The sequence below is a fragment of the Pseudomonas sp. GW821-FHT01C01 genome, from assembly GCF_059422645.1.
This window is the reverse complement of the sequence record NZ_JBWKXF010000005.1, coordinates 57,672-113,570: the sequence shown is the minus strand read 5'-3', so window position 1 is coordinate 113,570 and position 55,899 is coordinate 57,672. Positions and strand designations below refer to the sequence as shown.

General features: G+C 58.4%; 57 protein-coding genes, 1 tRNA gene and 2 pseudogenes (2 of these 60 running past the window's edge). 38 read left to right on the top strand and 22 right to left on the bottom strand.

Annotated elements, in window-relative coordinates; genetic code table 11:
• From AC07XF_RS05355 to AC07XF_RS05340, 4 genes are all read left to right on the top strand, one after another.
• Positions 1 to 250: the 3' portion of a hypothetical protein gene (locus AC07XF_RS05355; RefSeq protein WP_495025685.1), read on the top strand. Its footprint begins 32 nt before the window's first position; the window shows 250 of its 282 coding nt (coding positions 33-282); the start codon falls outside the window, past its left edge; its stop codon occupies positions 248 to 250.
• Positions 247 to 1,125, top strand: coding sequence for a toprim domain-containing protein (locus tag AC07XF_RS05350; protein ID WP_495025684.1), 879 nt, complete (start codon positions 247 to 249; stop codon positions 1,123 to 1,125). Before AC07XF_RS05355 ends, AC07XF_RS05350 begins: the two co-directional genes overlap by 4 nt.
• Complete coding sequence (locus AC07XF_RS05345; RefSeq protein ID WP_495025683.1) at positions 1,112 to 2,989, top strand: DUF927 domain-containing protein; 1,878 nt, start codon at positions 1,112 to 1,114, stop codon at positions 2,987 to 2,989. Before AC07XF_RS05350 ends, AC07XF_RS05345 begins: the two co-directional genes overlap by 14 nt.
• 1,372 nt (positions 2,990 to 4,361) lie before the next feature.
• A complete protein-coding gene (locus tag AC07XF_RS05340; RefSeq protein WP_495025682.1) occupies positions 4,362 to 4,643 on the top strand; it encodes a hypothetical protein in 282 nt (93 codons plus the stop codon).
• A 139-nt stretch (positions 4,644 to 4,782) separates the two neighbouring features.
• Here AC07XF_RS05340 and AC07XF_RS05335 read toward each other — a convergent pair whose 3' ends face one another.
• Complete coding sequence (locus AC07XF_RS05335; protein ID WP_495025681.1) at positions 4,783 to 5,787, bottom strand: hypothetical protein; 1,005 nt, start codon at positions 5,785 to 5,787, stop codon at positions 4,783 to 4,785.
• A 316-nt stretch (positions 5,788 to 6,103) separates the two neighbouring features.
• Between AC07XF_RS05335 and AC07XF_RS05330 the strand changes: the two genes are divergently transcribed.
• From AC07XF_RS05330 to AC07XF_RS05305, 6 genes and pseudogenes are all read left to right on the top strand, one after another.
• Positions 6,104 to 6,964, top strand: coding sequence for a hypothetical protein (locus AC07XF_RS05330; RefSeq protein ID WP_495025680.1), 861 nt, complete (start codon positions 6,104 to 6,106; stop codon positions 6,962 to 6,964).
• 824 nt (positions 6,965 to 7,788) lie between these two features.
• Entirely contained in the window at positions 7,789 to 8,598 is an 810-nt protein-coding gene (locus AC07XF_RS05325; protein ID WP_495025679.1) for a TIGR04255 family protein, read from the top strand.
• 1 nt (position 8,599) lies between these two features.
• On the top strand, positions 8,600 to 9,151 hold the full coding sequence (locus tag AC07XF_RS05320) for a hypothetical protein (RefSeq protein WP_495025678.1): 552 nt from the start codon (positions 8,600 to 8,602) through the stop codon (positions 9,149 to 9,151).
• A complete protein-coding gene (locus tag AC07XF_RS05315; protein ID WP_495025677.1) occupies positions 9,144 to 9,584 on the top strand; it encodes a hypothetical protein in 441 nt (146 codons plus the stop codon). Before AC07XF_RS05320 ends, AC07XF_RS05315 begins: the two co-directional genes overlap by 8 nt.
• A gap of 171 nt (positions 9,585 to 9,755) precedes the next feature.
• Positions 9,756 to 9,944, top strand: a complete 189-nt coding sequence (locus AC07XF_RS05310; RefSeq protein ID WP_495025676.1) for a hypothetical protein — start codon at positions 9,756 to 9,758, stop codon at positions 9,942 to 9,944.
• A gap of 511 nt (positions 9,945 to 10,455) precedes the next feature.
• Positions 10,456 to 10,683, top strand: a pseudogene (locus AC07XF_RS05305) (hypothetical protein); the annotation flags it as partial.
• Between the two features lie 420 nt (positions 10,684 to 11,103).
• On the opposite strand, the gene AC07XF_RS05300 reads toward AC07XF_RS05305, so the two are convergent.
• A complete protein-coding gene (locus AC07XF_RS05300) occupies positions 11,104 to 11,553 on the bottom strand; it encodes a carboxypeptidase regulatory-like domain-containing protein (RefSeq protein ID WP_495025675.1) in 450 nt (149 codons plus the stop codon).
• 254 nt (positions 11,554 to 11,807) lie between these two features.
• On the opposite strand from AC07XF_RS05300, the gene AC07XF_RS05295 reads away from it, so the two are divergent.
• The 6 genes from AC07XF_RS05295 to vapC all read left to right on the top strand — a co-directional run bounded on the left by AC07XF_RS05295 (position 11,808) and on the right by vapC (position 15,633).
• A complete protein-coding gene (locus AC07XF_RS05295) occupies positions 11,808 to 12,866 on the top strand; it encodes a PDDEXK nuclease domain-containing protein (RefSeq protein WP_495025674.1) in 1,059 nt (352 codons plus the stop codon).
• Positions 12,867 to 12,934: 68 nt separating this feature from the next.
• Positions 12,935 to 13,909 carry an alpha/beta hydrolase family protein gene (locus AC07XF_RS05290; protein WP_495025673.1) on the top strand — a complete coding sequence of 325 codons (975 nt, stop codon included), beginning with the start codon at positions 12,935 to 12,937 and terminating at the stop codon, positions 13,907 to 13,909.
• Positions 13,910 to 13,945: 36 nt separating this feature from the next.
• The gene (locus tag AC07XF_RS05285) at positions 13,946 to 14,362 is read left to right on the top strand and encodes a hypothetical protein (protein ID WP_007995339.1); all 417 of its coding nucleotides are present in this window, start codon (positions 13,946 to 13,948) and stop codon (positions 14,360 to 14,362) included.
• A gap of 6 nt (positions 14,363 to 14,368) precedes the next feature.
• Positions 14,369 to 14,824, top strand: a complete 456-nt coding sequence (locus AC07XF_RS05280) for a hypothetical protein (RefSeq protein ID WP_495025672.1) — start codon at positions 14,369 to 14,371, stop codon at positions 14,822 to 14,824.
• A 171-nt stretch (positions 14,825 to 14,995) separates the two neighbouring features.
• A complete protein-coding gene (gene vapB, locus AC07XF_RS05275; RefSeq protein ID WP_495025671.1) occupies positions 14,996 to 15,226 on the top strand; it encodes a type II toxin-antitoxin system VapB family antitoxin in 231 nt (76 codons plus the stop codon).
• Positions 15,226 to 15,633, top strand: a complete 408-nt coding sequence (gene vapC / locus AC07XF_RS05270) for a type II toxin-antitoxin system tRNA(fMet)-specific endonuclease VapC (protein WP_495025670.1) — start codon at positions 15,226 to 15,228, stop codon at positions 15,631 to 15,633. The genes vapB and vapC overlap by 1 nt, the downstream gene beginning before the upstream one ends.
• A gap of 77 nt (positions 15,634 to 15,710) precedes the next feature.
• On the opposite strand, the gene gabP is transcribed toward vapC, so the two are convergent.
• Positions 15,711 to 17,102 (bottom strand): GABA permease, encoded by a 1,392-nt coding sequence (gabP, locus tag AC07XF_RS05265; protein ID WP_495025669.1) that lies wholly within the window; start codon positions 17,100 to 17,102, stop codon positions 15,711 to 15,713.
• Between the two features lie 564 nt (positions 17,103 to 17,666).
• Here gabP and AC07XF_RS05260 point away from each other — a divergent pair.
• The 7 genes from AC07XF_RS05260 (at position 17,667) to AC07XF_RS05230 (ending at position 23,195) form a co-directional block, all read left to right on the top strand.
• Complete coding sequence (locus AC07XF_RS05260) at positions 17,667 to 18,440, top strand: ABC transporter ATP-binding protein (protein ID WP_007972784.1); 774 nt, start codon at positions 17,667 to 17,669, stop codon at positions 18,438 to 18,440.
• Positions 18,441 to 18,453: 13 nt separating this feature from the next.
• Entirely contained in the window at positions 18,454 to 19,203 is a 750-nt protein-coding gene (locus AC07XF_RS05255; RefSeq protein ID WP_495025668.1) for an ABC transporter substrate-binding protein, read from the top strand.
• Positions 19,204 to 19,281: 78 nt separating this feature from the next.
• Positions 19,282 to 19,977 carry an ABC transporter permease gene (locus AC07XF_RS05250; protein ID WP_007972786.1) on the top strand — a complete coding sequence of 232 codons (696 nt, stop codon included), beginning with the start codon at positions 19,282 to 19,284 and terminating at the stop codon, positions 19,975 to 19,977.
• Entirely contained in the window at positions 19,974 to 20,663 is a 690-nt protein-coding gene (locus AC07XF_RS05245) for an ABC transporter permease (protein WP_495025667.1), read from the top strand. Before AC07XF_RS05250 ends, AC07XF_RS05245 begins: the two co-directional genes overlap by 4 nt.
• Entirely contained in the window at positions 20,644 to 21,873 is a 1,230-nt protein-coding gene (locus tag AC07XF_RS05240) for a methyltransferase (RefSeq protein WP_495025666.1), read from the top strand. The genes AC07XF_RS05245 and AC07XF_RS05240 overlap by 20 nt, the downstream gene beginning before the upstream one ends.
• 343 nt (positions 21,874 to 22,216) lie before the next feature.
• Positions 22,217 to 23,041, top strand: coding sequence for an FkbM family methyltransferase (locus tag AC07XF_RS05235; protein ID WP_495025665.1), 825 nt, complete (start codon positions 22,217 to 22,219; stop codon positions 23,039 to 23,041).
• A 78-nt stretch (positions 23,042 to 23,119) separates the two neighbouring features.
• A tRNA-Thr gene (locus AC07XF_RS05230) sits at positions 23,120 to 23,195 on the top strand.
• Between the two features lie 64 nt (positions 23,196 to 23,259).
• On the opposite strand, the gene AC07XF_RS05225 is transcribed toward AC07XF_RS05230, so the two are convergent.
• The 10 genes from AC07XF_RS05225 to AC07XF_RS05180 all read right to left on the bottom strand — a co-directional run bounded on the left by AC07XF_RS05225 (position 23,260) and on the right by AC07XF_RS05180 (position 33,435).
• Entirely contained in the window at positions 23,260 to 23,970 is a 711-nt protein-coding gene (locus AC07XF_RS05225) for an SDR family NAD(P)-dependent oxidoreductase (protein ID WP_223511786.1), read from the bottom strand.
• Between the two features lie 44 nt (positions 23,971 to 24,014).
• Positions 24,015 to 24,671, bottom strand: a complete 657-nt coding sequence (locus AC07XF_RS05220) for a DsbA family oxidoreductase (protein WP_495025664.1) — start codon at positions 24,669 to 24,671, stop codon at positions 24,015 to 24,017.
• Positions 24,668 to 24,889 carry a tautomerase family protein gene (locus tag AC07XF_RS05215; protein ID WP_447787940.1) on the bottom strand — a complete coding sequence of 74 codons (222 nt, stop codon included), beginning with the start codon at positions 24,887 to 24,889 and terminating at the stop codon, positions 24,668 to 24,670. The genes AC07XF_RS05220 and AC07XF_RS05215 overlap by 4 nt, the downstream gene beginning before the upstream one ends.
• 218 nt (positions 24,890 to 25,107) lie before the next feature.
• Positions 25,108 to 25,392 (bottom strand): helix-turn-helix domain-containing protein, encoded by a 285-nt coding sequence (locus AC07XF_RS05210; protein WP_178087166.1) that lies wholly within the window; start codon positions 25,390 to 25,392, stop codon positions 25,108 to 25,110.
• Entirely contained in the window at positions 25,382 to 25,621 is a 240-nt protein-coding gene (locus tag AC07XF_RS05205) for a hypothetical protein (RefSeq protein ID WP_495025747.1), read from the bottom strand. The genes AC07XF_RS05210 and AC07XF_RS05205 overlap by 11 nt, the downstream gene beginning before the upstream one ends.
• A gap of 502 nt (positions 25,622 to 26,123) precedes the next feature.
• Entirely contained in the window at positions 26,124 to 27,410 is a 1,287-nt protein-coding gene (locus tag AC07XF_RS05200) for an OprD family porin (protein ID WP_495025663.1), read from the bottom strand.
• A gap of 259 nt (positions 27,411 to 27,669) precedes the next feature.
• Entirely contained in the window at positions 27,670 to 28,341 is a 672-nt protein-coding gene (locus AC07XF_RS05195) for a DsbA family protein (protein ID WP_495025662.1), read from the bottom strand.
• A gap of 335 nt (positions 28,342 to 28,676) precedes the next feature.
• A complete protein-coding gene (locus AC07XF_RS05190) occupies positions 28,677 to 28,889 on the bottom strand; it encodes a hypothetical protein (protein ID WP_008003171.1) in 213 nt (70 codons plus the stop codon).
• A gap of 242 nt (positions 28,890 to 29,131) precedes the next feature.
• A complete protein-coding gene (gene aguA, locus AC07XF_RS05185) occupies positions 29,132 to 30,238 on the bottom strand; it encodes an agmatine deiminase (RefSeq protein WP_495025661.1) in 1,107 nt (368 codons plus the stop codon).
• Positions 30,239 to 30,522: 284 nt separating this feature from the next.
• Positions 30,523 to 33,435, bottom strand: a complete 2,913-nt coding sequence (locus AC07XF_RS05180; protein ID WP_495025660.1) for an aminotransferase — start codon at positions 33,433 to 33,435, stop codon at positions 30,523 to 30,525.
• Between the two features lie 255 nt (positions 33,436 to 33,690).
• Here AC07XF_RS05180 and rfbC point away from each other — a divergent pair, with 255 nt between their 5' ends.
• From rfbC to AC07XF_RS05160, 4 genes are all read left to right on the top strand, one after another.
• Positions 33,691 to 34,236, top strand: a complete 546-nt coding sequence (gene rfbC / locus AC07XF_RS05175; RefSeq protein WP_495025659.1) for a dTDP-4-dehydrorhamnose 3,5-epimerase — start codon at positions 33,691 to 33,693, stop codon at positions 34,234 to 34,236.
• 91 nt (positions 34,237 to 34,327) lie between these two features.
• Positions 34,328 to 36,136 (top strand): sensor histidine kinase, encoded by a 1,809-nt coding sequence (locus tag AC07XF_RS05170; RefSeq protein WP_495025658.1) that lies wholly within the window; start codon positions 34,328 to 34,330, stop codon positions 36,134 to 36,136.
• On the top strand, positions 36,133 to 37,527 hold the full coding sequence (locus AC07XF_RS05165; RefSeq protein WP_495025657.1) for a sigma-54-dependent transcriptional regulator: 1,395 nt from the start codon (positions 36,133 to 36,135) through the stop codon (positions 37,525 to 37,527). The genes AC07XF_RS05170 and AC07XF_RS05165 overlap by 4 nt, the downstream gene beginning before the upstream one ends.
• Before the next feature lie 40 nt (positions 37,528 to 37,567).
• A complete protein-coding gene (locus AC07XF_RS05160) occupies positions 37,568 to 38,023 on the top strand; it encodes a YiiD C-terminal domain-containing protein (RefSeq protein WP_495025656.1) in 456 nt (151 codons plus the stop codon).
• A gap of 134 nt (positions 38,024 to 38,157) precedes the next feature.
• On the opposite strand, the gene cysQ is transcribed toward AC07XF_RS05160, so the two are convergent.
• Both cysQ and nudE read right to left on the bottom strand, forming a co-directional pair.
• Entirely contained in the window at positions 38,158 to 38,985 is an 828-nt protein-coding gene (cysQ, locus tag AC07XF_RS05155; protein ID WP_495025655.1) for a 3'(2'),5'-bisphosphate nucleotidase CysQ, read from the bottom strand.
• Positions 38,982 to 39,548 carry an ADP compounds hydrolase NudE gene (nudE, locus tag AC07XF_RS05150; RefSeq protein ID WP_103396869.1) on the bottom strand — a complete coding sequence of 189 codons (567 nt, stop codon included), beginning with the start codon at positions 39,546 to 39,548 and terminating at the stop codon, positions 38,982 to 38,984. The genes cysQ and nudE overlap by 4 nt, the downstream gene beginning before the upstream one ends.
• An 88-nt stretch (positions 39,549 to 39,636) precedes the next feature.
• On the opposite strand from nudE, the gene yrfG reads away from it, so the two are divergent.
• Complete coding sequence (gene yrfG / locus AC07XF_RS05145; RefSeq protein WP_008003188.1) at positions 39,637 to 40,299, top strand: GMP/IMP nucleotidase; 663 nt, start codon at positions 39,637 to 39,639, stop codon at positions 40,297 to 40,299.
• 129 nt (positions 40,300 to 40,428) lie between these two features.
• Here the strand turns inward: yrfG and lysM are convergent, their stop codons facing one another.
• On the bottom strand, positions 40,429 to 40,869 hold the full coding sequence (lysM, locus tag AC07XF_RS05140; RefSeq protein ID WP_495025654.1) for a peptidoglycan-binding protein LysM: 441 nt from the start codon (positions 40,867 to 40,869) through the stop codon (positions 40,429 to 40,431).
• Between the two features lie 128 nt (positions 40,870 to 40,997).
• Between lysM and AC07XF_RS05135 the strand changes: the two genes are divergently transcribed.
• The 4 genes from AC07XF_RS05135 to AC07XF_RS05120 all read left to right on the top strand — a co-directional run bounded on the left by AC07XF_RS05135 (position 40,998) and on the right by AC07XF_RS05120 (position 46,003).
• Entirely contained in the window at positions 40,998 to 41,885 is an 888-nt protein-coding gene (locus AC07XF_RS05135) for a LysR family transcriptional regulator (protein ID WP_495025653.1), read from the top strand.
• Positions 41,886 to 41,977: 92 nt separating this feature from the next.
• On the top strand, positions 41,978 to 42,817 hold the full coding sequence (gene fdhD, locus AC07XF_RS05130) for a formate dehydrogenase accessory sulfurtransferase FdhD (protein WP_495025652.1): 840 nt from the start codon (positions 41,978 to 41,980) through the stop codon (positions 42,815 to 42,817).
• Complete coding sequence (locus AC07XF_RS05125; RefSeq protein ID WP_495025651.1) at positions 42,814 to 45,162, top strand: FdhF/YdeP family oxidoreductase; 2,349 nt, start codon at positions 42,814 to 42,816, stop codon at positions 45,160 to 45,162. Before fdhD ends, AC07XF_RS05125 begins: the two co-directional genes overlap by 4 nt.
• A gap of 355 nt (positions 45,163 to 45,517) precedes the next feature.
• On the top strand, positions 45,518 to 46,003 hold the full coding sequence (locus tag AC07XF_RS05120; RefSeq protein WP_495025650.1) for a glycine zipper domain-containing protein: 486 nt from the start codon (positions 45,518 to 45,520) through the stop codon (positions 46,001 to 46,003).
• Between the two features lie 67 nt (positions 46,004 to 46,070).
• Here AC07XF_RS05120 and AC07XF_RS05115 read toward each other — a convergent pair whose 3' ends face one another.
• The 3 genes from AC07XF_RS05115 to AC07XF_RS05105 all read right to left on the bottom strand — a co-directional run bounded on the left by AC07XF_RS05115 (position 46,071) and on the right by AC07XF_RS05105 (position 50,047).
• Positions 46,071 to 46,493, bottom strand: a complete 423-nt coding sequence (locus AC07XF_RS05115) for an acyl-CoA thioesterase (protein WP_495025649.1) — start codon at positions 46,491 to 46,493, stop codon at positions 46,071 to 46,073.
• Between the two features lie 174 nt (positions 46,494 to 46,667).
• Positions 46,668 to 47,894, bottom strand: a complete 1,227-nt coding sequence (locus tag AC07XF_RS05110; protein ID WP_495025648.1) for a 3-hydroxyacyl-CoA dehydrogenase — start codon at positions 47,892 to 47,894, stop codon at positions 46,668 to 46,670.
• Positions 47,895 to 48,112: 218 nt separating this feature from the next.
• Positions 48,113 to 50,047 (bottom strand): RecQ family ATP-dependent DNA helicase, encoded by a 1,935-nt coding sequence (locus tag AC07XF_RS05105; RefSeq protein WP_495025647.1) that lies wholly within the window; start codon positions 50,045 to 50,047, stop codon positions 48,113 to 48,115.
• A 514-nt stretch (positions 50,048 to 50,561) separates the two neighbouring features.
• On the opposite strand from AC07XF_RS05105, the gene AC07XF_RS05100 reads away from it, so the two are divergent.
• From AC07XF_RS05100 to AC07XF_RS05075, 6 genes and pseudogenes are all read left to right on the top strand, one after another.
• The gene (locus tag AC07XF_RS05100; RefSeq protein WP_495025646.1) at positions 50,562 to 50,852 is read left to right on the top strand and encodes a hypothetical protein; all 291 of its coding nucleotides are present in this window, start codon (positions 50,562 to 50,564) and stop codon (positions 50,850 to 50,852) included.
• A 251-nt stretch (positions 50,853 to 51,103) separates the two neighbouring features.
• Positions 51,104 to 51,400 (top strand): hypothetical protein, encoded by a 297-nt coding sequence (locus AC07XF_RS05095; RefSeq protein WP_495025645.1) that lies wholly within the window; start codon positions 51,104 to 51,106, stop codon positions 51,398 to 51,400.
• 149 nt (positions 51,401 to 51,549) lie between these two features.
• The gene (locus AC07XF_RS05090) at positions 51,550 to 51,993 is read left to right on the top strand and encodes a hypothetical protein (RefSeq protein WP_495025644.1); all 444 of its coding nucleotides are present in this window, start codon (positions 51,550 to 51,552) and stop codon (positions 51,991 to 51,993) included.
• Entirely contained in the window at positions 51,993 to 52,265 is a 273-nt protein-coding gene (locus AC07XF_RS05085; RefSeq protein ID WP_495025643.1) for a type II toxin-antitoxin system RelE/ParE family toxin, read from the top strand. Before AC07XF_RS05090 ends, AC07XF_RS05085 begins: the two co-directional genes overlap by 1 nt.
• Positions 52,243 to 52,428: pseudogene (locus AC07XF_RS05080) on the top strand (YhfG family protein); the annotation flags it as partial. The gene AC07XF_RS05085 and the pseudogene AC07XF_RS05080, both read left to right, overlap by 23 nt.
• A gap of 66 nt (positions 52,429 to 52,494) precedes the next feature.
• The gene (locus AC07XF_RS05075) at positions 52,495 to 52,848 is read left to right on the top strand and encodes a DUF1493 family protein (RefSeq protein ID WP_495025746.1); all 354 of its coding nucleotides are present in this window, start codon (positions 52,495 to 52,497) and stop codon (positions 52,846 to 52,848) included.
• 96 nt (positions 52,849 to 52,944) lie between these two features.
• Here the strand turns inward: AC07XF_RS05075 and AC07XF_RS05070 are convergent, their stop codons facing one another.
• The 3 genes from AC07XF_RS05070 to AC07XF_RS05060 all read right to left on the bottom strand — a co-directional run.
• Entirely contained in the window at positions 52,945 to 54,486 is a 1,542-nt protein-coding gene (locus tag AC07XF_RS05070; protein ID WP_495025642.1) for a phosphoenolpyruvate carboxykinase, read from the bottom strand.
• A gap of 180 nt (positions 54,487 to 54,666) precedes the next feature.
• Positions 54,667 to 55,569, bottom strand: a complete 903-nt coding sequence (gene hslO, locus AC07XF_RS05065) for an Hsp33 family molecular chaperone HslO (protein WP_495025641.1) — start codon at positions 55,567 to 55,569, stop codon at positions 54,667 to 54,669.
• Positions 55,570 to 55,797: 228 nt separating this feature from the next.
• Positions 55,798 to 55,899 carry the final stretch of a S4 domain-containing protein gene (locus AC07XF_RS05060; RefSeq protein ID WP_108231466.1) on the bottom strand. The gene runs 303 nt beyond the window's last position, so the window shows 102 of its 405 coding nt (coding positions 304-405); its start codon lies beyond the right edge, outside the window — the gene reads right to left on this strand; its stop codon occupies positions 55,798 to 55,800.

Sequence of the window (55,899 nt, the reverse complement as noted above, 5' to 3'; positions counted from 1 at the left end):
GCCGAAGGCTTGCCCAAAGAAAATCACCAAACTCTGGTACGTCACCCACCCCAAGGTGCCCAAGGCACTTCTCGGCCCCTTTATGACCGAGGTCGACGCCGAGTGCGGGCGCGTAGTTACGCGCAGCGCTGTGGCGCAGGTGACGGCTTGCCTTGTCGAGTTTGTAGGCGAGTTCGTCCATCGCCACGCGGTGAACAACGGCCACGTAATGCGCGCCTTCGCTGGCTCTGATCGTAAGGGGGCCATGTGACAGACGCGACGATCCTTTTCCGTGACGCGCTCCAGTCAGTATTTGGGTCACTCGACTTCCTGCCAGTGCCAGACGGAGCCATTCATAGGTTTCGCGTCCCTGACGACAAACCCGGAACGCTCAATGGCTGGTATGTGCTTTATCTGGACGGCATCGCTTCCGGGGCGTTCGGCAGTTGGAAAACGAATGGTTCCAGCGCCTGGAGCAGTCGCACCCCCGTCGATTATCGTGAAGCCGAACAGGTGCGCCTGCGGATCGAGCATACCCGCCAGCAACGTGAAGCCGAGCAGCGCAAGCGCCAGCTAGATACCGCAACTCTTGCCCAGCGTTGGTGGAGTAACGCCCGCCATTCCGACCCCGATCACCCGTACCTGGTTGCCAAAGGTGTACGGCCCCACGGTTTGCGCCAGCGTGGTGACGAATTACTGGTGCCGCTGTATGCCGGTGGCGTGCTGGTCAACCTGCAACGGATCGCCCGGGACGGGAGTAAGCGGTTCTTGGCCGGTGGTCGGGTGAAGGGCACCTATTCACCACTGGGTCGCATCACGCCAGGCAAGCTACTGTGCATTTGTGAGGGTTGGGCCACGGGCGCAACGCTTCACGAAAGCGGCTACACCGTCGCGTGCAGCATGAACTCAGTGAACCTCAAGCCGGTGGCGCTGGCGCTTAAAGCCGAATACCACAGCGTCGAAATTATCATCGCGGGCGACGACGACCGGCGCACCGAAGGCAATCCAGGACGCACCGCCGCCAATGCCGCCGCCATTGCAGTAGGTGGACTGGTGGCGTTTCCCAACTGGCCGAACAGTGCGCCCGACACCCTGACGGACTTCAACGATCTGTACCGCTGGGAAGCCGACCATGCCAACGAATAACGTACCCGGCCAGACGATTGATCTAGGCGGCACGGCTGGGGCGACTGACGGGGCTAACACAGCGAAAACTACCGCAAGCCAAGCGGCAAAGATCTCTGGCAAGTTTCTGACGTGTGAACCCCCGAAAATCGCACCTGAGCGCCCTTGCTGGGGCGTGTATGAACACTGGGTAACTAATGAGAAAGGCCGCAAGCTGCGACCCGGCGTGTACTGGCATGGTTTTAAGCGCACGGCCCACGATGATGAGACCGACGACAAAATAGACCGCCCCATCACTGACGAGTGGATCGCCAGCCCCGTGACTGTAGTGGCCCGGACGACCAATAGCGACGATGGAAACGAAGGCCGTTTACTGCGCCTTGTGACTGAGAGCGGCATCAAGGAATGGATAATCCCAATGGAGGTGTTTGGTGGCAGCGGCGAGGACGCCAGGCGCCAACTGTTCGGTATGGGCGTGATTATTGCGCTCAAGAAGCGCGGCGCCTTCATGGAGTACCTACTTGACCAGCGACCTGACCAAGTATTCGCCACCACCTGCCGCCCCGGCTGGCATGAGTCGGGCGCATTCGTGTTGCCAGGCCGCACCATTGGCAGTGACAAGGTGCGTTATCAGGCCAGCGGCAAGGGGCAGAACCTATTCAACGTGCGCGGCGATCTGGAACGGTGGAAAACTGAGGTTGCCGCCAAGTGCGAAGGCAACCCGGTACTGACCCTGGCTATCGGCTGTGCACTGGCTGGCCCGTTGCTGAGCCTGGTTGGCGTATTAGGTGGCGGTGTTCACCTGGTGGGCGACAGTTCCAGCGGCAAGTCGCTGGCGCAACTGATCGGTTCGTCAGTGTGGGGCGACCCCAGAATATTCGCCGCGTCGTGGGACATGACCAAAGGCGGTTTGGAGATTGAAGCCTCAGGACGCAATGACACACTTTTGCCCCTGGACGAAATCAAGCGCGCCGACCCCAAGCGTGTACAGGAAATGGCCTACTCACTTGCGAACGGCCAGGGTAAAGGCACCATGACCCGTGAGCGTGAAGGTCGGGCCAAACTGTCGTGGCGCCTGCTGACGCTATCCAGCGGCGAGCGGTCATTGTCCGAACACGCGGCCATCGGCGGCAATGCGGCCCATGCTGGCGCTGAGTTGCGCATGGTGGACGTGAACGCCGGTACTCGCACCCACCGCGCCTTCGATGAATTACACGGGCTTGAAGGCGCGGATTTTCACCGCATGCTGACCGTGGCTGTCGGCGCGCACCATGGGCACATTGGATCAGCATTCGTAGAAAAGTTGCTCGCCAATGATGACCGACCCGGCCTGCTGGACGATTTCGCCCGTGTCCGCGCCAAGTTCATCGAGGACAACCCCCAAGCCGGACGGGTAGCGGATCGCTTCGCCGTCATTGCGCTGGCGGGTGAAATGGCTATCACCTACAGCCTGCTGCCTTGGACGCAGGGTAGCGCCATAGCTGACTGCCAGTTGCTCTATGGCGAGTGGTTGAGCCGTGTGGGCGGTGGCAATGCCGAAGACCGGCAAATCCTGTCTAGCGTTAGCGACTTCATCGCCAGGCACGGCGATAGCCGATTCTCCAACGTGAACGACCAAACGCCCGACACCAAGGTACATAACCGAGCCGGGTTCTGGGAGTTATCAATGGGGAGGCGGCTGTACCTATTCAACAAACCGGCACTGATCGAGGCCGCGCACGGGTACGGATTTAATCGTGTTATCAAAGCGCTAGAGGGGGCTGGTGCTCTGGCGCGTCGTGACAACGGGCGGAATACGAAGAACTACCGACTGCCTGGTGGCGGGCAACATCGTCTGTATGTCGTCGATCAAGAAGCAATGGACATGGAAGGTGGCGGCGCATGAACGTCACCCAAACACTACTTACTCGGACTGTCCGAGTTCATAGAAACCTACAATAACTGGCAACAGTGGCAACACTGGCAACGGCCTTGCGGGACGAGGCTTGTAGCCGTTGCCACCCCATTAAAAAAGTGGCAACAACTGGCAACACACACCTACGTTTCAATATAAGGGCGCGCCCTCACTGCGACTTTGGTTATCACTGTTGCCGGTAAAAAATCGGCGGCAACAAAATTGCCGCGTCGGCAACGTCTGAAGCCCGCATATTCCGGGGCTGTTGCCATTGTTGCCGCTGTTGCCGCTGTTTTTGAAACCAGTGGAACATTTGATTAAAGGTAATCCGGACGAGTTGGTGCCATGAGCCTACTTTCTACCCTGTTCGATCATATGCCCCGACCATAGCTGGCGCCGACAAACGACCTTGGCGAGTCGTGTCCCGGATCGTCCGCACCCGGTACTGGTCAATCGCGTAGAGCGCACCACGCCATTACAGGCAAGCACATACACCAATGCCGCCACCGCCACGCCTGAGTGGCGCTACGCCCGGAGAGGACACGTTTTGGCGTGTCGGGCCTGCTATGCACCCACGGGGCGTTACTGTGCGACAGGTGCCGGATTGCGTGGCGAATATGACGCAGAGCCAATTGCAGGGGCTGGTGGTGTCCCAACTTAGACGGCCGGGGCTTTCCCTCATTTGCAGGTTGTGAAGGAAAAATGAACAGTTTGTTAGGGTCAGCGGTTTTTGTTGATTAAAAAGGGCGGTCACAACTGTATAGATTTTTCGGCAAAAAACCCGGATTTGCTGGTCAAAAGTGGCTTAACCCTATGCCCTCAAGTTGTTAACTTTGGTTAAGGACCAGTTAAAGAAAGTGGAAGGTGAACAGATTGCTGATGTTAGCAACCTACAGACGCACCTATATTTCGACAAAAGGCCCGTATTTGCTGCTCAAGAGTGGCCTAGCTCTACGCCCGCAACTTTCTAATTTTTGCTAAGCGTCGTTTTTCCCCCATCAGAGAAAGAGAGGCCTGGGCGCGTTAATGGCTTCCGTTCAGCTTCCCCAGGATTTGGGGGCCGCACGACTTGGGCTGAAATGGTCAACGGCCAAGATGCGGCGTAGGGTCACTTCACTTGGACCGCTGCGCTGACTCCAGCTTAGAAGCGCACCAAGTTCATCTCGGGCTGGAGCATGCATGGTTAAACGCGGCGCCTTGCAATCTTTCGCGCGGTGTTGCGCACACATTCCGTCGCGCACCTAGCCAATGCGCGAAACCATCCTAGCCAAGGTTTCGCGCAGCGATTCACGCAGTTCAGCGTGTGCGTACCATCATCTATTCTTGTCTCGACTACAGAGCTGGCCAGCCCAGGGAGACGCCTATGCAATGCTTTGAAGATCGACCATACCCGATGGAGTACATCCATCCGAACGGGATGACGGCCAAAATTCAATACCGCTGGGGCGAAGGCGATCCCACATTCCCCATCGGCTTGCGCATCGAGCTGGATCTGAAAAGCTATAGGCAAGTGCTGGAAGAAACCGCCACTTACGACAACCTCGACGAACTGAAAAGCCATAGCCTGAGGCTGGCCAAGGAGTTAATCGAGCGCGCCATACAAAAAATGACCGGCGGACACCTGATAGCTGCGCCAGCAGAGTGACGTTGCTCTGCTCGCGCTTCGGTACGCAGACAGGTACGCACAATTGGTACGCATTCTGGGTGCGTACCGGCAGCAGGTTCGCACCAATGGTTCGCAACCATCAACGCGCGAACCTGGCACCGTCGTATTGGCTGGCTGTTCAAGGACGTGCCCGCATCCGGCTTGTAACCTTCTTCAGATCGAAACTCCTCAATCGACACTCTTCGAGAAACTCCGCGAACTGATCCATGTACAACATCGCTGTTGCTTCTGACTGTTTGGGGCCACCTATCAAAGCGATCGAGGTCATCTGGCTCATGACTTTACAGCCGTACTGTATGAACTCAGCCTCCGTCAGTCCCTCAAGGTACCGATTTTGCCGGTATCGATGCTCAATATGCTCTTGCCTAGTTTGCGGTGGAGGTGCCGGGGGCTGGTCAGGCTCGAACTTTAGGGTCTGGACATTTTGTGCGGTGGTGTAGCGGTGCTCCTGCGACTGCGCCCACGACTCAATAAACTCGTGTATTTCGTTTTCTACTAGATGGTGGCGATGGGGGTTGCACTCATTGTAAATAATGAACGCAGGAACCATTCGGTCTTGCCGGTCCTTGACGCGATAAGTCGTCTGGATGAGCACGACGAAATCAATTTGTGAAAATCGGTCTGATCGTTTCTCGCTGCCCCCTTCGAGCCAGAAGTTAAAGCGATCGACTAGCTGAGCGACCGGGATGCTTTCAATGACCTCGTTCAGCACGAGTAAGATGCCTGGCGTCTCTGGATCGAGGCCAAGGTGCTTCTTAGTCGATTCGATCTGATCTCGTGCTTGGCGGCAAACACCTTCAACCACCGTTGTGGCCTTTGCGAAAATCCTATTTATGGTCGCCTGGCCGTCTGGCATCGCCTTGATAGCCGCGTCCAGATCGTAGTCGCCAAAGATAAGCGGAAAGTCATCTGAATCCATTGCCGGCTTAGCCTGGCTGAAAATCTTTTCTTTTGGATCAATCTTGAGTGTCTTCAGCTCAGTTACAGCTCGACCGTGAAAGAACAGGTAATCAGCCATTTTCACGTTCGTTGGCTGGTCGACATGGCCATCCAAGGGTCGTACATGATCCTGTGTTTCCAGGAAACTGATCATGCGAGCTTCGATGTCTATCGTCTTATCCATGCTTCTTCCTTGTTCAATGTAGCCAGACTCTAGTTCATACGAGAGAGGTTGGTACGCATCCATGGTGTGCCCAGGACGCATTTCCGGTTCGCAATACCGCTTTGCTGGCGCCATCTTAGGCGACCCACATGTTGAGAAATGTTGAGGTTTCCGGGCGCTGGTTTCCACTGTGGTTTCCACAATATTGCAGTGGTTTCCACTGGTAACCTAGTCAGTTGCGGAACAAACCCGCGGAGCCCGCGCAGAGAGGTTGCAACCCCTTCACAAACAACGACGGGCGCGTAGGATCAACACGCGCAAATCGGAGGACGCCCCAATGAAATTGATCATGGACTTCAAGGCTGACTGGCACGACACACTCAGGGGAATAATGGTCAAGGACTGGGGAATGGACACATCAGGACTAATAGAAGATCTGCCCGTCCACTATTTCAATGCAAAGCAGAGAAGACTATCGCTGAGGCCCAGGCTGCTATTTGCGTCCGATACCTTTCAGTGCCCGCTAGAACACCAAGATGGTTGGAACCTTATTCAGCAAAAGGTGAAAGCGGGCCTGGACCTTACCCCGCATCTGAGCAAGCTGATTAATAAACCGGAAGAAACAGATCCGATGCTTAACGATTGGGGGGTCTTCCACTTACACCTAGGCACCGAGATACAGAATGGCTTTGCGCGTCGGACAGGACCTCTACTTTTTGCCAGAGTTACGGATGAGCATTTCTATGCAGTGAATGTATTCAACCATAGCGCCTGGACAGAGAGCGAAGTCGTCGAGACAGTCCACCGCAACTGGCCGGAGTCAGTCGCTCGCTGGGTTATGCACGGAGTGAGGGGAGAAAGGCTCAATGATGCGGAGCGAGCTGCTCTACGAAAAAAACGCGCCAATACCTTTTTCCTTACCAAGGATGGGACCACATACGGCCCGTTGGGCGGCGGAACAGTAACGTCAGGCCACAATGTATTCTCAGTTATCCAAATGGATATCGAGCATGATCGCCTCGAGCGTTTGGAGCGGCGACTGGTTGCAGTTACCGACGAGCTTGTTTGTGAACTCAAAAAAGTTGGCTACAAAGACGCGGCGGAAGTGACTGCCAAGCTAGTCCTGGCGGAAGGTTTTTACGCTGTTTTATTCCCTGAGTACGGGCTCCTAGTGAACGTCTATCCCCGCACCGTTTGAACGAATCGGCTACCGGTCGGAGTCTGAGGCGTTACCCATGCGGGGGCCGTCGAAGAACCGAGCTTTGCCGTCTCATACCCCCGACAGACCCCAGACGGATTCTGGACAGGTTCTGGACGGTTGACGCAGCGGCAGGTTATCCGACTCCGCCGAAGTGCCACGGCCAGCATGGGTGGCAGTTGATCGGGCAGCAGCACCTATCGCTACCACGTCCATAAAACGGAGGCCCGCAACGGTGACGTTCGGAGGCTGCGGCCCACTGAGGTACATAGAAAAGCGCTCCCGATATCCTTGACCAGCTTTGACGAAGCTTTTGACAGGTTAGGATGAATTCCAGACAGCCTTCCAGATGAATTCGCGAGCCTCGGTGCGCTGTGGGTGAGATGCCCGTAATACATGGACTTTGGCCAGCCAAGACGGTCAGAGCGTCGCCGGTACCGCCTAAAGTACTCGGCGGGATCGTCCAAATGCATATCAAGTGAAGAGATCAGCCAATTTGGAGCCTTGTACAAGGCTTATAGTACGTGGCTATTTGCCTTTTCGAGAGACTCGGCTGTAATCTGCATATACCATCCCGCATGCAAAAAATCGTACGGGGACGAGCTTGACGGAAGGTGAAATCATTGCCTATATCCGTCGATCTATCAGCTAGGAGGCTACGATGGCATTGTTTACCCGTGGTATTGAGGCAGGCCAGTCGGCTTACGCCGAATCAACGCCCGAGGTCTGCCGTCAGAAATGGTTGAGGCCAGGCGTCATCTGATACCTACTTTGCTAGCGCTTCGACAATTTCTCTTTGCACCTAATCAAGATCGTGTGAGCTCATGGCGATAACTTTTGACAATGCCCCATTAATTGAAGTGATTGCGGAAATCAGATGGGGAGCGGCTACGCCGTTTCCGCCTCAGGTTATGCTGAACCAGCAGCCACAGCATTTCGCATTCAATCTCGAAGCATCGCAAAACGAAGAGTTTTTCATGAACTTTGGCGCAGAGTGCGGCTCCAGAGGTTTGCAGCGGGCAGAGCGTATTATTCCGCCCGGTTTTCCTGTGATTCCTGGTCAGGTCGTGTACCGCTTCCGGTCGAACGATCGATCGCAGCAAAACCTTCTGCAGGTTGGGCAAGGTGTTTTCACCGCAAATGCTTTGGCGCCATACCAGTCGTGGGAAAGTTTTAATGAGTTCATGGAAAAAGGCTTGGATGCGCTGATTTCTGCTCGACCTGGCCATGAAGCAGCAACCGATTTTTTGTCTGTGAGCCTTCGTTTTGTGAACGGCTTTGGGGAAGACTATCTTGAAAACTCTACTAAAGTAGATTTTTTGAAAAGTCTCGGCTTTCAAGTTCAAGTTCCAGCCGCACTGAGTGAAACAACTAAAGAAAGCAACGACACCTTCTTTAATGTTAACTACAGCTCAAGCCTTGGGGACGAATCAAAAATCCAAGTAAACATAGTTGAGGGACTGAAAGACGGGTCTCCTATACAAATTATTGAACTTGGGTGTACACACTCCAACATTGCGCCCGTCAAAGATCAGCTGATGTATGTATTAAATTCATCGCATGACGTTATCGAGAAAATATTTTTGGATATGACTAAAAACGTCGCCGACAAGATGAAGCCGAGGAGAGTTTGATATGCTAGATACTCTATCGTTTTCCACTGAAATTGTAAGCACTGCCTTGTCGGCGTCGGTACTCGCGTGCGCTGGCGTTTATTACATGGGAGCGAGTTGGCCTGTATACAATAAGACCTCCGCACAAGCATATAGCGAAATCAACGAAGCCATCTCCACAATCGATGATATTGCTTCTTTACGTGATGGCTGGGCTGATGAAGGCTCCCTAGCACCATCGCCGTTTATCATAAGCATTGCAAAAGCGGCTGCGCAGACCATTTACGCTGCGGCTCCTTATGCCGAGATCTCTGCGATGCCGAACGGAACCATCGCATTTGATTGGGAAACAGAAAATGGCTCTGCCAACCTTGAGATTGGAGACGACAACTTTTCATTTTATCTAGATCTGGAAGGTGCGTTTTATCCACTAGCGGGCGCAAGCAACCGACTACCTTTGGAGCAGTTGGGAGAAATTATAAATTCATATCTATCCCCGATCGCGCTATCACCGGTGACGAGCCCAACAAGCTATTCAGTAAACAGCTTCGGGGCGATTGCTCAGTATGCCTAGAATCATCACGGACGATGAACTAATAGTCAGAACCTTAAAGAAGGGTACGATCAATAAAAAAGGAGAGCTCCTTTACGGGGCTTTTCGCCCCTCAGGTGGCAAAGCAGTTGTTTCAGCGATGCATGCCGGATTTGGAGACGACTTCTGCAAGGCGAAGTCAAAGGAAATTGCCGAAGATCAATATGTCGGCATGGCGGCGATCTTTGCCCAAGAAATTCGCGAGTTGCAGGCGAATGTAGTCGACGAGCCAAAGGATTTTGATGGGCATGTTCATATTGATCACATTGAACCAGCCGCACTTAGCAGCAACCCTCTAGGGCCTGAACTAAATAAAGTCCTTAATGATCGATGTAAGGCGCTAGCTAAGCGAGCCCGGCTTTATGTAGACCCCTCCCCAGACCTTGTGCCGTGGACCGGTCCGAAGCTTGCCTGACTATTCCAATGATGGGTTAATTTATTTGTGTGTCATTGGACAGTCGCGTTAAACAGCCCTGCTCTATCGATCTACCTCTCATCAAATCTAACCTCAAAATATCAATCCGAGGAGCGGTGCCAAGGCACCTCGAATCGAGGCCGAACGCCGGTTTGCGAAAACACCCCATGAATGACCACTACCCTGATCCGGGGTAGCGCTGGAGCAAGGTACCGGCAAGAACGCCTCAGTGTGGTGGAAATGCCATATGGCGCCAGCACCATCGCCATCGCCATCGCCATCGCCATCGCCATCGCCGCAAAAGTGTGGCGATGGCTCCTCAAAGTGAGGAGCCAGACAATCGGGCCATTTATGGACTGATCCATCAAAGGGGTGGTGGTGATAGCAACGCCTTGGCACGTCTAGCGGTTTCGTCAAAAGTGTTTACCGCTCGTCGGGGATCGGCAGAGTAAATCAGCCCCGGTTCGGCCATCCATCGCCTGCATGGTCAAAACAGAGCCGCTTTTCAAAAAGAGAGTAGATTTGTGAGTAGATTCAAGCAACACAACCGCTAAAACCCTTTAAATTCGTGCTATACAGCCAATTGTTCGATTCCGTCTCTGGCACCAAATACCGAAAACCCTGAATCGCAAGATTCAGGGTTTTTTTATGCCTGCGATTTGATTAGGTACTGGTCCAGTCACCGTCGAAGCGACAATTCCCAACCTCCTGGTCGCCACATCCGCAACGGTTGCCGGGGTCGAATCCCGAAAAGCTTCAGGCATTGGAGATCAGCCCTGCCTGGCAGTCTTTGGCCTGTAAGAACGCTCCGAATGCTTTAACGGAAACGGATGACATATGCCGATCTTCAGTCTGTGCAGAATCGAAGGAGGAGCTGCCCGCCCTGACATACCTGGAGAATCGATACGAGGTCCTTTGCCTGGCCGCCCGTAATCAGATCTTGTTGATACTGGTGGCCAACTTCAAGGGTGGTGGACTGACCAAAATCCCTGCCGAGCCAGACATCAAAGAACTGAGTTCCCACTCCAGCCTCGCGCTTGGCCCGCATACAGAGGCGCCTTACTGGTGCGCCGTAAACGCTAAAGACGGGCACTCTCCCTAATGCCAGTCAGTTAAGCGGTAATGCGATCCGTAGCAGCTGCCGAGCCCGCGAGGCTGCGTTCGGCTGCATAGCAGTCGTGAGTCCAGCTGACGCGGCCTGCCTGCCGTAGCGCAATGACTGATTTTACGACTGCTTCGCAGCCGAACGCCGCCTCGCGGGCTCGGCAGCTGCTACAAAGGGTATCGCGGCTGAAATTGCTTAACTGACTGGCATTAGGCCTTGGTTCGTATTTTCGGACTTTCAAAATCTTCTTCCCCTATCGTTGTTTCAGACGACCCGTTAGTGCTGCTCTGCGCCCTGGCCATCAAGCTGCTGAGCGTAGAAACCAACCCTTTACGCGTTGCACTCATCCAAACGTACGCGGGTGTTAATAACGAACAACCCTGAGTCGCAGGACTCAGGGTTTAGAGCGTCTCGTTAACTCGCATCATTCCAGTGGAAAACCAGGTTACGCGCTGCACCGTTGCCAACATCGGCAACGTCATGCCGTGTTTCGCCGTTGCGCGTCGCAATGACGGTGTATTTACCGGCAGGCAGTTTCACGTAAACCAGAGGACCGGCGTTATTGAGCGTCAGCACGGTTTGCCCTGGGGCTTTCTGAATAACGACGGTCACGTCAGGAATGTATTCATTCCCCGATCCGACAGAAAACGTCATGTGCAGGTTGTAACCAGTGGTCTGCTGGATTGCCTTGGACTCATCCTCACCGATACCGCCGGACAGGTAGGCGATGCCGTTTTGCTCCTGGCTTTGCACCTGCACGCCCGTGCTGTCGATAGGCTCAAGGCTGGTGGCGGGTGACATCGCTGGAGACATCAGCACGCCTACGGCGGTGAGGGGCAACAGGAGTGAATGGAGGTATTTCATGATGACGACTCCCGGGCTCTACAGAACCCAATCGTTACATCCTTTGGATTTCCTGTCGGTGGGAGGGGTTTTAGATTGATTTGGCCTGAGTACGAAACGTACTACGCTATTTGTTCCTCCGCCCTCGCCCAGATTTAGACCCGTCCTGCCGGCGAACCTGGTATTTCCTGCCTGTTTCTCAGTAACTCCCGACATCTTCGAAGGGTGCTCATTTGTCATTCTCTTTCGCTGTCCAATCTGCTGCGGAAGACCTCATGACAGCCCTCACACCCAACGACACTCACGACCCCTATCTGGCTTCACTGCTGGGCAACCTTGGCAAATTGATCCATCAGGCACGTCAGAAGGTGCTTCGGGCGGTCGATACCGTTCAAGTGCAAACCTGTTGGCAGATCGGCCGACATATTGTCGAGTTCGAGCAGGAAGGGGCTCGGCGGGCGAGGTATGGCAAACGCTTACTGGCCACTTTGGCGAAAGTGCTCAGTGCCGACTTCGGCAAAGGTTTTGACGAGCGCAACCTGCGTTATATGCGGGATTTTTATCAAACTTTTCCAATTTGGAACGCAGTGCGTTCCGAATTGAGCTGGACCCACTACCGCCGCCTGCTTCGGGTCGACAACGACAGCGCTCGCCTCTGGTACATGAACGAATCAGCCACCCAAAACTGGTCAAGCCGCGCCCTGGAACGCCAGATCAATACCTTGTACTACGAACGCCTGCTGGCGAGCCGCGATCGCGGCAGTGTCAAGCAGGAGGCCGCCACCCACATTCAAAACATGAAGGCCAGCCCTCGGGATTTCATCCGTGATCCGGTGGTACTGGAGTTTTTGGGTTTACCCAATGCCGGCAAGCTTCAGGAAAGCGAGATCGAACAAGCGTTGATCGAACAACTGCAAGGCTTCTTGCTGGAGCTGGGCAAGGGCTTCGCGTTCATTGCCCGCCAGCAACGCATCAGTACCGACAGCAAAGACTTCTACATCGATCTGGTGTTCTACAACTACTTGCTCAAGTGCTTCGTCATCTTCGATATCAAGCGCGGTGAACTGACCCATCAGGATGTAGGGCAGATGGACATGTACGTGCGCATGTACGACGACCTGAAACGCGGCGTGGAAGACGGCCCCACTGTCGGCATCATTCTCTGTGCGCAAAAGGATGAATCCGTGGTGCGTTACTCGGTGCTTGAAGGAAACGAACAACTGTTCGCCAGCAAGTACAAGCTCGTCCTGCCGAGTGAGGAGGAGCTCCGTAACGAACTGGATCGGGAACGGGCGGCACTTGAAGAACGACTGCTCAATCAGCAACTGCGTTGAGGCGAATGGATTGTTCATCAACGGCATCAAGTCTATCGTTGGCAGCTACCCGCAAAGGACTGACGCCGATGAATTTGCAGGACACGCCTTCACTCGTTCCAACTCAAATCGAGTTGCCATTGCAATGCGTCGCGTCCGGCGAACCATTCAAGGAAACCGCTGCAGACGGCTTCGTCCTCGGTGGCTTCACCTGGCGACACCCTTCTCAGGATGCCGCTCGCCCGGTCGTTATCATCAACGCCGCCACCTCGGTCCGTTGCCGCCACTACTCACGCTTCGCCGACTACCTGTTCGCCCACGGCTTCGATGTCATCACCTATGACTACCGCGGCATCGGCGAGTCGCGGCCGGCATCGCTCAAGGGACTTCAAGCCTCGTGGACCGATTGGGGAGCGCTGGATTTCGAGGCGATGCTCAAGCGCGTACAGCGTGAGTTCCCCGGGCAGCCTATCGATGTGGTCGGCCACAGCTTTGGCGGCTGTGCAGCGGGCCTGGGGGCGTCCGGGCGCCTGATCCGGCGTCTGGTGACGGTCGGTGCGCAATTCGCCTACTGGCGCGACTATGCGCCTGCCCATCGCTGGCGGATGTTCGGCAAGTGGCATGTGCTGATGCCGCTGGTGACGATGATCTATGGCTACTTCCCGGGCAAACGCCTCGGATGGCTGGAAGACACACCTGCCGGCGTGGTCCGTGACTGGAGCGTCTCCACTGCCCGTTACGAAAAACGCCCCAGCGGCCGCGCAATCAGTACAACCTCCAGGCAACTGCCCTTTGCCAGTGTCACCGCGCAAACCCTGGCCATCAGCATTAGCGACGATCCCTACGGCACGGTCCCGGCCATCGAACGCTTGCTCAACTACTTCACCGGCAGCACAAACAGCCATTTGCGCATCACACCCGAAGACATCGGCGAAGAAGAAGTCGGACATTTCGCCTTTTTTCGCAGCGCATACCAAGCCACACTATGGCCCATTGCACTGTCCTGGCTGCAAAACGGCGAACTGGCCCCCGATACCCCTGGGCGGCGAGTTCCGCGCAGCTAAGTCAATTGCCCTTTCAACGAATACGGAACGACGCCCATGGCCTCCGCCAACAAGCAGCAAAAACGCGCCTCCCGCGCCAAGGCCAAGGCCAAGCAGAACCGCACCCAGCGGGCCGCTGCGCCGGTCGAACTGGACCCGAACGACGATCGCATCGACTTCGAGTCGGTTGACCTGACCGAACTGTTCAAGAAAATGATCGACGCCGAAAAGATCAGCCAACAAGCCATGTGCACCGCCTTCCTCGAAGACCCGCTGCTGGAACTGGTGTACGAGCAGGAAGGCGAAGAAGGCGCGATGGACTTCATCCTCGCCGCGCTGATCGAATATCGCCAATGGTCGGCCGAAACAGACGAAGCCGGCGCCCTGGCGTGGATTGAATCTCCGGCCTTCCAGGCCGACTATGTGGCGGCGTCCGACGCCATTGCCGCGCAAACCCAACAGAAACCGAACTGAGTTCCCATGGCCTCCCTGAACAAACAACAGAAACGCGCCAAGCGTGCAAAAGCCAAAGCCAAGCAGATCAATATCCACGGCAGGAAACCCGCTGCACTGGACGATGACGAACTCGGCCATCTCGCCGAGCCGATCCCGGAATACACCCTGGCGATGTTCAGCAAAATGCGCGATGCCGAAGCCGTCAGCCGCAGCGAAATGCTCTCGGTGTTGCTGACGAACCTCGCCTTTATCATCGTCGACCACCCAGAACTGCTGGACATGGAAAACGCCGACGACGAAGGCATGGCCGCCACCCATCTGGCCGCCGACATGCTGATCGACTACCGCATGTGGGCCGACGGCATGGACCGCGACGCCGCCCAGGCATGGCTGAGCGAGCCACAGTTCATCACCGACTTCGGTGATGCGCTGGACGTTTATCGCGAGTCGCTGGAAGCATCAGAAGAAAAAGCCGAGTAAGCGTCCTGGCTCAAACAAAAACGGCCGCTCGTCATCTCTGACAGCGGCCGTTTTTATGGCACCGAATCGAAAGCCATCCTTCCGTCAGTCGCCATGTATATCCCATTGACATATCCCTCATGAAACCTATCCTTTGACCCCATAGCATCCACATCAGCGCAGGAGGTCAAAATGGAGCAGACAACCCTTTTCATGAGCAATCGAAGCCAGGCCGTTCGCCTGCCCAAGGCAGTTGCCATGCCCAGCGATGTCAAGCGCGTTGACGTCGTGGCCGTCGGCAGAACCCGCATCATCACGCCTGCCGGTGAAACCTGGGACAGCTGGTTCGATGGCGAAAACGTCACGGCAGACTTCATGACCGATCGCGAACAACCCGCCGATCAGGAGCGCGAGTCGTTCTGATGATCAAGTACATGCTCGATACCAACATCTGCATTTTCACCATCAAGAACAAACCGCAGGTGGTAAGGGAGGCGTTCAACCGTCATCACGGCCAACTGTGCATCAGTGCGATAACGCTGATGGAACTGATCTACGGAGCGGAAAAATCAGCAGCCCCCGAAAAAAACCTGGCGGTCATCGAGGGCTTCGCCGCCCGGCTTGAAGTTCTGCCCTTCGACAACGAAGCAGCAGCGCACACAGGAATGATTCGATCCGAACTGGCAAAAGCTGGCACACCCATAGGCCCGTACGACCAGATGATTGCCGGACACGCACGCTCACGCGGGTTTATCGTGGTCACTAACAACCTGCGGGAGTTCGAGCGCGTTCCGGGGTTACGTGTAGAAGACTGGGTTCATGTCGAATGAACACAGAGCAATCGACAGAAACAAAAACGGCCGCTTGTCATCACTGACAGCGGCCGTTTTGCATTACGCGGTATGGATCAGTTCAGCACCACCGCGCCACGCTTTTCCAGTTTGCGACGGCGCGCAACCAGCAAGCCGGCCGCTACTACCAGGGCGCTGAGCAAGCCGGTCGCGAGAATTTCCACACGATGGGCTTCCTGGAACAGCATGATGGTCAGGGCCGCAACGATGAAGATGATCACCGCGTAGGTCAGGCCAGGGAACAGCCACATGCTGAAGGCGATTTTCTCCCCGCGCGCGATACGCTGCTTACGCATGCGCAGTTGCGAAATCGCAATCACCAGGTACACCAGCAGCGCGATAGCGCCGGAGCTCGCCAGCAGGAATTCGAACACCGCAGCCGGGGCCACGTAGTTGGCGAATGTTGCCAGGAACGCAGCGCCGGTGGACAACATCACCGCCCAGTAAGGCGTGCCACTTTTGTTGGTGCGCGTGGACATGGCCGGTGCATCACCGCGCTTGCCCAGGGAGAACAACATCCGCGACGAGGTGTAGAGCGCCGAGTTCAGGCAGCTGGTCACAGCAACCAGTACCACGATGTCGACGATGATCTTGGCATTCGGGATGCCCATGCGCTCAAGCACAGTCTGGTAGGAGCCCAGGCTTGCCAGTACCGGGTCGTTCCAAGGCACCAGGGCCACAACGATGAAGATCGACACGAGGTAGAACAAGCCGATCCGCCAGATCACCGAGTTGGTGGCCTTGGAGATTTGCTTGCCAGGGTTTTTCGATTCCGCGGCCGCGATGGTCACGATCTCGGTGCCCATGAAGGAGAACATGGTGGTCAGGATCGCGCCCAGTACCGCGCCCATGCCGTTTGGCAGGAAGCCCTGAGTGTCGAACAAGTGCGAAACGCCGCTGACCTGGCTGTTCGGCAGGAAGCCGAAGATCGCCGCTACGCCGAGAATGATGAAACCGATGATGGCCAACACTTTGATCAGGGCAAACCAGAACTCGAATTCACCGTAGTTCTTCACGCTGAACAGGTTGGTCACGGTCAACAGCATCGTGATGACCAGGGCGAAGGCCCAGATGTCCACGCCTGGGAACCAGGCATGCAGGATGGTCGCGGCAGCGTTGGCTTCCAACGGGATCACCAGAACCCAGAACCACCAGTACAACCAGCCGATGGTGAAGCCGGCCCAGTGACCGATCGCGCGGTCGGCGTAAGTCGAGAACGAACCGGTGTCCGGCGAGGCAACGGCCATTTCGCCGAGCATGCGCATCACCAACACCACCAACATGCCGGCGGCGGCGTAAGCCAACAGAACAGCTGGACCAGCAGCGGCGATGGCGTGACCCGAGCCGACGAACAAGCCGGCGCCGATAACCCCGGCAATCGACAGCATGGTCACGTGGCGCGGTTTGAGCCCCTGTTCGAGGCCATTAGAGCTTTGGGTACTGCTCATTAAAACTACCTTTGTAAGGAGAAGCGAATGCATGCATCCCGTTCGGCGATCCTTCTCGTAAAAAGAAGCCAACAGGGCGTTCTGGATTCTGCACGCAATAATTGCGCCAAAATGTTACAAATCCCTCTAGCCCGGCGATCTCGCTTTGACCGGACGGTCATCGCAACCCATTGAATTTAATGGCACTTCGCCAGAACGTTACCCTGCGACCCACTTTGCGTGACAAATCAGCGCACCGGAAACACACCTGAAAATGGCCCTGCGCACATTAAAAGTGCACAACCGGTGCATTTGGCCGGATAGCGCTTCCAACACCCCGTCAAAGCTGGCAACATCGCGCCTTTTTTTGCGACAGCCACCGCGCTTTTTATCGACGAGCAAGGTTCAAACGGCTGTTCGGTTGTTGATGGGGCGACAGTCTGCTGCGCCGATGCGACAACCTGCCACACGCCAGCCGTTTACCGTCCGTAGCGCTGTTGGCTGCCATTGAAACGCTATGCTAGGTTGGCCGCCTCGTCAGGAAGGCCGCCAACAGCAGGAGCGCAACATATATGAGGAACGCACATGGCTGAGGCCACGCCCGCGCTTGAAATCCGCAACTTGCACAAACGCTACGGTTCGCTGGAGGTGCTCAAAGGCATCTCGCTGACCGCCCGCGACGGCGACGTGATCTCGATCCTGGGTTCTTCCGGCTCCGGCAAGTCCACGTTCCTGCGTTGCATCAACCTGCTGGAAAACCCGCACCAGGGCCAGATCCTGGTTGCAGGCGAAGAACTCAAGCTCAAGGCCGCAAAGAATGGCGAACTGGTTGCCGCCGACGGCAAGCAGATCAATCGCCTGCGCAGCGAAATCGGTTTTGTGTTTCAAAACTTTAACCTGTGGCCGCACATGAGCGTGCTCGACAACATCATCGAAGCCCCGCGCCGTGTGCTCGGCCAGAGCAAGGCCGAGGCCATCGAAGTCGCCGAAGCCCTGCTGGCCAAGGTCGGCATTGCCGACAAGCGCCATGCCTACCCTGCGCAACTGTCCGGTGGCCAGCAACAACGGGCGGCCATCGCCCGCACCCTGGCCATGCAGCCCAAAGTCATCCTGTTCGATGAGCCCACCTCCGCGCTTGACCCGGAAATGGTCCAGGAAGTACTTAATGTCATCCGCGCACTGGCCGAAGAAGGCCGCACCATGCTGCTCGTGACCCACGAAATGGGCTTCGCCCGTCAGGTCTCCAGCGAAGTGGTGTTCCTCCACCAGGGCCTGGTAGAAGAGCAAGGATCGCCACAGCAGGTGTTTGAAAACCCGCTTTCGGCACGCTGCAAACAATTCATGTCCAGCAACCGCTAACGGAGCTATCCACATGCAGAACTACAAAAAGATCTTCCTGGCTGCCGCCGTCACCCTGGCGTTCAGCGCCGGTGCCATGGCCGAGACCCTGAAGATGGGCATCGAAGCGGCTTACCCGCCGTTCAACAATAAAGATGCCAGTGGCAATGTCGTCGGCTTCGACAAAGAGATCGGCGACGCCCTGTGCGCCAAGATGAAAGTCGAGTGCTCCGTCGTGACCTCCGACTGGGACGGCATCATCCCGGCCCTGAACGCCAAGAAGTTCGACTTCCTGATCTCCTCGATGTCGATCACCGACGAGCGCAAGCAAGCGGTGGACTTCACCGACCCGTACTACTCCAACAAGCTGCAGTTCATCGCGCCGAAAAACGTCGATTTCAAAACCGACAAGGCTGCGCTGAAAGGCAAGATCATCGGCGCCCAGCGCGCGACCCTGGCCGGCACCTTCCTGGAAGACCACTTCGGTGACGACATCACCGTCAAGCTCTACGACACCCAGGAAAACGCCTACCTCGACCTGACTTCCGGTCGTCTGGACGGCATCCTGGCCGACAAGTACGTCAACTATGAGTGGCTGAAAAGCGACGCCGGCAAGCCTTACGAATTCAAGGGCGACCCGGTGGAAGAAAGCGACAAGATCGGTATCGCTGTACGTAAAAACGACCCGATCCGCGTCAAGCTGAACGCAGCCCTGAAAGAAATCGTTGCTGACGGCACCTACAAGAAGATCAACGACAAGTACTTCCCGTTCAGCATCTACTGATCCTGACTGCCTGACCGGCGCCGTCCTTTGACGGACGCCGGTCCCCGGCATTGCCTGCCGCGATTTGAAAAGAAATCCATGATTATCGACCTCTACGGATTCGGCCCGGCGCTCGCCGCTGGCGCGCTGATGACTGTGAAACTGGCACTCTCGGCCCTGTGCCTGGGGCTGGTGCTCGGTCTGCTCGGCGCCTTGGCCAAGACTTCCCCGTACAAGCCGCTGCAATGGCTTGGCGGCACTTATTCGACCCTGGTTCGCGGCATCCCGGAATTGCTCTGGGTGCTGTTGATCTACTTCGGCACGGTCAACCTGATGCGTGCCCTGGGCGAGTTCTTCGGCAACCCCGACCTTGAACTCAATGCCTTCGCCGCCGGCGTGATTGCGCTGGGCCTGTGCTTCGGCGCCTACGCCACGGAAGTATTTCGCGGCGCGATCCTCGCCATTCCCAAAGGCCATCGTGAAGCCGGCGTGGCCCTGGGCCTGTCGAAATGGCGGATCTTCACCAAGTTGATCATGCCGCAGATGTGGCGCATCGCCCTGCCCGGCCTGGGCAACCTGTTCATGATCCTGATGAAAGACACCGCGCTGGTGTCGGTGATCGGCCTGGAAGAAATCATGCGTCACGCGCAAATCGGCGTGACCGTCTCCAAACAGCCGTTCACTTTCTATATGGTCGCCGCGTTCATGTACCTGGGCCTGACTGTTCTGGCGATGACCGGTATGCACTTCCTGGAAAAACGCGCCGCTCGCGGCTTCGCGAGGAGCACCCAATGAACTGGGAAGTCATCATCAAGTGGCTGCCGAAACTGGCCCAGGGCGCAACCCTGACCCTGGAACTGGTGGCCATCGCCGTGATCGCCGGTTTGCTGCTGGCGATTCCGCTGGGCATCGCCCGCTCGTCGCGCCTGTGGTGGGTGCGGGCATTTCCCTACGGCTACATCTTCTTTTTCCGTGGTACGCCGCTGCTGGTTCAGCTGTTCCTGGTCTACTACGGACTGGCACAGTTCGACGTCATTCGTAACAGTTCGATGTGGCCATACTTGCGCGATCCATTCTGGTGCGCCACGGCGACCATGACCCTGCACACTGCCGCCTACATTGCGGAAATCCTGCGCGGCGCCATTCAGGCGATTCCACCGGGCGAGATCGAGGCGGCGCGAGCACTGGGCATGTCCAGGCCCAAGGCGCTGTTCTTCATCATGCTGCCGCGCGCCGCGCGCATCGGCCTGCCGGCCTACAGCAACGAAGTGATCCTGATGCTCAAGGCCAGTGCCCTGGCCAGCACCGTGACGTTGCTGGAACTGACCGGCATGGCCCGCACCATCATTGCCCGGACCTACCTGCCGGTGGAGATCTTCTTCGCCGCGGGCATGTTCTACCTGCTGATGGCCTATGTGCTGGTGCGCGGCTTCAAGCTGCTGGAGCGCTGGTTGCGCGTCGATGCCTGTCAAGGGCGTTGATACGGGCGTGTTGACGGGCGAGGCCTTGCTCGCTCGTTTCACCGCGCTGGATGCTTTTCTGAGAGAGCATCAGGCACTGTGGAAACCTCGTCCGTTTACTCATCTACAGCTTCCCTGGGAAGCGTCCTACCCTGCTCTGGCCGAATGGCTACGCGAGCGGTCGCTGGAAGACGCGGAGAACGCTCACAACCAACCTGATCGTCTGCACGCACCGGAACCTTTTGCTTCGTTGGCGGCAACATCCGTTGCCTTGAGTGCTGTGGATGAATTGCCCGCACGCGTGCTCGAAGCGGCCGGCCATCGATTGAACGTCGATGTACCGGGGCGCAAATGGCAGCAGATCGAAGCCTTCTCCAGTCGATTGCAATTTTCCGAAACACCGAAGCATTGGCTGGACTGGTGTTCGGGCAAGGGACATCTGGGGCGCCGCCTGCTGCAACCGGGGCAACAACTGACTTGCCTGGAATACGACCCGGCACTGGTAACCAGCGGCCAGGCACTCAGCCAACGCCATCACCTGCATGCGCTGCATATCGAACAGGATGTGCTCGCGGCAGACGCAGCTAATTTACTGAGTGCGTACCACACACCCGTTGCGCTGCACGCCTGCGGTGATTTACATGTACGGCTGATTCAACTCGCCAGCGCGACAGGCTGCAAACAACTTGCCTTTGCGCCGTGCTGCTACAACCGGATCAGTCTTACCGAATACTCACCGATTTCCTCGGCCGCCAAAGGCTCCGGCTTACAGCTTTCCCTCGACGACCTTGCGTTGCCAATGAGCGAAACCGTTACCGCCGGTGCCCGCGTGCGACGTCAACGCGACACCTCCATGGCCAGGCGTCTGGGCTTTGACCTGCTGCAACGGCAACAGCGCGGCATTGACGAGTACCTGCCAACCCCTTCCCTCCCCAGCGCCTGGCTGGACAAATCCTTCGCCGATTACTGCCATCACTTGGCCGCACTTAAAGAGTTATCCACAATCGGCCTCCAAGATTGGCCAGCCCTCGAAGCCGCCGGTTGGCAGCGACTGGCCGAAGTACGCAATCTTGAGCTACTACGCGGACTTTTCCGACGTCCTCTGGAGCTTTGGCTGGTCCTTGACCGGGCACTTTTCCTCGCCGAACAGGGATACAGCGTCCGCATCGGCACCTTCTGCGACACCCAACTTACGCCGCGTAATTTCCTGCTCCTGGCCGAACGCGCTTAAACACACCCAGCCTGTGGATAAGTCTGTTGATGGAATTATCGTGGATCCAATATCCACGCCTGTTTCAGGGGCAAAACCACACTGTTCAATTTTTGTACGCCCACATAAAAAATTGTAAAAACAGGCATTTGCGAACAAATGAGAACGGGTCCACAAATTCGGGTTTCACTTAGTGCGTTTTAAATCGCATTGTGCATAAGCACTCAGCGAAAAGGACATAAATGCCTAATCCCGGACCGCAAGCAGGGGAAATTGCACCGTTTCATTACTCTTGCTATACACACACGCTAGGGCGCCAGCAGCGCGGCCACGAACAAGAACATTCTTCCGACAGGATGCGCCAGTGACGTTCATTTCTTACGCACAGAATTTCGAAGACATACGCCTGTGGCGCGCCCTCAAAACCGTCGAGAACGGCTTCTACATCGACGTCGGTGCAAACGATCCGACCCATGACTCGGTCACCAAGGCGTTCTACGACAACGGCTGGACCGGCATCAACGTCGAACCGATGCCCAACTACTACGAAGCCTTGTGCCAGCAACGCCCCAAAGACACCAACCTGCAATGCGTGGCCGGCGAAAGCGCCGACAGCCTGACCTTCTACGGCATCGCCGGCACCGGCCTCTCGACCGCCGACCCGGCCATGGCACAGATGCACAAAGACGCCGGCATGGACGTGCGCAGCCAAACCGTCCAATCCCGCACCCTGACGTCCATCTGCGAAGAACACGCCCAGGGGCGCGCCATCCACTTCCTGAAGATCGACGTCGAAGGCCACGAAGAGACCGTCCTGCGCGGCATGGACTTCACCCGGTGGCGACCGTGGGTCATCCTCATCGAAACCCCGTGGGAGCGCGACCAAACCTGGGAAACTCTCGTCACCGACGCCGGCTACCACTCCATCCTGTTCGACGGCATCAACACCTACTACCTCGCCGAAGAACACCTGAACCTCAAACCCGCCTTCGACATCCCGCCGTGCAACCTGGACGAATTCCGGTTCTGCAAAGGCCACAACTTCAGCCACCCCATCAGCGACACCGAAAACCAGCTCGCCGCCGCCCTGCAACGCGCCGAACAGGCCGAAGCACAGCTGCGCGCAATGCAAAACAGTCGAACCTGGCAAGCCATTCAGAAACTCAAGAAAACCCTGCTGCGCGCCTGACCTGAAGCCCGTGCAAAAATAGTCAAAATTCAGGGGTTTACAGAACCTATCCAATCGCTATAATCGTCGCCCTGACACGCCGGTATAGCTCAGATGGTAGAGCAACTGACTTGTAATCAGTAGGTCCCGGGTTCGATTCCTGGTGCCGGCACCATACAAAACAAAGCCCTCGTAGCAATACGAGGGCTTTGTTGTTTCCGGGGTTTGGAAAAGCGCTTTTAGTGACCCGCGCTCTGACCACCGTCCACATGCAGGATTTCGCCAGTGACGAACTTGGCGCCGTCCAGATACACGACCGCTTGCGCAATATCATCGATCTCGCCCATGTGTCCGACCGGGTGAAGATTGCCCAGCGCGGCATGGGTTTCCTCGCCGTGCATCGGGGTCTTGATAATGCCAGGGCTGACCGCGTTCACCCGAATCCCGCGCTTGGCGTATTCGATGGCCAGGGATTTGGTTGCGGCGTTAAGGCCGCCCTTGGTCAGCGAAGCCAATACCGATGGCACACCGTCGATGGCGTGGTCCACCAGGCTGGTGGTGATGTTGACGACGTGGCCGCTGCCCTGTTTTTCCATTTCGGCGATGGCGAGTTGGGTGATGTAGAAGAAGCCATTGACGTTCACCGATAACACATTGGCGTAGTCTTCTGCGGTGTACGCGGTGAACGGCTTGGCGATGAAGATCCCGGCGTTGTTGACCAGGGTATCGATGCGGCCGAAACGGGAAATCGCTTCACGGATGACGCGCTGGGCGGTTTCCGGCTCGCCGATGTCACCGGCCACGGTGTGAATGTCCGGATCGGTAGACGGCTTGATCGAGCGCGAAGTGGCGACGATCCGGTAACCGAGTTCACGAAAGGCTTTGACCATACCGTCGCCGAGACCCTGGGATGCGCCGGTAATAACGATGACTTTTTTCGAAATGCTCATGATGAAGACCTCTGACAATTAAAAGTGGGGTAGAAAATCTGTAATCAGGCGTCGACCGGGGCGTTCGCCATTTGTCGCAACATCTGCTCGTAGTACTCGACCGATTGCGAACCGGACACCAGGTGGCGACCGTTCAGCACTATGGCCGGGACCGAATTGATGCCGCGCTGGCGGTAATGCATTTCCAGCTCACGCACTTCGTTGGCGAATGCGCCGGACGCCAGCACCTCTCTCGCACCTGTCGCATCCAGCCCCGCTTCTGCCGCCAGACGCACCAGCGTCGACTGATCGCTCGGGTTCTGGCCTTCGCTGAAATAGCCCCGAAGCAAAACCTTCTTCAGCTCGACTTGCCGGCCTTCCTGCAACGCCCACAGCAACAACCGGTGTGCATCGAAGGTGTTGTAGAAATGCGTGCGCTTCTCCAGATCGAACTTGAAGCCGATGGCCTCGCCGCGAGCGATTTGCATCGCCTTGCCGGCGGCGACGTCGTCGGCGGTTCTCCCGTACTTGCGCATCAGGTGCTCGACCGCCTGCTCACCTTCGGCCGGCATATCCGGGTTCAACTCGAACGGCTTATAAGTCAGCTGGACCGAGACTTCCCCGGCCACGTTCTCGATCGCTTGCTCCAGCGCCGTCGCCCCCAATGCGCACCAGGGGCACACCACGTCGGAGATGAAATCGATGGTGACGGAGGACGTCATGACTGTCCCTCCGCCTCAGCCAGCTGCTTGCGGTACTGGGTGGTGGTGATTCCCGCGTAACCCCAGTTATCGGTGTCGACTTCCTCGATCACGATGTGGGTCAGGTCAGGGCGCTTGTTGAGGACGCGCTCCAGGGTTTCAGTGATTTCGGCGATCACCTGGGCTTTCTGCTCAGGGGTAACGCCATCGCGGGTGATGCGTACGCTTACGAAAGGCATGAGGGAAACTCCAGTGACCTTCCCGTCGGGATGATGGGAGAGGCGTTGGAGATGAATGTAGGAGGTTGGCGGGAGGGGATAAAGGTGGGGACGGGAACTTCATTCGTTACGTGGCGTAATGAATGATAGAGAAGGCAGCAAAGTACTCGCTCCCTTCGAGAGACCTGCCGACTTTTTCAATTTCGGCGATGTGTTGAGAAGGGAGTTTGCCTTTTTAGTTAAATCGCTTGAAGGTCACGCAATGCCTCAGGATGCTGACTCGCCACACGCAACAGCGTCTGCGCCGCTCCCGTCGGTTGCCGCCGCCCCTGCTCCCAATCCTGCAGCGTTCGCAAACTGACTCCAATCAGCTTGGCGAATGCACTTTGAGACACACCGACTTTGGCCCGTGCTTCAGCTGCGGCAGACAACGGCACCTCTGTCACACGAGCGGATTTGCCTGCTTTCATTTGACGCACAGAGTCCAGCAAGTCCTGCTGGAATTGCTCCAGGTCATTGACCATTGCTGATTTCCTCCTTCAGCTGTTTAAGGAAGGCTGCGGGTAAATTGTCGAATTTCGCCTTGGTGTAGGCGATTAACAACCAGATAGAGCCTTCCGAAAGCGTGTTGTAGTAAATGACACGGGTACCGCCCCGTTTGCCCATCCCGCTACGGGACCAACGGACCTTGCGTAGACCACCGCTGCCAGGAACCACGTCGCCGGCCAACGGATTAGCCGCCAGCCAGGTAATGAATTAATGACGTTCGCCATCGTCCCAGATGGATTCAGCATAACGCTTGAAAATTTCGGTTTCGATAATCGTGAACATGGGCCCAAATATACGGCACTGCCGTATATGCGAGCAATCGATTTGAAGTGCTAAGACGTGTCGCAATTTTCCACTTTTTGCGACACGTCTTCCGAACATGTCGCCGCGGACGACACGTTCGCAAGACGTGTTACCAAAATCGAGTTATGACGACATGAGCATATCAACAGCACAAAAAAGCCCCGAACCAGTCGTAATGCTGCCCACTTAAGAGATAGTGCGAACAACAAGCAACCTGTGGCGAGGGAGCTTGCTCCCGTTGGACTGCGCAGCAGTCCCATTTTTAGGGCCGCTTCGCGCCCCAACGGGAGCAAGCTCCCTCGCCACAGATACAGTGTTCGTCCTTAAGTGAACAGCATTACGAACCAGTCGGGGCCTCTTATTTTCTCAGCCTCTGATCAGGCCTCGAGACCACAACCCATCATCAGAAGATGTTGATCGGGTAATCCACGAACACACGCACTTCGTTGCCGCCGACGTTGTACTCGCTGGACTTCTGCGACACACGCAGGACCGAGCTGCGCAGTTTCACGCTGAGGTCTTTGGCCGGGCCGCTTTGTACGACGTATTTGATCTGGTTGAAGATCTCGCGCTCGGTGCCGCCTTCGCTGGTGGACGTGGTGATGTTGTCACCGTGTACGTAGGCCACGTTGTAGCTCAGACCCGGTACACCGAAGGTGCTGAAGTCCAGGCCGTAGCCTAACTGCCAGCTGCGTTCGTCTTCGGCGTTGAAGTCGGACCAGTAGGAGTTCGCCAGGTAGATGGTGTTGCCACCGTCGCCGACGCGACCTTGATCTTTCTGGTAGCCGCCGTAGGCGTAGCCCAGGTTGCTGTCGCCAGTGCTGCGCTGGTGCGCGAGGGTGAACGAGTGTGGGCCGGTGACGAAGGTGGCCGCCAGGCTCCAGATCTTGTTGTCGTCGCCGGTGATACCGTTTTCGCGAACGTAGGAATCTTCCAGCTTGGTGCGGTAGCCGTTGAAGTCCAGGGTCAGTGACTGATCCTTGTCGATCGGGAACACGTAGTTGGCGTTCACGTATTGTTTCTTCAGCACGTTTTCGACGTCGGAAGCGTACAGCGCAGCCTTGAACTGTTCGGTGAACTGGTAGCTACCGCCCAATACGTTGATCGACTTCAAGCCACCGCTGTCACGACCTTCAGCGCTTTTGCGCGATTCGGCGGTGAAACGACCGGCGTCCAGTTGCAGGCCTTTGATCTCTTTGGAGGTGATCAGGGTGCCGGTGTAGCTTTCCGGCAGCAGGCGCGAGTTGTCGTAGTTCAGCACCGGCAGGGCCGGCATCTGGTCGCCGTAGGTCAGGGTGGTGCTGGACAGGCGGAACTTGATCGCTGCGCCGCCCTTGGACAGGTCGTCAGCCGGCTGGCCGCTGTCGCCCTTTTTGAAGAAATCGATACCTTGCGCGCCGCTACGGTCTTCGCTGCGCTCCAGGTTCAGTGCGTACAGACCGAAAGCGTCCACGCCCACACCCACGGTGCCTTGGGTGAAGCCGGACGAGAACGTGCCGATGGCCGCCTGGCCCCACTCGGATTTATCCGGGTTGCCGTCTTTGAAGTCACGGTTGATGTAGGCGTTGCGCAGCAGCACTTTGAGGCTGCTGTCTTCAACAAAACCCTTGGATTCGGCCTGGTCGTTCGCCATGGCCTGTGTAGCGCTCAACATCCCCAGAGCGATCAGGCTGATTCGCTTGTTCAACATTTTGTTTTTTCCTTGATACGGTTGATACGCACTGTGTCGAACGGCCGAAACGGCGCTGTCGCGCTCTTATTTCAATACGAAAACAAAAAGGCCCGCCCACGATTTCTCGCGGCGGGCCCTTTATTGTTTTTGAGTTGTGGCAGTCGGCCACAGGCGTTGGGCCGAATCGTAGCTGCGCGCTCAATGACGTGTCAATTTCATGAATCTTCTAGAAACAGGTAAAAATCGTCTAAGAAATTGCTTTACGCGGCAGGAATATTCAATCAATGCAGCTATCGAGACCACAAACTGCTACGGAATTGGATGAGTCCTGCTCGGGGAGCGACTGACCCAGCCACTGTGCAAATGCCTGGGGTTTGCCCAGCCACGGCCCGATATCGATCAAAGTGAACTGGTCATTGTGCTCAAGTGCCAAGGTCGGAAAGCCCTGCCCGCCCACCTTGGCCAGGAACGCCCGGCTGTTACTGATATGGCCTTCGGTGTCGGCAGCCATGAAGGCTCTTTCGAAAGCTTGTTGGTCCAGCCCCATGCCTTGGGCAAGTTCAAACAGTACCGATTCGTCGGCGATGCGGCGCCCCTCCACGTAGTGAGCACTTTGCAAACGCCCCAGCAACTCCAGCCCGCAACCTGTCATTTGCTCGGCAGCCAGCACCGCAGCAATCGGTGGCGTCGAGTCGAACACGGCGGTGTGATCACGCAGCAAACCTTCGAAATAGGCTTCACCGAACGGCTGCCCGCTGTACTCAGCGATACGCCGGTCGTGAGGCATGACGTAATTGCGCAGTTGCGGCGAGACCCGTTGCCGATTGGCCCCCGTCATCATGCCGCCGCCGTGGGCAATCACGGGCAGCACAGCCTGGGCGGCTTGCACCAGCGGTTTGGCGCCGTAGCACCAACCGCATAACGGGTCGTAAATGTAGTGGAGGATCATGGCAGGCTCCGGCAAAAATCGATGCCGGCAGATTAGCCCTGAGTTCATGACTGAAAAACACCGGAACGGCTTTCAGTCTGTTTCAGGAATCGGTCGAATGCTCCCGCAGGAACGAGCTGGGCGCCGCGTAACCTGGGGGGACCGCGACCTGAACACCGCAACACGTGTAGGAGCTGGCTTGCCAGCGAAGAGGTTTGTACATTCAAGATTGATGGTGAATGACAGCTGGCCTTCGCTGGCAAGCCAGCTCCTACAGTCGTTCATACAAAACACGGGCAAAAAAAAGCGCTGCCATCCCGGCAGCGCTTTTCTTGATCAATCCGTTGTTGTTCTTCTTATCCTTCCATCACATCCCACAACGCATCCAGTTCCGCCTCGCTGAATAAACCAGCAGGGTAACGCTCGATCATCGTCCGGCGCGGATCAGTTTCGCTGATCTGACGCATTCCATTGGACTTGAACCAGTGCGCCAGGATCTGGAGCGATTCGCTGTTTACTGCCAGGGGATGCAACGCCTTTTCGCCCACAACATTCACTTCGGCGTTCATTTCAGCGCTCTCTCCCGGTTTGTGAGCGGCTAACATATCCAAGGTTTATGACAGAACATCGAAGTCCTCCCCTCCCCGAGTTACAACAGCAGAGATACAAGAGCTGTGCCAAGGTTTCTGAATGTGCCCAGGCAGATACAAAAAAGCCCGCAACCCTGAAGGGCTGCGGGCTCTGTGCAACGCGGGAGGCAGATCGACAGCCTGAGGGATTTCGCAATCAACTCAAGCTGTTACAACCTCACTCACTCCTTGTGCGGCGCGGGTTGCTGCTGGGTAAGACAGTGAATATTGCCGCCACCCAGTAACAGTTCGCGGCCTGGCACCATCACCACTTCATGCTGTGGGAACAGGCTCTGCAAGATTTCCTTTGCCGGGCCATCCTGAGGGTCGTCAAAGCTCGGCGCGATGATGCCGCCGTTGACGATCAGGAAGTTCACGTAGGAACCAGCCAGGCGAACGGTAGGATTACGTTCCTGCGTACCATCGACCGGATCGACACCGGCGCACTCTTCCTCGGTCGCAAACAGCGGACCCGGGATCGGCATTTTGTGCACCTTGAACGGGCGGCCCTTGGCGTCGGTGCTGCTTTGCAGCACTTTCATCGCCGCCTGGCAGCGCGGGTAGTTCGGGTCCTGCGGATCATCGGTCCAGGCCAGCAGCACTTCGCCCGGACGCACGTAGCAGCAGAAGTTATCCACATGGCCATCGGTTTCGTCGTTGAACAAGCCATCCGGCAGCCAGATGATTTTATCCACAGCCAGGTTCGCACTCAGGACCGCTTCGATTTCCGCGCGATTCATGTGCGGATTGCGATTGCGATTGAGCAGGCACTCTTCAGTGGTGATCAGGGTGCCTTCGCCATCGACGTGAATCGAACCGCCTTCAAGCACGAAGCCTTCGGTGCGGTAACGCGGGCTGCGCTCGATCTCGAGGATCTTGCCACCAACCTGCGAGTCTCGGTTCCACGGCGAATACAGGCCGCCGTCAAAACCGCCCCAGGCATTGAAGTCCCAGTTCACGCCACGGACTTCGCCACTGTTATTGATGACGAAGGTCGGTCCGGAGTCGCGAACCCAGGCGTCGTCACTGGACATTTCCACCACGCGAATATTCGGCACGTCCAGACGGGCACGGGCGTTTTCGTACTGGCCGGCGGAAACCGCCACGGTCACCGGTTCGAAACGGGCGATGGCCTTGGCCACTGCCGCGTGCGCGGCTTGTGCCGGTTTGCCACCCAGGCGCCAGTTGTCCGGGCGCTCGGGCCAGATCATCCAAGCCTGGGTTTGGGGTGCCCATTCGGCTGGCATGTAGAAGCCGTCGGCGCGAGGGGTGCTGTTCAACGTGGTCATGACTCAGGACTCCAGAGTGGCGTTGATGCCTGACAGAAAAGAAAGCGCATGGGTACACGCCGTGGACTGTGGCGACTTTATATCCGATAAATATCGGCTTTTAAAGCACCGTCAATCCGCAGTTACAAAAATAATCGACAAAAAGCCGATATCAATCGAACTAATACCACTACCTCTATGTGGGAGCGGGCTTGCTCGCGAAAGCGGTACTCCAAACGCAAAAAATACTTCGGATGGACCGCCCTCTTCGCGAGCAAGCCCGCTCCCACATTGGGTGGACCGGTTTACAGGCCTTCTGCGAGCACCTTCGACAGCATGTCCACGAAGAAGTCCACGCTCTGACGTGAGGTGACCATCGGCGGTTTGATCTTGAGGATGTTCAGGTAATCGCCGGTCGGCTGCATGAAGATCCCCAGCTCACGCAAGCGATCGCACAGCGCGGTGGTTTCTTCGGTGGCCGGCTCCAGGGTTTCGCGGTTGCGGATCAGTTCGACGCCCAGGTAAAAACCGGAACCATGCACCGCGCCCACTAACGGATGAATATCGATCAACGCTTCGAGGCGCTGCTTGAAGTGGCCGCCAACGACCTGGGCGTTCTCCCAGAGTTTTTCCTCTTCCATCACATCCAGCACGGCCATGCCGACCTGGCAACTGACCGGACTGCCACCGGCGGACGAGAAGAAGTAACCCTCGGCCTCGAGCGCCTCGGCGATTTCCCGGCGGGTGATGACCGCGCCCAGTGGCTGGCCGTTGCCCATGCCTTTGGCCATGGTGATGATGTCCGGCACCACGCCTTGCTCTTCGAAGCCCCAGAAGAAATCGCCCATGCGTCCGTAGCCGACCTGTACTTCGTCGGCGATGCACACACCGCCCCGGGCCCGGACCATTGCATAGACTTGCTGCAGATAGCCCGGTGGCAGCGAGATACCGCCGGCATTGCCATACACCGGTTCGCAGATGAAACCGGCCAGTTGGCGTTCCTGCCCGGCGATTTTCGCCAGGTTGTGCTCGACGCTGCGAACATAATCCGGCGCACTGTCGGGGCCACGGAATTCACCGCGATAGGTGTTTGGCGCGGTCACCGGGTGCACCCAGTCCGGGCGGCTGCTCAAGGCCTTGGGGTTGTCGGCGATCGAGGTCGACACCGAGTCTGCGCCGACCGTCCAGCCGTGATAGGCCTCCAGCACACTAAGCATGTCTCGGCCGCCGCTGAAGGCCCACGCCAGGCGAATCGCCAGATCGTTGGCCTCACTCCCGCTGTTGACCAGGAACACGCGGTCCATACCATCCGGAGACAGCTTCAGCAAACGCTCGGAGAACTCGGCCACGGCTGCGTAGTTGAAGCGCGAGTTGGTGTTGAGCAACGACCACTGCCGACTGGCAACCGCCGCCATACGCGGGTGACCGTGGCCCAATACCGCGACGTTGTTGAGCATGTCGAGGTAGGAGCGGCCCTGCATGTCGATCAGATGGTTGCGCCAGCCACGCTCGATGCGCGGCGGATCGACGTAATAGTGTTTTTGCGTGCGGGCGAAGCTGGCATCCCGCCGGGCCAGCAGGGTCGGCCCATCGAGTTCTGCTTCGGCATCACAGGCCAGTCCCAGCAACGCTGCCGGCGACGGGCACAACGCTTGCCATGCCGCCGCGCGCGAAGGGGTACAGAACAGCGGCGCGTCAATCGACGCGCCCCGGCACAACTGCACAATCAATGGCCCGCTGACCGAACCCAACACCTGGCCTTTGACCAGCGCCGCACCGTTGTGCAGCGACGGGGTGACGCCCCATAGCCGCACACTCAATTGCGGGCCGTCCAGTTGCAGCACGCCCGCCGATGGGTGATGCACCACGCCGGCAAACGGCGCTTCGACCGCCGTGCCCTGAGGCGCGCGCAACTCGACGTGCAACGGGCAAGTGTCCGGTTCAGCCGCGCTGTCCGGCCGGGTGCGGGACAAACGGTATTGCCCATAACGGCTGGCCGCCAGACCATGGGCCGTGGCTGCTTCATCCAGCAGGCGCTGGTCGACACCCTCCTGCTCCCAGTTCCCGGCCTCGAAATGCGGACTGAGTACGCCCAGGTCGATCAGTGCAAACTCTCGTCCCACCAGGCTCGGCAACAGTGGCGCAAAGCCTTCGCTGCCGATGGTTGGCAGGTTCTGGCCGACGGCCGTGAGAATCGCCGCTTCCATCAACGCCAATGGCACCGATGTGGCCACACGGAAGATTTCCCATTCATGAACCAGGTTATCGCGGCTGTAGGCATTGCCCGGATCGATGCTGACCTGCTGTTCGCCGCTGAGCACCAACACCGCCGCACGGGCGACGATCAGCGGCCACAGCGCCAGCAGCTCTTCGTGCTGCAACGGGTTGACCGCGTGATACGCCTGGATTGCCGGCAAAATGCAGAACGGATCGCCCTCGCCATGATGCAGCAGCGCGGCGCAGGTCACCGACAGATCGGTAATGCGCCAGGTGCGCACCAGATCGCCGAAATCGATCACGCCTTGCAGCTGCCAATGGCGTTGCGCATCGCGCTGCCACACCACGTTGTCGTCGGTGATGTCCATGTGAATGGCCTGCACCGGCAGTTTGTCTTCCAATGGCTGCAAATGCCGCTCGGCTTGTACGGATGCTTCGACGATCAGTTTGCGCTGGGCTTCATCCTTGATCACCGGCAACAAATGCGCGATCAAGGCGTGGGCATGGCGGGCATCCCATTGCAGGGTTCGCACCAGACCCGGATGGTCGAAGTCCGCCAGGGCCAGGTCCATTTCACCGCACAGGCGGCCGAAACCGGCCACCACCGTACGACTGAAATGCCCGAGGCTCGTCAAGGGCTGGCCTTCGATGTAATCGAGCAGTCGCACATGCACCGCCTGGCCACCCACCTCCAGTGACAGCAGGTCTGCACCGTTTTTTGCCGGCATCACCCGTGGTACATGCACCTGTGGGTGTCCGTCCAGATGCTTGAGGCCAGCGTGCTGGGCTTGAATCTCCAGCGCCGAATAATCGCCACGGCAGATTTTCAGGACAAAACGCCCCCGCTCGCTGTCGACGCGGTAGTTCAGGTCTTGCTGGCTGCCAAGGGCCTGCAACCGTCCGCTGAACCCGTAATGATCTTCCAGCAGCTCTAGCGCTTGCTCCGCAGACACCTGCGGGCTGGGCAAACTGGCGCGATGAATCAACGTGGCGAGCGGCATACAACGACCCCTGAAATTTTATTAGGCGCCTATATCGCCACTGCTTCGGGCGATACGCAACCCCCCGCAAGCCTGTAGGAGGGCAATTGTGGGAGCGGGCTTGCTCGCGAAGGCGGGGTGACAGGCAGCCTGAATGTGACTGACACGCCCTCTTCGCGAGCAAGCCCGCTCCCACAGGTTTTGTTCCGGTACTCGCCTCGAATGGCACTTTGCGCAAGAATGGCGGCCATCTCACACATCAGCTGGAGTAACACCATGAATGTAGTGACCACCGACCTGCCCGGTGTTCTTATCCTCGAACCCAAGGTCTTTGGTGACGAACGTGGTTTCTTCTATGAGAGCTTCAACGCCAGGGCTTTCAAAGAGGCCACCGGCCTGGACACTCAGTTCGTTCAGGACAATCACTCCCGCTCGCAAAAAGGCGTGCTGCGCGGCCTGCATTACCAACTGGAACACACCCAGGGCAAACTGGTCCGGGTCACCGACGGTGAAGTACTCGATGTGACCGTGGACATTCGCCGCAGCTCGCCGAACTTCGGCAAATGGGTCGCCGTGCGCCTGTCTGCCGACAACCATCGCCAACTCTGGGTACCGGAAGGCTTCGCCCACGGTTTCGTGGTGCTGAGCGAATTCGCCGAATTCCTCTACAAAACCACCGATTACTACACCCCGTCCGCCGAACGCAGCATTCGCTGGGACGATCCGGACCTGGCCATCGACTGGCAACTGGAGTTTGCGCCCTTGCTGTCCGCCAAGGATCAGGCCGCGCCACTGTTCAAGGATGCTGACGTTTTTTCCTGACTCACCGTCCCGATCGCAGTATCACTTGCCGCGCAGACTGCGCCCGCAAGCCTAGGCATAATGCGCCTGTACCCACAGGCGCATGCTGCTCATGAAACCGACTCTCCCTCCCAGACCCCGTTGGCGCAGCCTGGCCCTGCTGGCACTGTGCCTGGCGCCGTTGCTGTGGCCGCTGGAGCATCTTGCCGAGCGCTATTACCGCAGCGAACTGGCCAGTCAGAATCGTCAGACCCTCGACCTCTACGTCGCCAACCTGTTGGGTACCCTGCACCGCTATGAAGTGTTACCGCAGATCCTCGGCGACCTGCCGGCTCTACGCGCGGTTCTCGGCGCACCGGACGACGGCGTCACCCAAGGCAATGCCAACCGCCTGTTGAAAAATATCGCCACCCAGACCGGCGCCGAAGTCATGTACCTGATGGATGCCACCGGCAAGACCCTGGCGGCCTCCAACTGGGACAAACACGACAGTTTCGTCGGGCGCAATTTTTCCTTCCGGCCGTATTTCAGCGAAGCCATGGCCGGACAGCTCGGGCGCTTTTTCGGGCTGGGCACCACCTCCGCCAAGCGCGGTTACTTCTTCGCCGCCGGTGTGCGTGATGGCGAGAAAATCGTCGGTGTGCTGGTGGTCAAGGTCGACCTCGACCACACCGAAAGCCTGTGGGGCAAAACCCCGGAACAACTGCTGCTGACCGACCACAACGGCGTCGTCATTCTCACGTCGCGACCGGAGTGGCGATTCCGCTCGACCCGCCCGTTGAACGAGGAAGAAAGCAAGGCCATCACCGCGATTCAACCCTACCCGACCCGCGATCCAAAACCGCTGGAGCTCAATCCCAATGCCTGGCTGACCCAGACTCAGCAAATCACCGAAACCGGCTGGAATGTCAGCATCCTCGCCCCGCGAACCTTGATCGACCGCCCGGTGCGCACGGTGGTGGCCATCGGTGGTGCAACGCTGTTGGTGTTGATGCTGCTGCTCGGTCTGATGATGCAGCGCCGCCGCCATTACCTCGAACGCATTGCCTTCGAAGCCAAGGCCCGCCGCGAGCTGGAAGGCCGGGTCGCCGAACGCACCAGCGATCTAGAAGGCCTGAACCGGCGCCTGAAACAGGAAGTGCTGGAACGCGAACAGGCCCAGCAGGAACTGGTACGCGCCCAGGATGATCTGGTGCAGGCCGGCAAATTGTCGGCACTGGGCACGATGTCGGCGAGCATCAGCCACGAACTCAACCAGCCGCTGGCAGCGATTCGCAGCTACGCGGAAAATGCCGAAGTGCTGCTCGACCACCAGCGCACCGACGATGCCCGCGGCAACCTCAAGCTGATCAGCGAATTGACCGGCCGCATGGCCTCGATCATCGCCCACCTGCGCGCCTTCGCCCGGCGCGACCGGCACGCCCCGGAAAGCGTCGCCCTGCAACCGGCGCTGGATGATGCCCTGGCCCTGCTGGCCAAGCGCCGACGCAGCATGGACGTCGAGCTGATCCGCGACTTGCCCGCCGCCACCTTGTGGGTCGAAGCCGGGGAAACCCGCTTGCGTCAGGTGCTCGGTAATCTGCTGGCCAACGCCCTGGATGCCCTGACGGAAAAAGGCCCGCCGCGTAAACTCTGGCTAAGTGCCCAATCCACGGCCGATGGCGTCAACCTGTACATTCGCGACAATGGCCCCGGCTTTTGCATGGAAGCCCTTGGGCGTGCCAGCGAGCCGTTCTACACCACCAAGACCCGAACCCAGGGCCTCGGTTTAGGGCTGGCGATTTGCGAAACCCTGATGCGCGCCTTCGGCGGTGAACTGTCGTTCGCCAACCACAAGGAGGGCGGCGCCCTGATTACCCTGAAGCTGCGCGCAGGCGCACCGGGCGTGAGCCTGCAACCGTCCGAGGACCGAAGTGCATGACCATCGACAGCCGCATTCAGGTCGTGTTGATCGACGACGATCCCCACTTGCGCCAGGCCCTGAGCCAAACACTGGATCTGGCTGGCCTGAAAATCCTGCCGCTGGCCGAAGCCAAAGGCCTGGCCGCGCAACTTGAACGGGACTGGCCGGGCGTGGTGGTCAGTGACATCCGCATGCCCGGCATGGACGGTCTGGAACTGTTGACCGAACTGCACGCCCAGGACCCAGAGTTGCCGGTGCTGCTGATCACCGGCCACGGCGATGTGCCGCTGGCGGTGCAGGCCATGCGCGCCGGGGCCTATGACTTTCTGGAAAAACCCTTCGCCAGCGATGCCCTGCTCGACAGCGTGCGCCGTGCATTGGCCCTTCGCCGGCTGGTGCTGGACAACCGCAGCCTGCGGCTGGCCTTGAGTGATCGCAACGAGCTGAGCACACGACTGGTTGGCCAATCACCTTCGATGCTGCGCCTGCGCGAGCAGATTGGCGCCCTGGCGGCGACCAGGGCCGACGTGCTGATCCTCGGCGAAACCGGCGCCGGCAAAGAAGTCGTGGCCCGGGCGCTGCACGATTTATCGAATCGCCGTAACGGACCCTTCGTAGCCATCAACGCCGGTGCTCTCGCCGAGTCGGTCGTGGAAAGCGAACTGTTCGGCCACGAACCCGGCGCCTTCACTGGCGCTCAGAAACGCCGCATCGGCAAATTCGAATTTGCCAACGGTGGCACGCTGTTCCTCGATGAAATCGAAAGCATGAGCCTGGACGTGCAGGTCAAATTGCTGCGTTTGCTGCAAGAACGGGTGGTCGAACGCCTGGGCGGCAATCAGTTGATCCCGCTGGACATCCGCATCATCGCCGCCACCAAGGAAGACCTGCGTCAGGCGGCCGATCAGGGGCGTTTTCGCGCCGACTTGTATTACCGCCTGAACGTCGCACCGTTGCGGATTCCACCGTTGCGCGAACGGGGCGAAGACGCCTTGATGCTGTTCCAGCATTTTGCCGATGAAGCCAGTGCCCGCCACGGCTTGCCGCCCCATGAGCTGCAACCGGGGCAACGTGCCTTGCTGCTGCGCCACGCCTGGCCCGGCAATGTGCGTGAACTGCAAAACGCTGCTGAACGTTTTGCCCTGGGCCTGGAACTGGCGCTGGACAACAGCGAGTCATCGCACGCGGCCGGAACTCCGGTGGAAGTGGTCAGCGGCGGGCTGAGCGAACAAGTGGAAAACTTCGAAAAAACCCTGATTGCCGCCGAACTGGCACGCTCGCACAGTTCGGTGCGCAGTGTCGCCGAAGCCCTCGGCATTCCGCGCAAGACCCTGCACGACAAACTGCGCAAGCACGGTCTGAGTTTCGCCGACAGTGGCGCCCCGGCCCACCCTGATGACCTCGATTGAGCTACCGTCCAATCATCCACTTCGAGCAAGAGGCCCCTGAATGAGCCGCGACAGTCGACAACTGGAATCCGTTCTCCATCACGACATTCCCCTCACCCGGGACATGGGCCTCAAAGTGCTCGACTGGCATGACCAGCAACTGCGCCTGCACTTGCCGCTGGACGCCAACGTCAACCACAAGAGCACCATGTTCGGCGGCAGCCTGTATTGCGGCGCGGTCCTGGCTGGTTGGGGCTGGCTGCATTTGCGTCTTAAGGAAGAAGGGATTACAGACGGGCACATCGTGATTCAGGAAGGGCAGATCAGCTATCCGCTGCCGGTGACGGGCGATGCAAACGCCATTTGCCAGGCGCCGGATCCGGTGATCTGGAAGAAATTCCTGAGCACGTTCCAGCGATACAGCCGAGCGCGGTTGACGCTGCATACGCGGGTCGTCAATGAAGGCCGTGATGAGGATGCGGTGAGGTTTGTGGGGCAATACGTGCTGCACCGGTGAGCGTTAGGCCAATGCGAAAACCTTGTGGCGAGGGAGCTTGCTCCCGTTAGGCTACGCAGTAGCCGCAATAAAGCATTGGGGCCGCTTCGCGACCCGACGGGAGCAAGCTCCCTCGCCACAAAAGCGTGTGAATATCAGGACCGGGCGAGTTCCAGCAACTTGTCCCGCCACGCCGCCTTCGCCGGCAGCGCCAAAAAGAACGCATTCAACAGCGACTCCCGTGCCGGATAGCTGAACGGTTCACCGCTCAACTCCAGCACTTCACCGCCGGCGCCTTCCAGCACACCTTGCGCCGCCGCCGTGTCCCACTGCGAAGTCGGTGCCAGGCGCGGATAGCAATCCGCCGCCCCTTCCGCCAGCAGGCAGAACTTCAGCGAACTGCCGATATTGGCCAGTTGCAACTCGCCAAGGCTGGCGCTCAACCCGGCCAGCAATCGCTCCTGCTCCGGACTCGAATGACGACGGCTGGCCACCACGGTGAACGACTCGCCTGGCGCCGGGACATCTCGCACCTGAATCGCCATCGGCGTGCCGCCCTTATCACCACGCCACGCGCCGAGCCCGGCACCACCGACATAAAAACGCCCGTTGGTCGGCATCGACACCACGCCGAACACCACCCGACCGTTTTCGATCAGGGCGATGTTGACGGTGAACTCCTCGCTGCCGCTGATGAACTCCTTGGTGCCATCCAGCGGATCGACCAGCCACCAGCGCTGCCATCCGGCACGCACGCTTTGGGGAATGTTGGCGTCTTCTTCGGAGAGCACCGGGATGTTCGGATCGAGCGCCGTCAGCCCGGCCAGGATCAGGTGGTGAGCGGCCAGGTCAGCAGCCGTCACCGGCGAATCATCAGCCTTCGCCGTGACGGCCGTGCCTGTACGCCAGAACGGCAGGATCGCCTCGCCAGCCTGCAAGGCCAGTTCAACCACCGGTGCCATCAACGGATGTGGGAAGTTCATGGCTGGAACGCTCCGCGCTGAGTCAACAGGTCACGGGCCAGGTACAGCGCCGCCAAGGCACGGCCTTCGGTAAATTGCGGGTTTTGTGCCAGCGCCGAGAGCTCACGCAGATTGACCTTGTCCACCCGCATCGGCTCTGGCTCGTCGCCCTCCAGACGCTCCTCGTAGAGGTCGGTGGCCAGCACCACTTGAATCTTCTGGCTCATGTAACCGGGGGAAAGCGACAGCTCGGTCAGGTGCTCCAGTTGCCGCGCGCCGAAACCGGCCTCTTCCTTGAGTTCACGCTCGGCCGCCGCCAGCACGTCTTCGCCCGGCTCGATCAAGCCCTTGGGCAACGACATTTCATATTCATCCGTGCCGCCGCAATACTCCTCGACCAGCACCGCATGCTCAGCATCCAGCATCGCCACGATCATCACCGCACCGTACCCGGCACCTTTGCCGACCAGGCGTTCATAGGTGCGCTCCACGCCATTGGAAAAGCGCAGCTTCAGCTCTTCCACGCAGAACAATCGACTGGTGGCGACAATTTCGCGGGCGAGTATGGTGGGTTTCTGGCGCATGCAAAGCTCCTTGGCGTGAACGCGCTACTATAACGCGGCTTACCCGATTGTTTACGCCAGATATCTTTCTACCGTCCGAGACTTTGCCATGCCTTCATTACCGTGGTCCGACATCGATACCGTTCTGCTGGACATGGACGGCACGCTGCTGGATCTGCATTTCGACAACCACTTCTGGATGGAGCATTTGCCCCAGCGTTACGCCGAACTGCACGGGGTCAGCCGGGCCATGGCCGAGATGGAGTTGCAGCCGTTGTTCGAACGCAATGCCGGCCAGTTGCAGTGGTACTGCCTGGATTTCTGGAGCGCCGAATTGAAGCTGTCAGTGCGCGACCTGAAACTGGAAACCGCGCACCTGATCGCCCTGCGCCCGGATGCCGACACCTTTCTGGCAGCGATCAAACAGGCCGGCAAGCGCGTGGTGCTGATCACCAATGCCCATCGGGATGCGCTGTCGTTGAAGCTGGAAAAAATCCAACTGGCGCCCTACTTCGAACGCTTGATCAGCTCCCATGACTACGGCTTCCCCAAGGAAAACCCGCAATTCTGGGATGCGTTGCAAGCCGATATCGATTTCGATCCGGCGCGCAGCCTGTTCATCGACGACACTTTGCCGATCCTGCGCAGCGCACGGGATTTTGGTGTGGCGCATTTGCTGGCCGTGCGCGAACCAGACAGCCGCAAGGGGCCGAAGGATACGGCGGAGTTTGCAGCGGTCGGGGATTATCGGGATTTGATAGCGGGGCTGTAGACCGCGTTACCTGCTTCGCGAGCAAGCCCGCTCCCACACTGGATCTGCAGTGAACACAAAAATTGTGTGCGATGAAGATCAAATGTGGGAGCGGGCTTGCTCGCGAAAGCCATCACACGGTTTCACAGGTTACTCAGGAATCCGCAACGACTGCCCCGGATAGATCTTGTCCGGGTGCGACAGCATTGGCTTGTTGGCTTCAAAAATCTTGTTGTACTGGTTGGCATTTCCATATACGGCCAAGGATATCGCGCTGAGGGTGTCGCCCTTTTTCACGACCACAAAACGTGCGGCAGCAACGACAGGCCCAGTCACGGTAATCTGATCATCCACGCTGCCAACCCCGGCGATGTTGCCCACCGCCAGCAGGATCTTCTCCTTCTCTTCCTGGCTCGCCACTGCGCCGGTCACCGTGACCTTGTCACCCTCGACCGTCGCCTGCACATTCGGGTTGCCCAGGCCGACCTTGCTGATGTGCGCCTTCAACTGCTCACTGGCATTGGCGTTGCCGGGTGTCAGCAAATCCAGCAGTTTTTCGCCTGCTTCTTTCACAAAGCTCAAAAGACTCATGGTGCACGCTCCTTGGGTTTCGGGTTCCAGACGCCAAAGCCTAGACCACGACCGTCACCTGCGATTCCAACCCGACCAATGACCCCGCTTGCGATAGAATCCGCACCTTCCCGCACCCTGGAGCGAAGATGGACATCAAGCAGCTGAAATTCCTCATCGCGCTCGACGAAACCCGCCATTTCGGCCAGGCCGCCGCACGCTGCCACATCACCCAGCCGACCCTGTCCATGCGCCTGCGCAGCCTCGAAGAAGAACTCGACCTGCCGCTGGTCAATCGCGGCCAGCGCTTCGAAGGCTTTACCGCGCCGGGCGAGCGGGTGCTGGCTTGGGCGCGCACGGTGTTGGCGGCCTATGACGGCTTGTATGCCGAGGCCGCCGCCTGTCGCGGCAATCTGGTCGGCACTTTGCGTCTGGGCATGGTGCCGTTGTCGAGCTTCGATCCACTGCCGCTGCTGCAACGCCTGCACGCCGAACACCCGAACCTGCGCTTCGAGCTTTCGGCGTTGAGTTCGGAACAGATCCTCGAACAACTGGCGAACAATCGCCTGGATCTCGGCGTGTCATATCTGGAGCGCCTGGATGCCGAACGCTTCGACTCGCTGACCTTCAGTGAAACCCGCATGGGCCTGCTCTACGACCAGCGCTTTTTCACCTTTGGCGAGGCACCGCTGAGTTGGGAATCGTTGATCGAGCTGCCGCTGGGCATGCTCACCAGCGGCATGCACTTTCGCCAGTCCATCGACCACAACTTCCACAGCCGCGGCCTCAACCCGCAGCCTTTGTTGCAAACGGATGCCGTCCATCAACTGTTACAAGCGGTGCACGGCGGCCTGTGTTGCGCCGTGATGCCCTTGGACGGTGGCCTCGAAGGGCTGACCGACCACTTGCGCCTGCAACCGATAGAAAACGCCCAGACCCTCGGCCGGCTGGGGCTGATCATGCGTCGCAGCGCGCCACGCTCGGCCCTGGCGGAGGCCTGTTTCGCGATTTATCAGCAATCGTTGATCGGCGCTTGATCGACGGCATCTATCGGTAGATCAGTAATAGCGATTAGACGCGACAAGTTGCCGCGCCTAGTCTTAAAGCTGATCAAACCGTCGGTGATGCCATGAACACCAAGCGCCCTGCCTGCGCGGCGCCTGCCCTCGAAACACCCGCGCCCGCGGCCAGCCAGACGTACAGCTACAGCAACCTCGAGCACTCGGAATCGGCCAGCACCGCGCTGGCCGAGGAAGTGGCGCTGGCGATCGCCTACAACGGCATCAGCCAGGCCGTCATGCTGGTGACACCGACCGACCTCGAAGACTTCATCGTCGGCTTCAGCCTGGGCAGCGGCATCATCCAGGACGCCACGGACATCTATGACCTGCAACTGAGCGGCTCGGGATCGGCGCAATACGCGCAAGTGACCATTGCCAACCGCGCCTTCTGGAACCTCAAGCAGCAGCGTCGGCAACTGGCCGGCACCAGCGGTTGCGGGCTGTGCGGCGTGGAGGCGGTCGAACAGGCTTTGCCGGACCTTCAGGTATTGCCCGGCGCCCCGTTGCCGCCGGTCGAATGGCTTGTTGGCCTGCGCGAGCGCATCGGCGCCTTCCAGCCCTTGGGCCAGCATAGCGGCGCGGTGCATGCGGCAGTGTTCATGAATGACAAGGGCGAGCTGCTGCTGGGCCGCGAAGACATCGGTCGGCACAACGCCCTCGACAAGCTGATCGGTGGACTCGTCCGCCAGAACATCCCGACCGCGGGTGGCCTGGCGATTGTCACCAGTCGCTGCAGCCTCGAATTGATCCAGAAAGTCTTGCGCGCCGGCATCCAGACCCTGGTCAGCCTGTCGTCGCCCACGGGCCTTGCCGTGCAATGGGCCCGTCGCCACAACCTCAATCTCATCCATCTGCCACAGAAGAATGCGCCGCGGGTCTACAGCCCAACGTCGGAGAATCAAGCGTGAGTCAACACCGTCAAGCCGACCAGAAACCCGTCCCTCGCTACAAGCCCTACAAAGGCCCGGCCGGTGGCTGGGGCGCACTGATCAGCGTGGCCCAGGCCTGGTTGACCAGCGACAACGCGCTGAAAAACCTGCGCATGATGCTCAAGACCAACAAGAACGGCGGCTTCGACTGTCCCGGTTGCGCCTGGGGTGACTCTCAGGAAGGCGGCATGGTGATGTTCTGCGAGAACGGCGCCAAAGCGGTGAACTGGGAAGCGACCAAACGCCGTGTCGATGCCGGATTCTTCGCCAAACACAGCGTCACCGCGCTGCTGGAGCAGAGCGACTACTGGCTCGAGTATCAGGGCCGCCTGACCGAGCCGATGAGCTACGACGCCGAAACCGATCGCTACAAACCCATCAGTTGGGACGATGCCTTCGCGCTGATCGCCAAACACCTGAACGGCTTGTCGAGCCCGGATCAGGCCGAGTTCTACACGTCGGGCCGCGCCAGCAACGAAGCAGCGTACCTCTATCAGCTGTTCGTGCGCGCCTATGGCACCAACAACTTCCCTGACTGCTCGAACATGTGTCACGAGGCCAGCGGTGTTGCGTTGTCGCAAAGCGTCGGTGTCGGCAAAGGCACGGTGACGTTCGACGACTTCGAACACGCCGATGCGATTTTCGTCTGGGGCCAGAACCCCGGCACCAACCACCCGCGGATGCTCGAACCGCTGCGCGAAGCGGTGAAGCGCGGCGCTCAAGTGGTGTGCATCAACCCGCTGAAAGAGCGTGGCCTGGAGCGCTTCCAGCATCCGCAGCATGCGATCGAAATGCTCACCAACGGCGACAGGCCGACCAACACCGCGTTCTTCCGCCCAGCCCTGGGTGGCGACATGGCGATCATGCGCGGCATGGCCAAATTCCTCCTGCTGTGGGAGCGCGATGCGCAGAAAACCGGCGCCCCGGCAGTGTTCGACCACGACTTCCTCAATGAACACAGCGCCAACGTGCTGGAGTACCTGGCGACCATCGACGATACGCCGTGGGAGCAGATCGTCGAGCAATCGGGCCTGCCCCTGGCGGAAATCGAACAAGCGGCACGCATGTATGCCAAGAGCAAGAACGTCATCATGTGCTGGGCCATGGGCATCACCCAGCATCGCCATTCGGTGGCGACCATCCAGGAAATCGCCAACCTGATGATGCTGCGCGGCAACATTGGTCGGCCTGGTGCCGGACTGTGCCCGGTACGCGGCCACAGCAACGTGCAGGGCGACCGGACCATGGGTATCAACGAGCGCCCACCCGTGGCGTTCCTCGATGCACTGGAGCGCCGCTTCCAGTTCAAGGTGCCACGCCACAACGGCCATAACGTGGTCGAAGCCATTCACGCCATGGCTGAAGGCCGGGCGAAAGTTTTCATCGGTCTGGGCGGCAACTTCGCGCAAGCCACACCGGACAGCCCACGCACGTTCCAGGCCCTGCAAAACTGCGACCTGACCGTGCAGATCAGCACCAAGCTCAACCGCAGCCATCTGACCCACGGTAAGGACGCGCTGATCTTGCCGTGCCTGGGCCGCACCGACATCGATATCCAGAGCGAAGGCCCGCAAGCGGTGACCGTCGAGGATTCGTTCAGCATGGTCCATGCCTCCAACGGTCAGTTGCAGCAGCTGTCGAACCAGATGCGTTCGGAACCGGCGATCCTGGCCGGCATCGCCGCCGCGACCCTGGGCAACCACCCGGTGGACTGGAACTGGCTGGTGGCCGATTACGGCCGTATCCGCGACTTGATCGCCGAGACCATTCCAGGCTTCAAGGACTTCAACGAGAAGATCAAAAACCCCGGCGGTTTCTACCTGGGCAACAGTGCCGGCGCACGCAAGTGGAACACTGCCTCAGGCCGGGCCAATTTCCGCCCGAACGCGCTGCCAAAAGACCTGGTGCACGAACGCACTCGCGCCACTGGCGTGCTGCCGGACCTGATCATGCAATCGATGCGCTCCCACGATCAGTACAACACCACCATCTATGGCCTCAACGACCGTTATCGCGGCGTGAAAGGTCAGCGGGACGTGTTGTTCGTCAACGAAGCCGACATCATTCGCCTGGGCTTCAGACCGGGGCAGAAGGCTGACATCGTTTCGCTCTGGAACGATGGCATTGAACGTCGGGTAAAAGGCTTCACGCTGCTGGCGTTTGATATCCCGGCCGGGCAAGCGGCGGCCTACTACCCGGAAGTGAATCCGCTGGTGCCGCTGGAAAGCACCGGCGATGGCAGCCATACGCCAACGTCGAAGTTTGTGGCGATTCGTTTGGAAGCGGCGAGTGAGAGTGGGTTGATCATGGCCAGGTCTGCGTAACACTTCGCCTGAGCCAGCCTCTTCGCGAGCAAGCCCGCTCCCACATTGAATCTCTGCCGTACACAAATTTTGTGTTCGCTGAAGATCAAATGTGGGAGCGGGCTTGCTCGCGAATACGGTAGATCAAGCAACAAATTTTCCGGATCCAGCCCTTTCCAATCGCCCACAAAAAAGGCCGTTTTCTCATGAAAACGGCCTTTGCGAAGTAGTAACAGACCGGCAAAAAAACGTTAAGTTCCGCCCAAAAAACAGCAACTTGCAATATTGTATACAGGTCGTGTTATTCGTCGGATTTCGATTGTCACGCCTATTCCAGAGCCTCAGGATCGCGCCGTCATCCCCTTGAGGTTCCTCCATGAAGTTCTCCTCGATTCTCTTGTTGTCCCTTGGCCTGGTCAGCGGTATTGCGTCTGCTGGCGGCACCACCGAAGCCGGTGTAGGCGGCGCATTGGGCGGGGTTCTGGGCTCGGTCGTCGGCCAGTCGTTAGGCGGCAATACCGGTTCCACCATCGGCGCGGCCCTGGGCGGCGCGGGTGGTAGCGCCGTCGGCGCAAACAAACACAGCCGTGGTGAAGCAGCCCTTGGCGGTGCGTTGGGTGCCGCGGGCGGTAACGTGGTCGGCCGCAGCATGGGCGGCACCAGCGGCAGCCTGATCGGCGCCGCAGCAGGCGGCGGCGCCGGTGGCGCGCTGGGTAACTACATGGGCAAAGAGTACGATGATGAAGACGGCGATCGTCGTTCGTATCGCGACCATGACCGTCGTCGCTACTACCGCGACGGCCACCGTCACCACGGTCATGCCTATGGCCACCGCAAGCATCGCTGGCACGACGACGACTAAGGCATCCATCGCCTCGCTATAACTGGCACATCAAAAATCGCAGCCCAAGGGCTGCGGTTTTTTTTCCTTACTGAACCACCAGACGCTGCAGCGCCCCGCGCAACCCTGCCGGAATCGCCACGGGTTGATTCGACACCCGATCGACAAACACATGCACGAAGCGTCCTGCCGCGCAGGCTTCGTCTTCTCCCTGCTTGAATACTGCCAGTTCGTATTGCACCGAACTGTTGCCCAACTTGCCCACCCGCAGGCCGATCTCGATCCGGTCCGGGAAGGCAATGGAAGCAAAGTAATCACAAGCCGAACTCACCACGAAACCCACCACCTCACCTTCATGGATATCCAGGCCGCCGACTTCGATCAGGTAGGTATTCACCGCCGTATCGAAGAAGCTGTAGTAAGTGACGTTGTTGATGTGACCGTAGGTGTCATTGTCGTGCCAGCGGGTGGTGATGGGCTGGAAGTGCGGATAGTCGGTGCGTTGGGGCATCAGCGTTGGTTCCTGAGTAGGTTCGCCAGTCTAAGGCGAAAACCGCGTTATCGTTCTTCGCGAGCAAGCCCGCTCCCACATTTGATCTTCGCCGAGCACAGATTGTGTGTACGACCGATATTCAATGTGGGAGCGGGCTTGCTCGCAAAGGCATCCTTACAGGCGCCCCATCAATCAATGGTCGGCAAACCCCTTGCCGGCCGCAGCCAGCTCACCAATCAACCGCGCCGGTTGCCAGTGATCGCCCTGACGCGTCTCAAGGTCCATCAAGCGCCGATGAATATCCGCCAACCCTTGCTGATCGGCCCAGGCCATCGGGCCGCCCTTGTCCGCCGGGAAACCGTAGCCATTAAGGTAAACCAGATCAATGTCGTGAGCTGACCCGGCAATACCTTCCTGAAGAATCTTCGCGCCCTCGTTGACCAATGCCAGCAAGCAGCGCTCCAGAATTTCTTCCGGGCCGATCTCGCGACGCTGGAACCCCAGCCCTTCACTGACTTCCAGCACCAGCGCATCCACCTGTGGATCATGTTCGGCCTGGCGACTGCCCGGCTCATAGTGGTAATAACCATTGCCACTTTTCTGGCCAAAACGCTCCATTTCGCACAGTCGGTTATCCACCTGAACTTCCGGCGCATCCTGCCCGACACCGGACAGTTGCCGGGCGCGCCACTGCAGGTCGACGCCGACCACGTCGAACATGCGGAACGGCCCCATGGCGAAACCAAAGCCTTGCAGTGCCGCATCCACCTGATAGGGATAAGCCCCCTCCAGCAGCATTTTGCGCGCCTCCAACACGTAGGTATTGAGCATGCGGTTGCCAATGAAGCCATCGCAGTTGCCCGCCACCACGCTGACCTTGCCCATGCGCTTGCCCAACGCCAGTGCAGCTTCGATGACTGCCGGTGCAGTCTGGTCTCCGCGGACGATTTCCAGCAGTTTCATGATGTGCGCCGGGCTGAAGAAGTGCAGCCCCAGAACCTGCTGCGGCCGGCGCGTAACCGCCGCAATGGCGTCGATATCCAGCGCCGAAGTATTGCTGGCCAGAATGGCTTCGGGTTTGAGCAGGCCATCGAGCTCGCGGAAGATTTTTTGTTTGAGCTCAAGGTTTTCGTACACCGCCTCGATGACCAGGTCGACATCGCGGATAGCCGTAAAACCTTCTGCCGCCGTAACACGCGCGACACGGGCATCGGCCTCGCTCTGGTCAATCCGGCCCTGGCGCACGTTATGAGCGTAGGTGTCCGCCACGGTGGCCAGCGCTTGCTCCAGCATTTGCGGGTTATTGTCGACCCACTGCACGGCCACTCCGGCGTTGGCCAGGCACATGACAATGCCACGGCCCATGGTGCCCGCGCCGACGACGGCTGCGCGCTGAATATTCGACGGTGTCTGGCTCATGTTTTGTTCTCTTGTTGGCGATCCGAAGACAGCCACCACCATAGTCAGCCAGTGGATTTTTTTGAAATTTATTCCTGTGATGAGCAACATTCAGCGGATGGATGTGCCGCCAATTTCTGTGGGAGCGGGCTTGCTCGCGAAGGCGATCCATCAATTGGCAGTGACGGTGACTGACCCACCGCTTTCGCGAGCAAGCCCGCTCCCACAGGGGATACGGTTCAGCCTGCAAGATGCCGCTCGGCCCAACTGCGCACCGCGGCATACGGATAATCTTCCAGCGCCGCAAACCCCGAAATCGACCGCGCCTTGAGTTTGGTGAACAGCGGCACGCTGATCCCGCACAGAAACCGTGTCACGCGCTCAGCCGAGGGCACGTTGCCTGTGTGCTGCTCGTGCCTGTGGATAAAATCGCCACACAGCGTCCCGAAGTTTTTATCCACAAGCGCCGGCAACTCCGGTGGTGCAGGCAACCGAGCCACTTGCCCGTGACACACCGAACAATGCCCGCATTGCTGCGGTGCATTGTGGTCGCCGAAATACTCAGCCAGGCGATAACCCAGGCAATGGTCGGTGGCGAACAGATCCAGCATCGCGTGAATCCGCGCAATCTCGGTTTGTTCATGCCGAGTGAAATACCCGTGCAACTCCTGGCTCAACGCGACACTGTCGAAACCACTTTGCAGCACGCTGTAGACTTCGGTCATCTGCTTGCTTTCCAGTTCGACCCATCCCTTTTCCTGAAAGTAATCCAGCGCCTTCACCACCCGACTACGCTCAGCCTGGTGCTGCTCATACAGCGCGTCGAAATTCACCGTGGCCCAGGTCCGTGCACGGCTGGAGGTCTGGATGATCGCAGCGACGAAATCCCTGCGCTCGCCTTCAAAACGCGCCAGCAGCGCTTCGGGCTCCTGCAAATATTTGAAACGGTACTCGGCGTAGTAGGCGTAGCGCGGGGCGATCAACCCGCGCAACTCGAGTTGTACCAGCAAGGTCCTGAGCGGCAATTGACGAATGTTGCTTTGATCCGCCAACGGCCCCAGAAGGAACTCCCATTGTCCTTCGGGTGCGACGGCGTGTATCTCGTCGAGCACACTGCGGATGCCGTCCAGCTCGGGCGTGTCGCCGTAGACGAAGTTTTCCAGCACATTGAGGCTGTCGCGGTTGGCCAATACCAGGCAGTCCGACGGCTGACCGTCACGCCCGGCGCGGCCGATTTCCTGGCTGTAGTTCTCGATGGATTTGGGCAGGTCGAAATGCACCACGTTACGGATGTCGCTCTTGTCGATGCCCATGCCGAAGGCGATGGTGGCGACGATGCAATTGGACTGCCCGCCCATGAAGCGCTTCTGGATACCTTCACGCTGATCGTGGGGTAACCCGGCGTGATAGGCCTCGGCCTGAATACCATTGCGGTTCAGGTGTTCGGCGATGTGCTCGGCGGTTTTCTGCAAAGTCACATAGACGATGCTCGGCTGGCCGGGTCGCTCGCTCATCCACTCGACAAGGCGTCGGCGCTTGTCCTGGCCGCGCACCGGCTCCACCAGCAAATTGAGGTTGGGTCGATAGAAACCGGTGGTCACCACATCGTCTGCGGCGATGGCGAATTTCGTCTGCATATCCGCAATGACTTTGGGTGTTGCTGTAGCAGTCAGCAGCAACACCTGCGGGATGTTGAACTGGCGCTGGTAGTCGGGAAGCTTGAGGTAATCCGGACGGAAGTTGTGGCCCCATTCCGAGATGCAGTGGGCTTCGTCCACCACCAGCAGCGAGATCGGTACTTGCTGCAGGAAATGGCGGAAACGCTCGTTCTTCAGACGCTCCACGGAAATCATCAGAATCTTCAACTCGCCGGACTTGGCGCGAGCCATGACATCGCTGGCGTCATCGCGGCTTTGCGCCGAATCGATACTGCCAGCGGCAATGCCGTGGCGCTGCAGGAACGCCAACTGATCCTGCATCAGCGCCAGCAACGGCGAAACCACCAGCGTCAGGTGTGGCAGCAACACTGCCGGTAACTGATAACAGAGGGATTTGCCGGAGCCGGTGGGGAAAATCGCCGCCGCCGAACGCCCGGCCAGCACGGCACTGACGGCGGCTTCCTGACCGGGGCGAAACTGTGGATAACCGAAAACCTGTTCCAGGGTGTTGTGCATAAGCTGTCACTCCGTTGACCGCTGCGATGAGCAAAGCCTAGCCGGCGATTGCAGCGCGTCGAGAAAAGGTCGGGGGCAAAAACGATACGGGATGATACAGCGGATGGGCGACTGTCAGATCGCCTTCGCGGGCAAGCCCGCTCCCACACCGATCCATGTCCTCCGCAGACTTGAGTACGACGCAAAAAACTGTGGGAGCGGGCTTGCTCGCGAAGAGGCCGGCACAATCACCTCAAACCCGAAATACCCGACAATTTCTGAAGCACTGTTTACCTGGATTTGCTGCACAGAGACTGACAACTCTGTAGGCGTTTTTACCTTCCGCAGTATCGTCGCCCAAACCCCAGACAATGCGTAGTCCCCGTCCTCAGAGCACGATAAACACCCTACAAAACCTGTCCAACTCAGCCGTCTTGTCCCGCTACACCACGCCCTCCTATAGTTGTCGGCGCGGCTGAAAGCAGTGTCTCGGCCTGCCGGAAACACTTGCCGATTTCGCACAGGACCCACCTGGATGGACAACCCCGACTCTCTGACAAATCGCTATCACCCACTCAAATCCCGCTACAGCGAAACCCCGGTGCTGGTCATCGATACCGAGGCCGACCCCTTCGAGATCCTCGACGCCGCCCGACAACGCATCCGCGCCGCCAGCGACCTGCTCGAAACCCTCTATTGCCTGTGCTTCAAACAGGCCGATGCGAGCGACATCCCCAAGATCGTCAGCGCGCTGTACCTGCTGACCCAGGACGGCAACGACCTGCTCGACATCGCCCGGCAACACCTGCCGAAACTCACCGGCTGAAGCCCCACCACATCCCCCTGTAGGAGCTGGCTTGCCAGCGATGAACGGCAACGCGGTGCACTGTGGATAACTCCGTCAGCAACGACCTATGGAAGCTTCGGCAAGGTCCTACAAAAGAAGACACCTTGTCGCCTATCCCCAACCAGTGACTCAAACCTATAGTCCGGACTGTCGCTGCCAAATCAGCGACTCGGGTTTGGTCACTCGAAAAAAAGAGAACGCACATTTCCACTTACTAGAGGTTTTCTTCAGTGGCCACACCAAATCCATTTCCAAATCGATATCGTCCACTCAAAACGAACTTAACCGACACCCCACCCCTGATCATCGATACAGAGGCCAACCCTCAAGACATCCTCGAAGCCGCCCTCCAGCGCATCCGGGCCTCCAGCGAGCTGCTGCAAACCCTGCACTGCCAAAGCTTCAAGGACGGCGATGTCGAAGACATCCCGCACATCACCCACGCCCTCTACCTGCTGACCCAGGACGGCTGCGACCTGCTCAAAGTCGCCCAGCAACGCATGCTCAACTGGAAAGCCCCCGCTTAACGCGCTCGTTCAGGCAGGTCCCCGTTCCCGAGTAGGACGGCCTGCCTGATCAATGATGTATTCCTGCCGTCCCACATAGGAGCCGAATATTGCAAACTATTATTGATTGCGTAGCATGTGAGCCATTGTTCCCCCATGGACTCACTCTCATGACAGCCGAAACTATCGATCACAGCACCCTCACACGATTGGTTGAGAAAGGCTCAGTAAACAGCGCGCATATCGTCGCGAATCCGGGAGGGTGGTCGATTCAAATTCCGTACGGGAACAAACAATGCTCCCTGACAGCGCAACGTAGTCGACAGGTACGACTGTTCAAACGACTTGAAACGTTGGTGACTTATCTGCAAGACGTAGGCATCACCACCTTCGATGTGGACGCATCGAACTATGATCCACTCCAAATCAAAACCTACACACGTCCCGATCGTTCCGAGGCGATGAAGCAGGCACACGATGCCGCCGCATACGAGGAGTGGTTCAAGGAGCAGGTCAAAATTGGGCTTGATGATTCAAGACCGACGGTGAGCGACGAAGAGGCCCGCCGAATATTTGCAGCCAAACGTGATGCCATACGTCAGCGAGCGCGTTGATGAAGGTAATCTGGCGTCAGACGGCGCTTGATGACCGAAGCAAAATCATGGATCACATCACTCTGGAAAACCCTGAAGCGGCGATTGCCCTCGACGAAATTTTCGAGTTGAAAGCTGAGAACGCTCGTCAGCGTCCGACTCTTTACAGAAAAGGCAAAGTCCCGGGAACGCGGGAGATAGTTGCGACCGCCAACTACGTCATGATCTACCTGATCGCAGACAAGGCAGTTGAAATGGTGAGAGTGATTCATGCCAGACAACGATGGCCCTGACATTCATTTGGTACTACCCATGAGCAAATTGACCTTAAAACAAAAACAAGCTCATTACGAAAAGGTCCGCCGTTCAAATTACTTGGCTAGCTTGCGCCTCGCCGGATTCGATACTTCTCCGACAGACCTCAACAAGCCGCTTATCTCGCGAGAACAGGCACTCGAAAAATACCGAGAGAGCAAAACAGTTGAACCTGATTCTCGTCCTGGCCTATCGGAGCATCCTCCAATGAACCTCGCCCCCAACCTCCCCGACGACCACTTGATGCAGCAACTCATGCAACTGCTGCATGAAGAACTCGGCTTCCCCGAACGCAAAACCATCAGCCTCAGCACCTCGATCAACTTCGACCTGGGCTGCAACGGCACCGACGCACAACACTTGATCGAAGCCCTGGAAGACCAATTCGTCATCGATTTCGTGGATTTCGACAGCTATCGCTATTTCCAGCCCGACGGCTACGATGTGAATCTAAAGCGAAATGCCAAGGGTCGCGGCGAAAAGGTGCCATTGACCCTCGACATGCTCTACCGGGCTATCAAGGCCCAACGCTGGGACACGGATGAGCTCGAAGGCCTGTAACGGCCTGACTCATTCTGACTTGCCCGCGAAAAACTGAATTTTTTGCACAAAAAAGCCGCCCCGAGGGGCGGCTTCTTCGTTAGCTCAAACCAACACTTACAACTTTGGACCCGCAGCCTTGATCGCGTCGCTCACTTCGAACTTCTTGAAGTTCTCGATGAACAGGCCGGCCAGTGCTTTGGCGGCTTCGTCGTAGGCGGCTTTGTCGGCCCAGGTGTTGCGTGGGTTCAGCAGGCCAGTCTCAACGCCCGGTACGGCCAGTGGCACGTCGAGGTTGACAGTGTCCAGGTGCTCGGTCTCGGTACCGATCAGCGCGCCGCTCTGGATCGCTGCGATCACTGCGCGGGTGGTCGGGATGTTGAAGCGTTTGCCGACGCCATAGCCACCGCCGGTCCAGCCGGTGTTGACCAGGTAGACCTTGGAGCCGAAGCCGCGGATGCGCTTGATCAGCAGCTCAGCGTATTCGCCAGCCGGACGCGGGAAGAACGGTGCGCCGAAGCAGGTGGAGAAGGTCGACTTGATGCCGCTGCCCGAACCCATTTCGGTCGAACCCACCAGTGCGGTGTAGCCAGACAGGAAGTGGTAAGCCGCTTGTTCTTCGTTGAGGATCGACACTGGCGGCAGAACGCCGGTCAGGTCGCAGGTCAGGAAGATCACAGCGTTCGGCTCGCCACCGAGGTTTTTCTCGGAGCGCTTGGCAACGTGCTCCAGCGGGTAAGCGGCGCGGCTGTTCTGGGTCAGGCTGACATCAGCGTAGTCGGCGTGCTTGGCGTCATCGATGACGACGTTTTCCAGGACCGCGCCGTGCTTGATGGCTTTCCAGATAACCGGCTCGTTCTTCTCGGACAGGTCGATGCACTTGGCATAGCAACCGCCTTCGATGTTGAACACCACGCCCTCGCCCCAGCCGTGTTCGTCGTCACCGATCAGGTAACGGCTTTCATCGGCGGACAGGGTGGTTTTGCCGGTACCGGAGAGACCGAAGAACAGGGTCACGTCGCCCTCTTCACCGATGTTGGCAGCGCAGTGCATTGGCAGCACGTCGGCAGCCGGCAGCAGGAAGTTCTGCACCGAGAACATGGCTTTTTTCATTTCACCGGCGTAACGCATGCCAGCGATCAGCACTTTCTTCTGTGCGAAGTTGATGATCACGCAGCCGTCGGAGTTGGTGCCGTCGCGCTCTGGCACGCACTCGAAGTTGGCAACGTTGAGGACCTGCCACTCGTCACGACCCGCCGGGTTGTACTGAGCCGGGTTGATGAACAGGCAACGGCCGAACAGGTTCTGCCAGGCAGTCTGGGTGGTCATCTTCACGGCCAGGTAATGCTCGGAAGCCGCACCTACATGCACGTGGGAAACGAAATGCTCTTGCGCGTTGTTGAAAGCTTCAACACGGTTCCACAGGGCGTCGAACTTGTCGGCCGGGAACTTGCGGTTGATCGGGCCCCAGGCGATGGCGGCCTGGGTGCTTGGCTCTTCAACGATGAAACGGTCGACTGGCGAACGGCCGGTACGGTGACCGGTACGAACAACCAGTGCGCCGGTATCGGCAAGCTCGCCTTCACCGCGGTTGAGGGCTTCTTTAACCAGATCGTCAACACTCAGATCGGTGTACACGGCGTTATTGGCTTGCGTCATGAGGTTCCCCGTCGGCCAGTGGCCGAGTGCTCCAAACGTTTTTGTAGTAGAAAGTCGTGCACTACTACCGCGAAAAAAGTGGGCCGGATTATGCCAGAAAAGCCCAAAAAAAGTAGGCCCCTCCTGTCGTAACGGCATTAATCCGGCGGCAGCCAGTGAATTTACCTGCGCTGAACCGTTTTAGTGGCGGGTATCTGACGGCGTCTCGATACCCGCACCGGCGAACAATTGAGTGACATCGGCGGCATCGAACAGGTATTGCTGGTTGCAGAACTGGCAGTCGATCTCGATGTTGCCACCGTGCTCAACCACCAGTTTTTGCGCGTCTTCCATACCCAGACTGACCAGCGCATTGGCCGAACGTTCGCGGGAGCAGCTGCAACGGAATCGCAACTTCTGCACATCGAACAGACGCACCTGCTCGTCGTGGTACAGGCGATGCAGCACGGTTTCGTTGTCCAGGCTCAACAGCTCATCGGCGGTCAGCGTACCGCCCAGCGTGGTGATGTGCTGCCAGCTGGCGGCGCGCTCGTCTTCGTCTTTCAAACGGTCCGCAGGCAGTTGTTGCAACAACAGGCCACGGGCGCGACGGCCATCGGCATACAGCCAGAAACGTGTGCCGACCTGCTGAGACATGACGAAATAGTTGGTGAAGCACTCGGACAGGGTCTTGCCGTCGAGGTCGACGATGCCCTGGTAGCGCTGGCCCTGTTTCGGGTCGATGGTCAATGCCAGGACACCATCGGGCATCAGGTCGGCCAGGGTGGCATCGGGAGCGATACGGTCCGCGTCGTAACGGGCCAGGCCACGGATGTCGCGCTCGCTGGAGCACTCGATCATCAGCAGCGGGATCGGGCCTTCGGAACGGGCCTGCAGAATCAACAGTCCGTCGAACTTCATGGTGCCGACCAGCAACGAAGCGGCCGCCATCAGTTCGCCGAGCAGTTGCGCGACCGGCTGAGGGTAGGCGTGTTTGGCCAGGACTTCGGCGTAGCTGAGCTCCAACGAGACCAGCTCGCCACGGGTGTCGCTGTCATCGAAGATGAAGCGTTGGGTGAAGTCGTTATCCGGTAGGTCAGTCATAAGTCTGGGTATCTGAAGTGGTGACAAAAGTGATTACAGAATTCGAGGTTGCGCGTTGGCCATAGCGTCTTGCTGTCTGGTTATGGCTTACAGGCCGGCGATTGTGTGCGCTTTACGACGAATGGCGCTGCCAATGGCTCATGTAGGGTAGGCGAATTACCCCATATGGCTACGCGCAAGCACAATTACAAGTCTTTGCCTGTTTGAGTGGTCGACGGACCCGGTCAATCATTCATTGCTGCTACCACGAAACTTGAACAGATCCCGTCGCTGTTTCTTGCTCGGTTTGCCATCGGTGCTCACGCCCAGAGCGCCTGCTTTGCGCTCGGC

Excerpts from the sequence above, each read along its gene's own strand:
- AC07XF_RS05345 (WP_495025683.1), top strand. The coding sequence starts at position 1,112 with ATGCCAACGAATAACGTACCCGGCCAGACGATTGATCTAGGCGGCACG.
- AC07XF_RS05340 (WP_495025682.1), top strand. The coding sequence starts at position 4,362 with ATGCAATGCTTTGAAGATCGACCATACCCGATGGAGTACATCCATCCG.
- AC07XF_RS05335 (WP_495025681.1), bottom strand. The coding sequence starts at position 5,787 with ATGGATAAGACGATAGACATCGAAGCTCGCATGATCAGTTTCCTGGAA.
- AC07XF_RS05330 (WP_495025680.1), top strand. The coding sequence starts at position 6,104 with ATGAAATTGATCATGGACTTCAAGGCTGACTGGCACGACACACTCAGG.
- AC07XF_RS05325 (WP_495025679.1), top strand. The coding sequence starts at position 7,789 with ATGGCGATAACTTTTGACAATGCCCCATTAATTGAAGTGATTGCGGAA.
- AC07XF_RS05320 (WP_495025678.1), top strand. The coding sequence starts at position 8,600 with ATGCTAGATACTCTATCGTTTTCCACTGAAATTGTAAGCACTGCCTTG.
- AC07XF_RS05315 (WP_495025677.1), top strand. The coding sequence starts at position 9,144 with ATGCCTAGAATCATCACGGACGATGAACTAATAGTCAGAACCTTAAAG.
- AC07XF_RS05310 (WP_495025676.1), top strand. The coding sequence starts at position 9,756 with ATGACCACTACCCTGATCCGGGGTAGCGCTGGAGCAAGGTACCGGCAA.
- AC07XF_RS05300 (WP_495025675.1), bottom strand. The coding sequence starts at position 11,553 with ATGAAATACCTCCATTCACTCCTGTTGCCCCTCACCGCCGTAGGCGTG.
- AC07XF_RS05295 (WP_495025674.1), top strand. The coding sequence starts at position 11,808 with ATGACAGCCCTCACACCCAACGACACTCACGACCCCTATCTGGCTTCA.
- AC07XF_RS05290 (WP_495025673.1), top strand. The coding sequence starts at position 12,935 with ATGAATTTGCAGGACACGCCTTCACTCGTTCCAACTCAAATCGAGTTG.
- AC07XF_RS05285 (WP_007995339.1), top strand. The coding sequence starts at position 13,946 with ATGGCCTCCGCCAACAAGCAGCAAAAACGCGCCTCCCGCGCCAAGGCC.
- AC07XF_RS05280 (WP_495025672.1), top strand. The coding sequence starts at position 14,369 with ATGGCCTCCCTGAACAAACAACAGAAACGCGCCAAGCGTGCAAAAGCC.
- vapB (WP_495025671.1), top strand. The coding sequence starts at position 14,996 with ATGGAGCAGACAACCCTTTTCATGAGCAATCGAAGCCAGGCCGTTCGC.
- vapC (WP_495025670.1), top strand. The coding sequence starts at position 15,226 with ATGATCAAGTACATGCTCGATACCAACATCTGCATTTTCACCATCAAG.
- gabP (WP_495025669.1), bottom strand. The coding sequence starts at position 17,102 with ATGAGCAGTACCCAAAGCTCTAATGGCCTCGAACAGGGGCTCAAACCG.
- AC07XF_RS05260 (WP_007972784.1), top strand. The coding sequence starts at position 17,667 with ATGGCTGAGGCCACGCCCGCGCTTGAAATCCGCAACTTGCACAAACGC.
- AC07XF_RS05255 (WP_495025668.1), top strand. The coding sequence starts at position 18,454 with ATGCAGAACTACAAAAAGATCTTCCTGGCTGCCGCCGTCACCCTGGCG.
- AC07XF_RS05250 (WP_007972786.1), top strand. The coding sequence starts at position 19,282 with ATGATTATCGACCTCTACGGATTCGGCCCGGCGCTCGCCGCTGGCGCG.
- AC07XF_RS05245 (WP_495025667.1), top strand. The coding sequence starts at position 19,974 with ATGAACTGGGAAGTCATCATCAAGTGGCTGCCGAAACTGGCCCAGGGC.
- AC07XF_RS05240 (WP_495025666.1), top strand. The coding sequence starts at position 20,644 with ATGCCTGTCAAGGGCGTTGATACGGGCGTGTTGACGGGCGAGGCCTTG.
- AC07XF_RS05225 (WP_223511786.1), bottom strand. The coding sequence starts at position 23,970 with ATGAGCATTTCGAAAAAAGTCATCGTTATTACCGGCGCATCCCAGGGT.
- AC07XF_RS05220 (WP_495025664.1), bottom strand. The coding sequence starts at position 24,671 with ATGACGTCCTCCGTCACCATCGATTTCATCTCCGACGTGGTGTGCCCC.
- AC07XF_RS05215 (WP_447787940.1), bottom strand. The coding sequence starts at position 24,889 with ATGCCTTTCGTAAGCGTACGCATCACCCGCGATGGCGTTACCCCTGAG.
- AC07XF_RS05210 (WP_178087166.1), bottom strand. The coding sequence starts at position 25,392 with ATGGTCAATGACCTGGAGCAATTCCAGCAGGACTTGCTGGACTCTGTG.
- AC07XF_RS05200 (WP_495025663.1), bottom strand. The coding sequence starts at position 27,410 with ATGTTGAACAAGCGAATCAGCCTGATCGCTCTGGGGATGTTGAGCGCT.
- AC07XF_RS05195 (WP_495025662.1), bottom strand. The coding sequence starts at position 28,341 with ATGATCCTCCACTACATTTACGACCCGTTATGCGGTTGGTGCTACGGC.
- AC07XF_RS05190 (WP_008003171.1), bottom strand. The coding sequence starts at position 28,889 with ATGAACGCCGAAGTGAATGTTGTGGGCGAAAAGGCGTTGCATCCCCTG.
- aguA (WP_495025661.1), bottom strand. The coding sequence starts at position 30,238 with ATGACCACGTTGAACAGCACCCCTCGCGCCGACGGCTTCTACATGCCA.
- AC07XF_RS05180 (WP_495025660.1), bottom strand. The coding sequence starts at position 33,435 with ATGCCGCTCGCCACGTTGATTCATCGCGCCAGTTTGCCCAGCCCGCAG.
- rfbC (WP_495025659.1), top strand. The coding sequence starts at position 33,691 with ATGAATGTAGTGACCACCGACCTGCCCGGTGTTCTTATCCTCGAACCC.
- AC07XF_RS05170 (WP_495025658.1), top strand. The coding sequence starts at position 34,328 with ATGAAACCGACTCTCCCTCCCAGACCCCGTTGGCGCAGCCTGGCCCTG.
- AC07XF_RS05165 (WP_495025657.1), top strand. The coding sequence starts at position 36,133 with ATGACCATCGACAGCCGCATTCAGGTCGTGTTGATCGACGACGATCCC.
- AC07XF_RS05160 (WP_495025656.1), top strand. The coding sequence starts at position 37,568 with ATGAGCCGCGACAGTCGACAACTGGAATCCGTTCTCCATCACGACATT.
- cysQ (WP_495025655.1), bottom strand. The coding sequence starts at position 38,985 with ATGAACTTCCCACATCCGTTGATGGCACCGGTGGTTGAACTGGCCTTG.
- nudE (WP_103396869.1), bottom strand. The coding sequence starts at position 39,548 with ATGCGCCAGAAACCCACCATACTCGCCCGCGAAATTGTCGCCACCAGT.
- yrfG (WP_008003188.1), top strand. The coding sequence starts at position 39,637 with ATGCCTTCATTACCGTGGTCCGACATCGATACCGTTCTGCTGGACATG.
- lysM (WP_495025654.1), bottom strand. The coding sequence starts at position 40,869 with ATGAGTCTTTTGAGCTTTGTGAAAGAAGCAGGCGAAAAACTGCTGGAT.
- AC07XF_RS05135 (WP_495025653.1), top strand. The coding sequence starts at position 40,998 with ATGGACATCAAGCAGCTGAAATTCCTCATCGCGCTCGACGAAACCCGC.
- fdhD (WP_495025652.1), top strand. The coding sequence starts at position 41,978 with ATGAACACCAAGCGCCCTGCCTGCGCGGCGCCTGCCCTCGAAACACCC.
- AC07XF_RS05120 (WP_495025650.1), top strand. The coding sequence starts at position 45,518 with ATGAAGTTCTCCTCGATTCTCTTGTTGTCCCTTGGCCTGGTCAGCGGT.
- AC07XF_RS05115 (WP_495025649.1), bottom strand. The coding sequence starts at position 46,493 with ATGCCCCAACGCACCGACTATCCGCACTTCCAGCCCATCACCACCCGC.
- AC07XF_RS05110 (WP_495025648.1), bottom strand. The coding sequence starts at position 47,894 with ATGAGCCAGACACCGTCGAATATTCAGCGCGCAGCCGTCGTCGGCGCG.
- AC07XF_RS05105 (WP_495025647.1), bottom strand. The coding sequence starts at position 50,047 with ATGCACAACACCCTGGAACAGGTTTTCGGTTATCCACAGTTTCGCCCC.
- AC07XF_RS05100 (WP_495025646.1), top strand. The coding sequence starts at position 50,562 with ATGGACAACCCCGACTCTCTGACAAATCGCTATCACCCACTCAAATCC.
- AC07XF_RS05090 (WP_495025644.1), top strand. The coding sequence starts at position 51,550 with ATGACAGCCGAAACTATCGATCACAGCACCCTCACACGATTGGTTGAG.
- AC07XF_RS05085 (WP_495025643.1), top strand. The coding sequence starts at position 51,993 with ATGAAGGTAATCTGGCGTCAGACGGCGCTTGATGACCGAAGCAAAATC.
- AC07XF_RS05075 (WP_495025746.1), top strand. The coding sequence starts at position 52,495 with ATGAACCTCGCCCCCAACCTCCCCGACGACCACTTGATGCAGCAACTC.
- AC07XF_RS05070 (WP_495025642.1), bottom strand. The coding sequence starts at position 54,486 with ATGACGCAAGCCAATAACGCCGTGTACACCGATCTGAGTGTTGACGAT.
- hslO (WP_495025641.1), bottom strand. The coding sequence starts at position 55,569 with ATGACTGACCTACCGGATAACGACTTCACCCAACGCTTCATCTTCGAT.